We start from the raw sequence: 57,671 nt of genomic DNA, 5'->3' as shown, positions 1-57,671 counted from the left end.
TGGCACGACCGCGGCGCATCGTTCTCGTACGGCACGGAGAGTCCGAAGGCAATGTCGACGACACCGTGTACGAACGGGAGCCCGACCACGCACTCCGGCTCACCGAGACCGGCCGACGACAGGCGGAGAAGACGGGGGTGTGGCTCAGGGAACTCTTCGGCGACGAGGCGGTGAGCGTGTACGTCTCGCCCTACCGCCGCACCCACGAGACCCTGCAGGCCTTCCGGCTGCCGCCGGGGCGGGTCCGGGTCCGCGAGGAGCCGAGGCTGCGGGAGCAGGACTGGGGCAACTGGCAGGACCGGGAGGACGTACGCCTCCAGAAGGTCTACCGGGACGCGTACGGCCACTTCTTCTACCGCTTCGCGCAGGGCGAGTCCGGAGCCGACGTCTACGACCGGGTCGGGGCGTTCCTGGAGAGCCTCTACCGCAGCTTCGAGGCCCCCGACCACCCGCCGAACGTCCTGCTGGTCACCCACGGGCTGACCATGCGTCTCTTCTGCATGAGGTGGTTCCACTGGAGCGTGGCCGAATTCGAGTCGCTGTCCAATCCGGGCAACGCGGAGACGCGGGTCCTGCTGCTCGGGGAGGACGGACGCTACCGGCTGGACCGCCCGTTCGAGCGCTGGTGCACCCCGGAACCGTACGGCCCCACCGGATAGAGTGGCGCACCGATGACCGCTGACTCCTCATTCGACCGGCGCTTCGATCGCGCCCTCGCCAGTCTGCGCGGACTGGCCGTGGGGGACGCTCTGGGTTCCCAGTTCTTCGTCCCCGCCAACTACCCCCTGCTGAAGCGGCGCGAGCTGCCCCCCGGCTCCTGGCAGTGGACCGACGACACGGAGATGGCCTGCTCCGTCCTGGCCGTCCTCGCCCGGCACGACCGCATCGACCAGGACGCCCTGGCCATGTCCTTCGCCGAGCACCACGACTTCGACCGGGGCTACGGCCCCGCCGTCAACCGGATGCTCCGGCTGATCAGGGAGGGCGGCGACTGGCGCGAGCTGGCCGCCGCGCTCTTCAACGGCCAGGGCTCCTGGGGCAACGGCGCCGCGATGCGCATCGCCCCGCTCGGTGCCTGGTACGCGGACGACCCCGAGCAGGCGACGCACCAGGCCGAGATCTCCGCCTACACCACCCACCAGCACCGCGAGGCCGTCGTCGGCGCCATGGCCGTCGCCGCGGCGGCCGCCCTCGCGGCCGATCCGGCCGGTCCGCCCACGCCCGAGGCGCTGCTCGACGGGGTCGTCGCCCTGGTCCCGCGCAGCGCGGTCGGCGCCGGGCTGCGCCGGGCCCGCGACATGCTGGACTACGGCGACGCGGGGACCGTCGCGGCCGTGCTCGGCAGCGGCCGGCGGACCAGCGCCCACGACACGGTGCCGTTCGCCCTCTGGTCGGCGGCCCGCGGCCTGGGCGACTTCGCGACCACGTTCTGGACGACGGCCCAGGTCGGCGGGGACGTCGACACGACCTGCGCCATCGCCGGCGGCGTGGTGGCCTCCTCAGCCGCGGGCGCGCCGCCGTCCGAATGGCTGGACCGGACCGAGGACCTTCCCGCCTGGATGGAGCGGGGCACGGCCCGGAGCTGAACGCGACGGATGCCCGGCCCTCGCGGGGCCGGGCATCCGCGCCGTCCTCAGGCCACGGGGCCCGCGGCCTCGGCCTTTCCGCTGAGCGCCGCCAGGTCGCTCCTGCGGACCCGGATCACCAGGACCGCGGTGAGCAGCGCGACCGCCACCATGGCGACGGCCGCGGTGAACGCGGTCGAGATGCCCGAGGTCAGGACCTCGTGGCTCCAGGGGGCCGGGAGCTCCTCCGTCCGCAGGAACTCGGCCCGCTGCTCCGGCGTCGCCGTGGCGAGGAAGTCGGCCGCCTGCTTCTCGCCCTCGGTGCGGCTCGCCGTGCCGAAGACCGTCACCAGGATGGAGAGTCCCAGCGAGCCGCCCACCTGCTGCGTCGCGTTGAGCAGCCCGGACGCGGCTCCGGCCTCGTGCTGGGCGACCCCCGAGACGGCCGTCAGCGTCAGGGTGACGAAGTTGAGGCCCATGCCGAAGCCGAAGAGGACCATCGGTCCGAGGACCCCGTCGGCGTAGCCGCTGTCCGCCTCGATGAACGTCAGCCAGAACAGGCCGATGCCCGTGAGCGTGGAACCGGTCACCATGAACGGCTTCGGGCCCAGGGCGGGCAGGAACCGCTGCGCCAGCCCGGCGCCCGTCACGATGGCCACGGTGACCGGGAGGAACGCGAGGCCGGAGGCGATGGGGGAGTACCCCAGGACGTTCTGCACCCACAGGACGATGAAGAAGAACATGCCGAACATGGCCGCCGCGAGACTCAGCATGATCACGTACGTGCCGGAGCGGTTGCGGTCGGCGAACATCCGCAGCGGGGTGATCGGCTCCCTCGCACGCGACTCGACCAGCGCGAAGGCGGCGAGGAGCAGCACCGCGGCGACGAACGAGCCGATGGTCAGCGAGTCCTTCCAGCCCTCCTCCGAGGCGCGGATGAAGCCGTAGACCAGCGCCGCCATGCCCAGGGTCGAGGTCGCGGCCCCCGCGACGTCGAACCGCCCCGGATGGCGCTCCGACTCGTCGATGTACCGCGGGGCGAGGAAGACGATCAGCAGGCCGATGGGCACGTTGACGAAGAGCACCCAGCGCCAGTCCAGCCACTCCGTGAGCATGCCGCCGGCCAGCAGGCCGATCGCGCCGCCGCCGGCCGAGACGGCGGCGAACACGCCGAACGCCCGGTTGCGTTCCGGCCCTTCGGGGAACGTGGTGGTGATCAGGGCGAGCGCGGTCGGCGAGGCGATCGCGCCGCCCACGCCCTGCAGCGCCCGCGCGGCGAGCAGGTGCCAGGGCTCCTGGGCGAAGCCGCCGAGCAGCGAGGCGAAGGTGAAGAGCAGGATGCCGGCCATGAAGACCCGGCGGCGGCCGAGGATGTCGCCGGCCCGCCCGCCGAGGAGCAGCAGGCCGCCGAAGGTCAGGGTGTAGGCGCTGAGCACCCAGGACAGGTCGGTGGTGGAGAAGGAGAGCGCGTCCTGGATGTGCGGGAGCGCGATGTTCACGATCGTGGCGTCGAGGACGACCATCAACTGGCAGGCGGCGATGACCGTCAGGGCGATTCCTCGTCGGCCGCCGGAGCCGGCGAGGCCTTTCTCGGGCTGTGCGTCGACCGGAGTCGTTGTCACTATGGATCCCCCCACGGAAGAACAGTGAACGCGACCGTTCACTGTTCTTCACGGTAGTGAGTCCCCCTCAGGGAACGCAACCGTTCACTGAGTACTGCCGGTGGTTCGCCTCGGCCCAACGGAGAGACCCTGATGACGACTTCGCGCTCCATGGCCGCCGCCCGGCCGGACGGAGCGGCGCCGCGCAGACGCGGACCGGTGCTCGAACACGCCATCCTGGAGGCGGCGCTCGACCAGTTGAGCAGCGTCGGATGGAACGGCCTGACCATGGAGGGCGTCGCGCTCGGCGCGCAGACGGGCAAAGCCGCGGTGTACCGGCGCTGGCCGTCGAAGGAGGACCTCGTCGCCGACGCCCTCCAGGCCGGACTGCCCCGCTTCGCCGAGATCCCCGACCTCGGCGATGTCCGCGACGAGCTGTACGAGCTCTGCCTCCGCCTCCGCGACGTGATGGTCTCGCGCCCCGGCCTCGCCCTGCGCGCGGTCCTTCACGAGTGCGACGAGAGCTCCGCCGTGCGCTTCCGCGCACTGATCGAGACAGGCGTCGTCGCCCCCTCGAAACGGCTCTTCGCGCGTGTGCTCGAACGCGGGATGACGCGAGGAGAAGTGCGCCCCGACGCCCTCGACGACCTCGTCCTCGACGTCATCCCCGCGCTCATGATGTACCGCACGAAGGTGTGCGGCAGCGAATGGACCGACGGCGAGATGGCCGACGTCATCGACCGGATCATGGTGCCGCTGGTGCGCTCCGGGCCGGCCTGACCGGCCTCGCGGCGAGCGGGAGGGGCGCCTGACGGGAATCCGGGTACCGCACGCGGCACCCGGCGGCGTAACCTGTCAGGCGCCATGCCGTACGAACCCCCCACCCACACCGTCGAGCGGTCGCTCCGAGCCACCACCGGCGCCAAGATCGTCGCCGGGGTCGACGAGGTCGGACGCGGGGCATGGGCCGGGCCCGTCACCGTGTGCGCGGCCGTCACCGGCCTGCGCCGTCCCCCCGAGGGACTGACCGACTCCAAGCTGATCACCCCGAAGCGGCGCACCGTGCTCGCCGCCGAGCTGGAGCGCTGGGTCACCGCCTACGCCCTCGGCGAGGCGTCCCCGCAGGAGATCGACGAACTCGGCATGACCGCGGCGCTCCGCCTCGCGGCCGTCCGCGCCCTCGACGAGCTCCCGGTCCGTCCCGACGCGGTGATCCTCGACGGCAAGCACGACTACCTCGGCAGCCCCTGGCGGGTACGCACGGTGATCAAGGGCGACCAGTCCTGCATCGCCGTCGCCGCGGCCTCCGTGATCGCGAAGGTGCGGCGGGACGCCATGATGGCGGAGCTGGAGGCGGGCCCCGACTGCGCCGGCTACGGCTTCGCGGCCAACGCGGGCTACCCTTCGCCCGTCCACAAGGCCGCCCTCGAAGAGCTGGGGCCCACCCCGTACCACCGGCTCTCCTGGTCCTACCTGGACGCCATGCCCCGATGGCGCCATCTCAAGAAGGTCCGCCTCTCCGCCGAGGCGGCCGCTCTGGAGAGCGGGGGCCAGCTCGGCTTCGACTTCTGATCTTCCGGCCGCGGGACCTCACCGACGAGGCCCCGCCGGACCGGGGGCGCCCTTGTGCGCCCACCCGACGGTGCCGTCCGAAACGGCATTTGATAGACATCAACCCATGCCTCTCCCTCCCGAGGAGCCTCAGATTCACGAGAGCGCCCAGGGTCCTAGCGCCACCACGGCCGCCGGCCGTCCCGCGCCGACCCCACGTCCCGTACCCGGCCCGCGTTCCGCGGCCTCCCCGCGTCCCGGCCGTCCGGGCCCCGGCCCGGCCCGGCCCGCCCCGCCGGCCCAGCGACCCGTTCCGGGTCCGCCCGCACCCAAGGGCCGTCCGGAGAATCGTTCCGGCGACAGCCCGCAGCTCCAGCTCGTCCCGGCTCCGGTCGAGGGCGCCCTGGCCGCCGCCGAGGAAGCCCTCGACCTGCTCCTGGACAGCGGCAGGCCGCCCGGCGAGGTCCTGGTGCTCACCACCGGCGACCGTCACCCGTGGGCCGCGCACGAGCTGACCTTCGGCGAGGCCGCCTACTGGGCCCAGCAGGACACCGCCGAGGACGTGTTCTTCGCGGACGCCGCCTCGGTGGACCGGGTCACCGCCCGCCCCGTGGTGATCGTCGCGATGAACGGCGGCGCCGACGACGTGGCCGCCCGCGCCCTGCCGGTCGCCCTCTCCCGGGCGGGTTCCCTGCTCGTGGTCTGTGGTGACCCGCAGCGGGTCACCGCCCTCCTCGGCGCCGGAGTCTGACCGGTCGCGTCTCCGCCGGACCGGCCCCGGTCCGGCGGAGCGGCCGGACGGTTCAGCGCGCCGCGGCCCTGCGCAGGGGCTCGGCCGCCCCGCCCGCCGTCCTCGGCGCCAGGTGACCGAGCTCGGTGGACGGCGCGCCGAGTTCGAGCGGCTCGGAGTCCGAACTCGGCCGACGGCCTCCCCGGCCCTCGCCGAAGACCTGCCAGCCGGCCTTGGTCAGCGTGATGTACGCGCCGCAGCGCAGCCCGTGGAGCGTGCAGGCGTCACGGAGCCCCCACATCCAGGCCCCGTCCTCCTCCGTCCAGCGCTCGTCGCCGTCGCGGCAGTACACGAGCACCGCCGTCCGGACGGGAGCGCGGCGCCGGAGGTCGTGCGGGACCACGCGCCGCAGATGGGCGAGGAGCGCGTTCCGGAACTCCCAGCCGTCGGCGGGGCCGGGGCGGCGCACGAACGAGGCGCTCGCGGTGAGCCGTTCCTCGTGGTCGAGCACCGCCACGACCGCGGTCGCGGGCAGGGGGCGGTGGCGGGAGTGCAGCCCGCTCACGACCTCACGCGGACTGCGCAGCAAGGGAATTCCGGCCGCGGCCCAGTCGGTGGGCTCCAGCATCCGGGCGAGACGGCTGGCAGAGGCGGAGCTCGAGCCGAGCGAGGCGGTGGACGGAGCGAATCCGAGGGTCACGGTCCTCCCTTCGGATACGCGCCCGCGGGGCGGGCAAGGTCGGGTGAGGGCGCAGCACGGCACAGTCCTTCCGGACCGCTTCGAGCCGTGTGGGGCGGTTCCCCAATTCTTGCTTGGCCCGAGCGGGGGCGGCAACGAGCAATTGAGGCGGCTGACGGTAATCAACCGTTATGCCACTGATATCCCTGCCCAGTTACCCATTATTCACTCGCAGTTCCCCGGCCCTTCTCAACCCTGGACGGCGAGCGCCAGCGGAAAGACCCCTTCCGCCCCGGACCGCCGTAGCAGCCGCGCCGCCACCGCCAGGGTCCAGCCCGTGTCGGACAGGTCGTCCACGAGCAGTACCGGGCCCCCGGCCGCGGCCACCCGCTCCGAGAGGCCGGGCGGGATCTCCAGGGCCCGGTGCAGCCCGATCACGCGCTGGGCGCTGTTGGTCCGGGACAGGCGGACGTCCTCCGCCTCCGGCGCGTACTCCACCGATCCGAGGAGGGGCATCCGCCCGATCTCGGCGATCCGCGCGCCGAGCGACCCCACCAGGACCGGCCGCCGCCGCGAGGCCACGGTGACCACCCCGGCCGGCCGGGGCGGGGCGTCGGGAGCACCGGAGGCCCAACCGGCGGGCCCCTTCGCCCAGTCGGCGAGCACCTGGACCACCGCCTGCACCACGTCGTCCGGCACCGGCCCGTCCGGCGCGGTGTCGGCGAGCAGCGGCCGGAGCCGGTTGCCCCAGCCGATGTCCGACAGGCGTCCGAGGGCGCGACCGCCGAACGCCTGCTCACCGGCCGGGATCCGCCCCTTCAGATCCACACCGGCGGCGGCCAGCCCCGTCGGCCACATCCGGCGCGGTTCCAGCTCCACGCCCGGGCGCCCCAACTCGCCCCGGGCCGCGTCCAGCGCCGCGTCGGACACCTTCGGGTCGAACCGCGCCCCCGCGCAGTTGTCGCACCGGCCGCACGGCGCGGCCTTCTCGTCGTCCAGCCGGCGGCGCAGGAACTCCATCCGGCAGCCGGTCGTGGTGGCGTACTCGCGCATCGCCTGCTGCTCCTCGGACCGCTGCCGGGCCACCCAGGCGTACCGCTCGGTGTCGTACACCCACGGCTGCCCGGTGCTCTCCCAGCCGCCCTTCACCCGTCGCACGGCCCCGTCCACGTCGAGGACCTTGAGCATCGTCTCCAGCCGGGTGCGGCGCAGTTCGACCAGCGGTTCGAGGGCGGGCAGCGACATCGGGCGGCCCGCGGAGGCGAGCACGTCGAGGGTCCGGCGCACCTGCTCCTCCGGAGGGAAGGCGACGGAGGCGAAGTACCGCCAGATCGCCTCGTCCTCCTTGCCCGGCAGCAGCAGGACCTCCGCGTGCTCCACCCCGCGCCCGGCACGGCCGACCTGCTGGTAGTAGGCGATCGGCGAGGACGGCGAGCCGAGGTGCACGACGAAGCCGAGGTCCGGCTTGTCGAAGCCCATGCCGAGCGCCGAGGTCGCCACCAGCGCCTTCACCCGGTTGGCCAGCAGGTCGTCCTCGGCCTGCTGACGGTCCGCGTTCTCGGTGCGCCCGGTGTACGAGGCGACCGCGTGCCCGCACTGGCGGAGGTACGCGGTGACCTCCTCGGCGGCCGCGACGGTGAGCGTGTAGACGATTCCGGAGCCGGGCAGCTCGTCGAGGTGGTCGGCGAGCCAGGCCAGGCGGTGGGCCGCGTCGGGCAGCGTGACCACGCCGAGGCTGAGGGACTCGCGGTCCAGCGGGCCGCGCAGGACGAGCGCGTCGGTGCCCGCGCCGGTGCCGAGCTGTTCGGCGACGTCCGCCGTCACCCGGGCGTTCGCGGTCGCGGTGGTGGCGAGCACCGGCACGCCGGCCGGCAGCTCGGCGAGCATCGTGCGCAGCCGCCGGTAGTCGGGCCGGAAGTCGTGCCCCCAGTCCGAGATGCAGTGCGCCTCGTCCACCACCAGCAGCCCCGTGGCCGCCGCGAGCCGCGGCAGCACCTGGTCGCGGAAGTCCGGGTTGTTCAGCCGCTCGGGGGAGACGAGGAGGACGTCGACGTCGCCGCCGGCGATCTCCTGGTGGACGTTCTCCCACTCCTCCGTGTTCGACGAGTTGATCGTGCGGGCCCGGATGCCCGCCCGCGCCGCCGCCTCCACCTGGTTGCGCATGAGGGCGAGCAGCGGCGAGACGATGACCGTGGGCCCGCTGCCCCGCTCGCGCAGCAGGGAGGTGGCCACGAAGTACACGGCCGACTTGCCCCAGCCGGTCCGCTGCACGACCAGAGCCCGGCGGTGGTCGGCGACCAGCGCCTCGATGGCGCGCCACTGGTCCTCGCGCAGTCTCGCCGTACCGGTCGGGTCCCCGACGAGTCGGGCCAGTACGGCGTCGGCGGTGGCACGGAGCGCGGCGCGGTCTTCCGGGCGGTCTGCGTGGGTCATGCGTCCATGCAACCCGATGCCTCGGACATTCGGCGAACGGGGCCGGGATCTGTGGACAGTGCATATCGGTTCATCACACCGTATGAGCGGAGTTATCCACAGGGGTTGTCGGAAAACGGAGATCACGAGACCGTCCTCGCCATGAACGCGAATCACCCCGAAACCAGCGCATCCGCTCGCGGCCGGCAGGTCACCCTGCGCAGCGCCGCCGAACTCGCCGACGCCCTGCCGTTCGTGCTCGGCTTCCACCCCACCGACTCGGTCGTGCTCGTCGCCCTGCACGGTGAGAACGGACGCTTCGGCGGTCGGATCCGGCTCGGCATCCCCCGCTCGTCCGGCGAGTGGGACTCCACCGCGGACCACCTCGCTGAGGTCCTCGTCGACATGTGCGCCCAGCGCGGCACGCCGCCCGACGGCATCGTCGGATTCCTCTGCCAGGACCCGGGCCCGGGCGAGACCGCCCGCGAGGTCAACGAGCGGCTGCGCCCCTTCGCCCAGCGCCTGCGGACCGCCTGCGGAGCCCTCGACATCCCCGTCTACGAGGTGCTCTGCATCTCCGGCGGACGCCACTTCTCCTACTGCTGTCCCCACCCCGCCTGCTGCCCGCCCGAAGGCACCCCGCTCGCCCTCGGCGGCACCTCGGTGATGGCGGCGGCCGCCGCCTACGCGGGGATCGAGGTGCGGGGCTCGCTCCGGGAGATGGAGGCCCGCTTCAAGCCCACCGGCGCGCCCGGCGACGCACAGCAGCGCGCCGCCCTCGACGCGGCCGCCGCCGACATCGTCCCCCGCGTCGTCGACGGCGCGGAGGAAGAGGGCCGGGCGCGGCTGCGGGAGACGACCCTGGCCCTCGCGGCCCGGCTCCTGGCCGGGTTCGCCGAACCGCCGCGCCGGATCGGCGCGGACGGGGCCCGCCGCGGCCAGGCGGCGGTCGACGCGGACGACGACGCCCTCGTCGACTCCGGCGACGCGGCCGCGCTGATCCTGGGACTCCAGGACCGCCTCGTCCGCGACCGTCTCGCCGAGTGGATGGAAGGGCCCGAAGGCGTCGCGGCCGGCCGGCTCTGGCGCGTCCTCGCCCGGCGCTGCGTCACCCCCTACGAGGAGTACGCCGCCGCGCCGCTGACCCTCGCCGGCTGGGCCGCCTGGTCGACCGGCGACGAACCGACCGCCCGCGTCGCCCTGGGCCTCGCCATCGAGGCGGACCCCGAGTACGTCTTCGCGCGGCTGCTGCACCAGGCGTGCAACGAGGGCCTCGACCCCGAGACGCTCCGCTCCTGTCTGCGGCAGGAGCGGGAGGCCCGGACCGCCGCCGAGCGGGCGGCCGCCGCGGCCGCCCGGCGCACCCGGACCAGGACCCGGCCCCGAGGGGGACGCCCCGGCCGGCCGCGGCCGGCGCTCCCGAGGGCGGGGACCGGAACCGCCCGGCGGGGCCGGGGGACGCCGGGCGTGCGGCACGCCGGACGCGCCGCGGCCCGGCCGGGAAGCCCCGCCCCGCGCCACGGAGGCCGGCGCGGCACGCGGAGCGGCCGGTGACGACCGTGACCCCGCGCACCACCCGGCCGTTCACCTCTGTGGCGGAGCCGGGCGAGCCGTGCCGCCGACGCCCTGCCGGCCGTCCGGATCGCACAGAGAGCACGCCACACCCCCCATGGTCCACAGCCCTGTCCCGGCCCCCGGACACCCGGCGGAGCAGCCCGCCGGACGCGCCCCCGCGGGCGGCGTCCCCGCCGCCCGCGGGAACCACCCGGGAGAACTCCCTCCCGTCCACGACGCCCTCCTGTGCGTCGCCCTGCCCGCCTTCGCCGTCTCCCCCGAGCACGGCCAGCTCACCGGCCGCGGACCCGAGGGCGTGTACGCCTCCGGACGGCGCCTTCTCTCCCGCAGCGTCCTGCGGGTCGCCGGACGCGAGCCCGTCCCCCTCCAGGGGCGGCTCGCCGCCGCCGACCGGGCCGTGTTCGCCGGCGCCCTCCGCGTCCCCGGCGACACCGGACCCGATCCGGGCGTCACCGTCGAGCGCTCCCGGGGCGCCGACGGCACCGAGCGGATCACCCTCCGCAGCGCCCTCCCGCGAGCCCTCCGCCTCCCCGTGGAGGTCGCTCTGGGCACGGATCTCGCGGAGCTGGGCGCGGTCGCGTCCGGCCGGCCGCGTCCCGAACTCAGGGCCAGCGTCCACGGCACCGGACTGCGCTGGACCGCCCCCGACGGACGGTCCGTCGCCGTCACGGCCGACCCGGCGCCCACGGACGCCCTGGCGGCGGCCGGGGTGCTCCGCTGGGAAACCGACCTCGCCCCCGGCGCCGCCGCCACCCTCCACCTCCGGGTCCACGCCGACCGGACGCCCGGCGCCGCCCCGCCCGGCGGCGCCGGCCGCCCCGGCGGCCACCTGCTCTCCGACGCCCAGGCCGAGGGAGACGACCGCCGCCCCGGCGCGCTGCTCCGCGCCTCGGTCGAGGACCTGCGGGCCCTCCTCCAGCGCGATCCCGCGCACCCCGCCGACGTCCACCTCGCGGCCGGCGTCCCGTGGCGCTGCGGACCGGTCACCGCGGAGGCGCTGTGGGCGGCCCGCATGGCCCTGCCGCTGGGCACCCGGCTCGCCGCCACCACGCTCCGCTCCCTCGGCCGCGCCCAGGTCACCGGCGGAGCGGAGTCCGGCCGCCTGCCGGGCCCGCTGCGGGACGCCGGGCCGCATCTCCCGCCCCGCTGCACCGGGGTCGAGGCCACCCTCGCCTTCCCCGTGGTCCTCGCCGAGGCACGCCGGTGGGGCCTCCCCCCGGCCGACCTGGACGAGCTCCTTCCGGTGGCGGAGCGCTGCCTCGGCTGGCTGCGCCGCGGCCTCGACGCGGACGGACTCCTGCCGGACCCGGCGCCCGGCGGGCCCTGGCGGGCCGAGACCCAGGCCCACGCCCACCGGGCCGCCCTGCTCGGGGCGGATCTCCTCGACGCCTGCGGACGGCCCGGTGCCGCGGACCTCCGGGCCGCGGCGCGCACCCTGCGCGAGCGGTTCCGGAGCGAGTTCTGGCTCGACGACCTCTCCGGCGGCCGGCCCGCCGCCGCCAGGACGCCGGAGGGGCGCTCCTGGACCCAGCTCGGCGGGTGGGCCGCCCACCTCCTCGACACCGGCCTCCTCGACGGCGGCCGGTACGCCCCGGGACTGCTCGACCGGACGGAGGCCGAACAGGTCGCGCGTCTGCTCGGCACCCCCGCCCTCGACTCCGGCTGGGGCCTGCGCGGCCTCGGCGCCAAGGAGCCCGGCCACAACCCGTTCGGGCACCGGGCCGGCGCCGTCCGGGTCCACGAGACGGCCGTCGCCGTCGCCGGACTGGCCGCCGCCGGGCACGAGAAGGAGGCCGCGGCACTGCTGCGGGGCCTGCTCGACGCCGCCGAGTTCTTCGGCCACCGGCTGCCCGAGATGTACGCGGGCGAACAGCGCACCGCGGGCGCGCGCCCGGTGCCGCACCCCGCCGCCTGCCGGCCCGCCGCCGTCGCGGCCGCCGGAGCGGTCCACGCGCTCGCCGCCCTGGCCGGGATCCGGCCCGACGCCCCCGGCCGGAGCGTCACGGTGCAGCCGATGGCCTCCGCGCCGCTGGGCGCGGTCCGGCTCTCCGGCCTCGTGGTCGCCGGCGAACCCTTCGCCGTGCGGGTGAGCCGCCTCGGACTCGGTATGGTCGAGGAGGCCGCCGAGGGTCTGCAGCTGGGGGTGTGACGGATGCCGGGCACGGAGACGAGGGAGTCCTCGGGACCGGGCGAGGAAGTCGGGGCGAGGGAGCGCGCGGGGCGTGTTTATCGTCAAGGAGACGACTATGATCGCGACATGCCTCCCTACGACCCGTCGGCCTTCCCGCCCTTCGCTGTCACCGTCGACCTGGTCGTCCTCACCGTGCGGAACCACGCCCTGTGCACCTTGGTCGTCCGCAGGGGGGAAGCGCCCTTCCAGGGGCGGTGGGCGCTGCCCGGAGGCTTCGTCCGCGCCGACGAGGACCTCGGGGCCGCGGCCGCGCGCGAGCTGGCCGAGGAGACCGGACTGCGTGCCCACGACCCGTCGGCCCCGCTGCCGGTGCCGGACAACGGCGCGCACCTGGAACAGCTCGCCACCTACGGAGCGCCCGAGCGCGACCCGCGGATGCGGGTGGTGAGCGTCGCGCACCTCGCGCTCGCCCCCGACCTGCCGGCGCCCCGGCCCGGCGGCGACGCCAACAGCGCGCGCTGGGCCCCCGTGGAGGAACTGCTCGACCAGGCGCGGGCGGCGGGGGGCGACTCCCCGGACGCGCTCGCCTTCGACCACGCCCAGATCCTCTCCGACGGGGTGGAGCGGGCCCGTTCCAAGATCGAGTACTCCTCGCTCGCCACGGCCTTCTGCCCGCCCGAGTTCACCGTCGGCGAGCTGCGCCGGGTCTACGAGGCCGTCTGGGGCGTCTCGCTCGACCCGCGCAACTTCCACCGCAAGGTCACCGGCACCCCCGGCTTCCTCGTCCCCACCGGTGGGACCACCACCCGTCAGGGAGGCCGCCCCGCCCAGCTGTTCAGGGCCGGCGGCGCCACCCTGCTCAACCCGCCGATGCTGCGTCCCGAGGTCTGAGGGGCGCGCCCCTCCGCCGCCCCCGGCGGCATCCCTGCGGCAAAAGTCCGAAATCTGGCGTTATCTTGCTGCGGTAGCGCCGCCCTGCCGCGGAGCGGTGACACCTACCGCGAGAGAAGCGATGCTCCAGGCCATCGGACTGACCAGCACCCCCCGCCGCGATCGCCCGCCCGCCGTGGACGATCTGACCTTCGAGGCCCCGCCGGGGGCCGTGACCGCCCTCGTCGGAGCCCCCCGATCCGGCAAGACGACCACCCTGCGCCTCCTGCTCGAACTCGACCCGGGGCGCGGACTCACCTACTTCCGGGGGCGGCCGCTGGGCCGGATCGCCCAACCCGCGCGCGAGATCGGGGTGGTCCTCGGCGACGTGCCCGGCCACCCGTCCCGTACCGTGCGCGGACAACTGCGGATGCTCGCCGCCGGCGCGGGAGTTCCGGCCGCCCGGGTCGACGAGGTGATCCGCGCCGTGGGCCTGGCCGGACTGGAGGGGCGGCGGCTCGGCACCCTGCCCCGCGGGGCCGAACGCCGACTCGCCCTGGCCGCCGCCCTGTTGGGGAAGCCGCACACGCTCCTCCTGGACGCTCCGGCGGCGGGGCTGTCCGCGGCGGAGCGGGTCCGCCTGCACGAACTGCTGCGCGCCCACGCGGACGCCGGCGGCACCGTCCTCTACACCACCCGGGACCCCAAGGACGCGGCGCGCAACGCCGACCACGTCGTCACCCTCGACGGCGGACGCCTGGTCGCCGCCCAGGAATCCGGCGACTTCGCCCGCACCCGGCTGCGGCCGAGGGTGGCCGTCCGCACCCCGCACGCCGCCCGGCTCGCCGCCGCCGTGGCCCAGGAGGCCCGGGCCGCCCGCAGGCCGGTGGAGGTCGTCACCCAGGACGGCACCCTCCTCCTGGTGTACGGCGGCGACTGCGCCCAGGTGGGGGACACCGCGTTCCGGCACGGCGTACCGGTCCACCGGCTCGCGGACGAGACCGGTGACGCGGGACCCGCCCCGGCGCGGGCGCCCGAGCCGGCCCGCACGGCGGAGGGCGCCGCGCCGGACCGGTCCACGGCGCCGCGCCGCCCGGTCCGCTCGCCGCTGCGCCCGCTCCGGTACGAGCTGCGCCGGGTCTTCGGCGTGCCCTCCACGGGGCTGGTGGCGGCGGGCGTCCTCGCGGTGTCGGCCGTGCTCGCGGTGCTCCTCGGGCGGGGCGGCGGGACCCCGCTCCCGGCAGCGCTCGCCGCCTGGCCGGACCTCCTGCCGCTGCCGCCCGCCGCGCTCGGCGCCGGTCTGCTCGGCGCGCTCTCCTTCGGCGAGGAGTACCGCTACCCCGCGCTCGCCGCGGGGCGCGGTGCCGTGCCCCGCCGGCTCGCGCTGCTGCTCGCCAAGCTCGCCGTCGCCGCCGCCCTCGCACTGCTCCTCGGCGTGCTGACGGCGGGGGCCGACCTCGCGGCCCTCCGTCTCTTCTACGGCGCCGACTTGATTCCCCTCCCCGACAACTGGGCCGCGATGTCCGCCAGTTGGCTGGGGCTCACGGTGGGCTGCGCGTGGGCGGGGGTCCTGGGTGCCGGGGTCTTCCGCGCGGCGGCGGCCGGAGTGGCCGCGGTCCTCTTCGTGCCGGTCGCCTTCGTCCCGCTGCTGCGCCAGGTGACGAGCGGCCCGGCGGTCCGGTCCGTCGCCGGACTCCCCGGCCGACTGGGCGAGTTCGCCGGACCGCGCTGGGCGCCGTCCCTGGACCGGTGGTTCGCGGGGGCGCTGGAGGTGGTGGGACAGCCCGCCGGGGTGGCCCTCGTGCTCACGTTGACGGTTCTGCTCTGCGCCTATGTGCTCACCGGCCTTCGCCGACAGGCCCGTTGGTGACCGGTTCCGGACCGATATGTTCCAGTCGCGCCGCAACTCCCTTGGGAAATGCCGGTTATGTCCGAATAATCGTCAATTGTGTAGGGGGTGCCGATCACCCTTTCGTGTGCTTTTCACCAAAGACCTCAAGGGCCACGGAGGCCACGCCGACAAAGGATGCGTGAGTACCCTTGCGCATACGATGATGACCGCCGCCCGCTCCGTCGACTCCGGCCTCGGCGCCCCGGGCGATCTCGACCGCTACCCCTACGCGGAGGCCCCCGTCGCCGACCGCGTGGGCCCGCCCTCCTGGGAGGGGGTGGACACGGACCTCGGCCGCGTCGGCCGCCGCACCGCCGGCAGCCGCGGCCGAGGCCTGCACGGCCAGCTCGTCCAGCAGCTCGGCCAGATGATCGTCTCCGGCGACCTCGGCGCGGACCGCCCCCTCGTCCCCGAGGAGATCGGCCAGCGCTTCGAGGTCTCGCGCACCGTCGTGCGCGAGTCCCTCCGCGTCCTGGAGGCCAAGGGCCTCGTCAGCGCCCGGCCCAACGTCGGCACCCGGGTCCGCCCGGTCAGCGACTGGAACCTGCTCGACCCCGACATCATCGAGTGGCGCGCCTTCGGGCCGCAGCGCGACGACCAGCGGCGCGAGCTGAACGAGCTGCGCTGGACCATCGAGCCGCTGGCCGCCCGCCTCGCCGCCGGCCACGGCCGGGAGGACGTGCAGCAGCGCCTCGCCGACATGGTCGAGATCATGGGGCACGCGTACGCGCAGGGTGACGGCATCACCTTCTCCCGCGCCGACACGGAGTTCCACTCCCTGCTCATCCAGCTCGCCGGGAACCGCATGCTGGAGCACCTCTCCGGCATCGTCGCCGCCGCCCTCCAGGTCTCCGGTGGCCCCGCCACCGCCTGCGACCGCCCCGGCGAGAGCTGCCTGGCGCACCACGCCCGGATCGTCGACGCCCTCGCCGCGGGGGACGCCCAGGCCGCCGAGACCGCCATGCGCCAACTGCTCACGGTCCACCCCGAGGTGGAGCCCCGCGTGGTGCCCGCCCCCCGCGGCAACTGATCCGCGAGCCGTGGCCGCGAGCGCACGGGCGCGTACGCAGGGAGAGCCGCCGGATCCGAGCGCGGTCCGGGGAACCCGGAAGGGTTCCCCGGACCGCGCCAGGGTGTCGGCGGCGCCGAATGTACGCTTGGCTCCCTTTTCGCACGCTTCGTCGCTGATGCGGTGTGACTCGGGACACGAAGATTGGGCGTAACACTCCTCCGAGCCGTGCGATGACCTAAGAGGTGACAGCCGAGGAAGGAATACAGCAGCCGGTGCAGGCGCTGTGCAGTTCCCCGGTCCAGCCCGCGCCGTCGGCACATTCCCCGTCGACGGTCGTCGGCTCCGCCCCGATCCCGGGCGGGGCCGGAAGCCGTTTCCATCGTTCCGAGAGGTTGTTCGTGTCGGCCAGCACATCCCGTACGCTCCCGCCGGAGATCGCCGAGTCCGAGTCTGTGATGGCGCTCATCGAGCGGGGAAAGGCTGATGGGCAGATCGCCGGCGATGACGTGCGTCGGGCCTTCGAGGCTGACCAGATTCCGCCAACCCAGTGGAAGAATGTTCTGCGCAGCCTCAATCAGATCCTCGAGGAAGAGGGTGTGACGCTGATGGTCAGTGCAGCGGAGTCGCCGAAGCGCGCCCGCAAGAGCGCAGCAGCGAAGAGCCCGGCCAAGCGCACCGCCGCCAAGACCACCGTCACCGCCAGGGCGGCGACGGTGACGAGGACCAGCGTCGCGACCGGCTCCGCGGCCCCCGCGGCCGAGAGCGCGGACCCGGCCGACGAGGCCGCGGCGCCCGCCAAGAAGGCGGCCGCGAAGAAGACCGCCGTCAAGAAGACGGCGGCCAAGAAGACCGTCGCCAAGAAGACGGCGGCCAAGAAGACCGCGTCGAAGAAGTCCGACGACGAGCTGCTCGAGGGCGAGGACCTGCTCGAGGACGTCGCGCCGGGCAAGGACGACGAGGAGACCGAGGGCGAGACCAAGGGCTTCGTGCTGTCCGACGAGGACGAGGACGACGCTCCCGCCCAGCAGGTCGCCGTCGCCGGTGCCACCGCCGACCCGGTCAAGGACTACCTGAAGCAGATCGGCAAGGTCCCCCTGCTCAACGCCGAGCAGGAGGTCGAGCTCGCCAAGCGCATCGAGGCCGGTCTCTTCGCCGAGGACAAGCTCGCGGGCTCGGACAAGATCGCTCCCAAGCTCAAGCGCGAGCTGGAGATCATCGCCGAGGACGGCCGCCGCGCCAAGAACCACCTCCTGGAGGCCAACCTCCGTCTGGTGGTCTCGCTGGCCAAGCGCTACACCGGCCGCGGCATGCTCTTCCTGGACCTGATCCAGGAGGGCAACCTGGGTCTGATCCGCGCGGTCGAGAAGTTCGACTACACCAAGGGCTACAAGTTCTCCACGTACGCCACCTGGTGGATCCGTCAGGCGATCACCCGCGCCATGGCCGACCAGGCCCGCACCATCCGCATCCCGGTGCACATGGTCGAGGTCATCAACAAGCTCGCGCGCGTCCAGCGCCAGATGCTCCAGGACCTGGGCCGCGAGCCCACCCCGGAGGAGCTGGCCAAGGAGCTCGACATGACCCCCGAGAAGGTCATCGAGGTCCAGAAGTACGGCCGCGAGCCGATCTCCCTCCACACCCCCCTGGGTGAGGACGGCGACAGCGAGTTCGGTGACCTCATCGAGGACTCCGAGGCGGTCGTGCCGGCCGACGCGGTCAGCTTCACGCTCCTCCAGGAGCAGCTGCACTCCGTCCTCGACACGCTCTCCGAGCGTGAGGCCGGCGTGGTCTCCATGCGCTTCGGCCTCACCGACGGCCAGCCGAAGACGCTCGACGAGATCGGCAAGGTCTACGGCGTGACCCGTGAGCGGATCCGCCAGATCGAGTCGAAGACCATGTCGAAGCTGCGCCACCCGTCGCGCTCGCAGGTCCTGCGCGACTACCTGGACTGATCCGTCCGAGGCATCAGGCAGTGGACGAAGGGTCCGGTTCCCCGCCCGGGGACCGGGCCCTTCGCCTTTGCGCGGGTGCAGGGGGCCGGTCCGTGCTGGACGCTGGGTGAATGGATGTCAGCGGAGAGTCAGGAGGCTCCATGCGTGGTCCTTTCGCCCGAGTGTTGACGGGCGCCCTGGGTCTGGCCGTGGCGGCGGCCGGACAGGTGGCCGGCGCCGCCCCCGCCGCCGCGGACGGCGTCGTGGTGGGCGGCAGTCCGACCGCGATCGCCGACGCGCCCTGGGTGGTGGCGCTGTCCAGCCGTGACCGGTTCGGGGGTACGCGGGCGGGCCAGTTCTGCGGGGGCGTCGTCGTGGCGCCCGCCAAGGTGCTCACCGCGGCCCACTGCCTGGGCCGCGACGTGCTCGGGGGCGAGCCCTGGCAGCTGCGGGACTTCTCGGTGATCGCGGGCCGGACCGCGCTGCGCGGGCAGGGCGGGCAGGAGGTGCGGATCGCCGACACCTGGGTGAACCCCGCCTACGACCCGTCGACCAACTCGGGCGACCTCGCCGTGCTCACCCTGGCCGAGCCCCTGCCGCAGTCCTACGTCATCGAGGTGGCCCGGCCCGGGAACGAGGCGGAGAAGCCCGGGACGGCGGCCGAGGTGTACGGCTGGGGCGACACGACCGGGCGCGGGAGCTACGCCTCCTCGCTCCACGCGGCGCGCGTCCAGGTCCTCCCGGACACGGCCTGTGAGCGGGCGTACCCGGGCGGTTTCCGCGGCGTCTCGTACCGCAAGGAGACGATGCTCTGCGCCGGCGACCCGCGGGGAGGCCGGGACGCCTGCCAGGGCGACAGCGGCGGCCCGCTGGTGGCGCGGGGCCTGCTGGTGGGACTGGTGTCATGGGGCAGCGGCTGTGGGGAGGCCGAGCACCCGGGGGTCTACACCCGGGTGTCGGCGGTGCTGTCCGAGCGTCTCTGAGGGACCGTACGGCCCCGGGGCGGGGCTCCTGCCCGAGGCCGGCCGGGAGGACGAGAACGGGCGGCCACCCCCTGGTCGAGGGGGTGACCGCCCGTCGTCCGGTCAGCGACCGGCCCTGAGCTCGTCGTGGTTGCGCGGCGTCAGTGCTCGTCGCCCACCGTGCGGGCCGGCACGTCGGTGAGCCGGTCCGTCTCATCCTGTATCTCAACGGCGATCTTCTTGAGTTCCGGCTCGAACTTGCGCCCGTGGTGGGCGCAGAAGAGCAAGTCACCTCCGCTGGCCAGGACGACACGCAGGTAAGCCTGGGCGCCGCAGCGGTCGCAGCGGTCAGCGGCCGTCAGGGGGCTCGCGGGGGTCAGAACAGTAGTCACGTCGCCTCTTCTCTAGCTCGACGAGCTGTCGTACCAGGGTCAACATCCAACCAGGCCGAAAACGTTCCCGCTCGTGGCTTTTCCTTGAAACTTTTTCCCAAGGTGGCTGTCTGCTGCCGGTTGGCGGCGAATGAGCCGTATTGCGTCGCTCTACGGATTTCGCGTTGCTGTGGTGTGCCGTCGTCCTCCCGGCGGGGTTGCCGGTTGTTGATGAGGACGTGCCCGGAGCCTAGATGGTTCATGCCGGGAAGGGAACGTGATGTTCGCGTCACCCCTTCGAGGGATCGAACATCTATGCGAGCCTGGACTAGCATGAGGAACCCGAGAGGGTGGCGTTTCAACGGCTCTACCAGGGATCGGTACTCTCTGAGCGGTGAGCGACGCCGGTACTCACCCCATCGGGCAAGATTTCAAATTCAGCGAGGAGCGAACCGCGTGACCGCCGAAACGTCCGTGCCGTCGAGTGCGCTGCTGACCGCAGACCGTGACGGTTCCAACTACACCGCGCGGCACCTGCTCGTCCTCGAAGGGCTCGAAGCGGTCCGCAAGCGCCCCGGAATGTACATCGGGTCCACGGACAGCCGTGGCCTGATGCACTGCCTCTGGGAGATCATCGACAACTCGGTCGACGAGGCCCTCGGCGGCTACTGCGACCACATCGACGTCATCCTGCACGACGACGGCTCCGTCGAGGTGCGGGACAACGGCCGCGGCATCCCGGTCGACATCGAGCCCAAGACCGGCCTGTCCGGCGTCGAGGTCGTCATGACCAAGCTGCACGCCGGCGGAAAGTTCGGCGGCGGCTCGTACGCGGCCTCCGGCGGTCTCCACGGCGTCGGCGCCTCCGTGGTCAACGCGCTCTCGGCCCGTCTCGACGTCGAGGTCGACCGGAACAGCGCCACCCACTCCATCAGCTTCCGGCGCGGCGTCCCCGGCATCTTCACCGAGCAGGGCCCCGACAGCCCCTTCGACCCGGGCAACGGGCTGACCAAGGGCAAGCGCGTCCCCAAGACCCGCACCGGCACCCGGATCCGCTACTGGGCCGACCGCCAGATCTTCCTCAAGGACGCCAAGCTCTCCCTGGAGACGCTGCACCAGCGCGCCCGCCAGACCGCCTTCCTCGTGCCCGGCCTCACCATCGTCGTCCGCGACGAGCGGGACCTGGAGGGGATCGGCAAGAGCGAGGAGGTCTTCCGCTTCGACGGCGGCATCAGCGAGTTCTGCGAGTACCTCGCGCAGGACAAGGCCGTCTGCGACGTGCTGCGCCTCACCGGCCAGGGCACCTTCAAGGAGACCGTCCCGGTCCTGGACGACCGCGGCCACATGACCCCCACCGAGGTCACCCGCGAGCTCGGCGTGGACGTCGCCCTGCGCTGGGGCACGGGCTACGACAGCACGGTCCGGTCCTTCGTGAACATCATCGCCACCCCCAAGGGCGGCACCCACGTCTCCGGCTTCGAGCAGGCCGTCACCAAGACGGTGAACGAGGTGCTGCGCTCGGCCAAGCTGCTGCGCGTCGCCGAGGACGACATCGTCAAGGACGACGCCCTGGAGGGCCTGACCGCCGTCGTCACCGTCCGCCTCGCCGAGCCGCAGTTCGAGGGCCAGACCAAGGAGGTCCTCGGCACCTCGGCCGCCCGCCGGATCGTGGCGAACGTGGTGGCGCGGGAGCTCAAGGCCTTCCTGACCTCCACCAAGCGGGACGCCAAGGCCCAGGCCAGGGCCGTCCTGGAGAAGGCCGTCGCCGCCGCCCGCACCCGGATCGCCGCCCGCCAGCACAAGGAGGCGCAGCGCCGGAAGACCGCCCTGGAGACCTCCTCGCTCCCGGCCAAGCTGGCCGACTGCCGCAGCGACGACGTCGAGCGCAGCGAGCTCTTCATCGTCGAGGGGGACTCCGCGCTCGGCACCGCCAAGCTCGCCCGGAACAGCGAGTTCCAGGCGCTGCTGCCGATCCGCGGCAAGATCCTCAACGTCCAGAAGTCGTCCGTCTCGGACATGCTGAAGAACGCCGAGTGCGGCGCGATCATCCAGGTCATAGGAGCGGGCTCCGGCCGCACCTTCGACATCGACGCGGCCCGCTACGGCAAGGTCATCATGATGACCGACGCCGACGTCGACGGCTCCCACATCCGGACGCTGCTGCTGACCCTCTTCCAGCGCTACATGCGCCCGATGGTCGAGGCCGGCCGGGTCTTCGCCGCCGTGCCGCCGCTGCACCGGATCGAGCTGGTCCAGCCCAAGCGGGGCCAGGACAAGTACGTGTACACGTACTCCGACAGCGAGCTGCGGCAGACGCTCCTGGAGTTCCAGCGCAAGGGCGTCCGCTACAAGGACTCCATCCAGCGCTACAAGGGCCTCGGCGAGATGGACGCCGACCAGCTCGCGGAGACCACGATGGACCCGCGCCACCGCACGCTGCGCCGGATCAACATCGGCGACCTGGACGCGGCCGAGACGGTCTTCGACCTGCTGATGGGGAACGACGTGGCCCCGCGCAAGGAGTTCATCACCAGCTCGGCGGCGACGCTCGACCGCTCGCGCATCGACGCCTGACCCGCGCCACCGGCCCGTACCGCCCCGGCCCGGCCCCCGCACCGCGGGGCCGGGCCGGTGGCGTCCATACGCCTATCGGCACGGCACGGTCAGGCCACCGGGGCGAACTGTCACCTGATGGGGTGAAGACCGGAGGGAGAAGAGTCCGGAATCTGTCCGCTCTGCCCATCCTTGGGCACGCGGCCGAAACGGTTCGCTGACAAGGAGAGCTGACCGGTGGAACAACTGGACGAGCAGGCGCGTGCGGGGGCACGGGACGACGGGGCGGGAGGGATCCGTCCGGAGCTCCCGCGCCGGCGGGGCGACGGGACCGCGCACCGGACGCCCGGTGCGGCCGAGATCTACCTGGAGGTCCAGCGCAGCCCCGCCTTCCAGGAGGTACGGCGCCGCTACCGGCGGTTCGCCTTCCCCGCCACCCTCGCCTTCCTCCTCTGGTACCTCGCCTACGTCGTCGCCGCCACCGCCGCCCCCGGCCTGATGGCCCGCCCGGTGGCCGGCGCGGTCAACGTGGCGATGATCGCCGGCCTCGGCCAGTTCCTCACCACCTTCCTGCTCACCTGGGCCTACGCCCGGCACGCGCGGCTGCGCCGGGACCGGGCCGCGCTCGAACTGCGCTGGGACACCCAGGAGATGACGAGGGGGGCCGGACAGTGGTGACCGGAGACCACCAGACGCTCGCCCTGGTCCTCTTCAGCGTCTTCGTCGCCGTGACCCTCGCCATCACCACCTGGGTGAGCCGCGACCGGCACGGCTCGGCCGAGGAGTTCTACGCCGGCGGCCGGCTCTTCTCGCCGATGGAGAACGGATTCGCCATCGCCGGCGACTACATGTCGGCGGCCTCCTTCCTCGGCATCTCGGGCCTCATCGCGCTCTACGGCTACGACGGCATGCTCTACTCGGTCGGCTTCCTGGTCGCCTGGCTGGTGGTGCTGCTCCTCGTCGCCGAACTCGTCCGCAACTGCGGCCGCTTCACCCTCGCCGACGTCGTCGCCGCGCGGATGGCCGAACGGCCCGTACGGATCGCGGCCGGCACCTCCTCCGTCGCCGTCTCGGTGCTCTACCTGGTGGCCCAGATGGTCGGCGCCGGCAGTCTGGTGGCCCTCCTCCTCGGCGGCACCGGCGAGGCCGCGCGCACCTGGACGGTCGTCGGCGTCGGCGCGCTGATGGTGATCTACGTGACGCTCGGCGGGATGCGGGCCACCACCTGGATCCAGATCGTCAAGGCCGTGCTGCTGATGGCGGGCACCGTCGCCCTCACCGTCCTCGTCCTGGTCCGCTTCCACGGCGACGTGAACAGCCTGCTCACCACCGCCGCCGAGCGCAGCGGGCACGGCGACGCCTTCCTCGGCCCCGGGCTGCGCTACGGCGGCGACTGGACCGCCCGGCTCGACTTCATCAGCCTCGGCCTCGCCCTCGTCCTCGGCACCGCCGGACTGCCCCACATCCTGTCCCGCTTCTACACCGTGCCCACCGCGAAGGCCGCCCGCCGCTCCGTCGTCTGGTCCATCGGCCTCATCGGCGGCTTCTACCTGATGACGATCGTCCTCGGCTTCGGCGCCGCCGCCCTCATCGGCTCCGACGAGGTCCGCGCCTCCAGCGCCTCCGGGAACACGGCCGTGCCGCTGCTCGCGCTCGACCTCGGCGGAGGAGCGGACTCCACCGGCGGCACGGTGCTCTTCGCGGTCGTCGCCGCCGTCGCCTTCGCGACCATCCTCGCCGTCGTCGCCGGGATCACCCTGGCCTCCTCCGCCTCCGTCGCCCACGACCTGTACGCCTCGCTGCGCCGGCCCGGCGGGAAGCAGTACCGCGAGGTCACGGTGGCGCGGGTGTCCGCCGCCGTCATCGGCGCCGCCGCGATCGGCCTCGGGCTGCTCGCCCGCGACCTCAACGTGGCCTTCCTCGTCGGCCTCGCCTTCGCGGTGGCCGCCTCCGCCAACCTGCCGGTGCTGCTGTACTCGCTCTTCTGGCGCCGGTTCACCACCCGGGGCGCGGTCTGGTCCGTCTACGGCGGACTCGTCCCCGCCGTCCTCCTCGTGCTGCTCTCGCCGGTGGTCTCCGGCAGCCCCGAGGCGCTCTTCCCCGGCGTCGACTTCCACGTCTTCCCGCTGCAGAACCCCGGGGTGGTCTCCATCCCGCTCGGCTTCCTCGCCGGCTGGCTCGGCACGGTCACCTCGCCCGAACCGCCCGACGAGGCGCGGCACGCCGAGACCGAGGTCCGGGCGCTCACCGGGGCCGGGGCCGTCTGACGGCGCCGCGGGGCGTCAGGGCGAGGCGACCCAGGTGTAGCGGTGCTCGGGGCGGCCGGTCTCGCCGTACCGGAGGGAGAGCCGTACCCGCCCGGCCCGTTCGAGGAGCTTCAGATAGCGCTGGGCGGTCTGGCGGCTGACGCCCGCCCGCTCGGCGAGCTCCTGGGTGGCGAGCGGTCCGTCGGCGGCCAGCAGCACCCGGCGGACCAGCTCGGCCGTCGTCGGGGAGTGCCCCTTGGGCAGGTCGGGGGCGACGGTGCCCGCCGCCAGGGTCCCGAAGATCCGGTCGACCTCGGCCTGTTCCGCCTCGCCGCCGCCCTCCAGGGCGCGGCGCAGCGTCGCGTACGCCTCCAGCTTGGCGCGCAGCCCGGCGAAGTTGAACGGCTTCACCAGGTACTGGAGGGCGCCGTGCCGCATCGCCGCCCGGACGGTCGCCACGTCCCGGGCCGCGGTCACCATGATCACGTCGCACTCGTGGCCGCGGGCCCGCAGCTCGCGGATGGCGGCGAGGCCGTTCTCGTCGGGGAGGTAGTGGTCCAGGAGGACCAGGTCGACCGGTCGGCCGTCGAGGACGGTCAGCGCCTCGGCGGTCGAGTGGGCGGTGGCCGCGACCCGGAAGCCCGGCAGCTTGGCCACGTACGCGGCGTTCACCCGCGCCACGCGGACGTCGTCGTCGACGACGAGCACCTCGATCACCGGGACCCCTCCTCGGCGGCGCCGGCGTCCGCGGGCCGGCGCGGGGCCGGCGGGGTGGGCTCGGTCAGGGCGTCGGGCTCGGTCAGGGCGTCGGGAAGGACCACCGTGAACTCCGCCCCGCCGGCCGGGCCCGCCGCCACGCGCGCGGTGCCGCCGCGCCGTTCGGCGAGCCGCCGCACCAGCGCCAGGCCGAGACCGCGCTTGCCGTGGGAGGGCGGCTCCTTCGTCGTCCACCCCTCGGTGAAGATCAGCTCCCGGCGCTCCTCGGGGACGCCGGGCCCGCTGTCGGCGACCCGCAGCACCACCGTGCGGCCGTCGGCGCGCAGCGCGACCTCGGCGCGGGCGTCCGGGGAGCCGGCCGCCGCGTCCAGCGCGTTGTCGACGAGGTTGCCGACGACGGTGACCAGCTCGCGCGGGTCCACCAGCCGGTCGGGCAGCAGGGAGTCCGGGGCGATCCGCAGCGAGACGCCCCGCTCGGCGGCGACCGTCGCCTTGCCGACGAGCAGCGCCGCGAGCAGCGGGTCGTGGACCTTCTCGGTCACCTGCTCGGCGGTCGCCCGGTGCACCCCGACGACCTCGGTGACGAAGTCGGCCGCCTCCTCGTACAGCTCCAGCTCCAGGAGGCCGAGCAGGGTGTGCAGCCGGTTGGCGTGTTCGTGGTCCTGGGCGCGCAGGGCGTCGATCAGACCGCGGGTCGAGTCCAGCTCCCGGCCCAGCCGCTCCAGCTCGGTGCGGTCGCGCAGGGTCGCCACCGCGCCCCCGTCGTCGGTCGGCATCCGGTTGGCGATCAGCACCCGGTGGCCCTGGACGGTCACCAGGTCGGCGCCGCTCACCCGGCCGGTCAGCACGTCCGCGGTGCGGCCCGGGCCGAGGAGCGCGTCGAGCGGCCGTCCGGCGGCCTCGGGACCGAGGCCGAGCAGGCGCTGGGCCTCGTCGTTGAGGAGCCGTACGGAACCCTTCCGGTCCAGGGCCACCACGCCCTCGCGGATGCCGTGCAGCATCGCCTCGCGTTCGGCGAGCAGCGCCGAGATGTCGGAGAAGGCCAGGTCGCGGGTCTGCCGCTGGATCCGCCGGGAGATCAGGTACGCGGCCAGCGCGCCGGCCGCGAGCGCTCCGCCCGCGTACGCCAGGAGGCCGGGGATCGCGGAGAGGAGCCGGTCGCGGACGCTGTCGTACTCGATGCCGACGGAGACCGCTCCGACGATCCCGCCGTCGGCGTTCCGCAGCGGCGCCTTGCCGCGCGCCGAGCGGCCCAGGGTGCCGCTGTCGATCTCCATGACCTCGTGGCCGGCCAGGGCCTCGCTCGGGTCGGTGGAGACGGTCCGGCCGATCTGCGCGGGGTCGGTGTGCGACCAGCGCACCCCGCGCGTGTCCATGACGACCACGTACTCGGCGCCGGTCGCCGTCCGGATCCGCTCCGCCTCGCGCTGCACCGGTCCGGTCGCCGACGGCGGCCCGCCCGCCAGGTCCGCGGCCGTGCGGGGGGAGGCCATGGTCTCCGCGATCGCCAGGGCCCGCCGCATGGCCTGGTCGTCGAGCTGGGTGCTCAGCGGGGCCAGGAAGAGCCCGGTGGCCAGCACGGTCACGCCCGTGGCCACGGCCAGCTGCATCAGCAGCACCTGCGAGAACACCCGCCGCGGCCACCCCAGCCGGGGCCGCCGGCGCGCGGTGGGCGGCGCGGAGGGGTGCGGAGCGGTGCTGGTCATGCCGAAACGGTACGGGGGCGGCCCGCGCGACCGGAAATGCGGCCGGGGCGGGGCCGGGGCGAGCGCGGGCGCGGGGTGCCCGGGGCCGCCCACGCGCGTGGGGCCGGTCGGGGCGGGGCGGGCTGCCTATCCTGGTGCCGGTCCGGGCGGTGGGCGGTCCCGGGCGGGCGCCGTCGCCGGAACCCGCTTCCGCCCGCGTACCCCGCCCGCTCACCCCGTCCCCGTCCCCGTTCAGCGAAAGGCATGCTCCTTGAGTGCGCAGCAGATCCCCGTCGTCGTCCTCGCCGGGTTTCTCGGAGCCGGGAAGACCACCCTCCTCAACCATCTGCTGCGGGGTGCCCGGGGGACCCGGATCGGGGTCATGGTCAACGACTTCGGCGACATCGGGATCGACGCGATGACCGTCGCCGGGCAGGTGGGGTCCACGGTCTCCCTCGGAAACGGGTGCCTGTGCTGCGCGGTGGACGCGAGCGAGCTGGACGAGTACCTCGAGGTGCTGACCCGGCCCGAGCTGCGCCTGGACGTGATCGTGATCGAGGCCAGCGGCCTCGCCGAGCCGCAGGAGCTGGTCCGGATGGTGCTCGCCAGCGAGAACCGGCGGATCGTCTACGGCGGCCTCGTCGAGGTCGTCGACGCCGCCGAGTTCGGCGCCACCCGGGAGCGGCACCCCGAGACCGACCGCCACCTCGCCCTCGCCGACCTGGTCGTGGTCAACAAGGCCGACCGGGTGTCCGAGGAGGAGCTGCGGGCCGTCCGGGAGACCGTGGCCGGGCTCGCGGGGCGGGCCGCGGTGATCGAGACGGCGCACGGCCGGATCGACCCCGAGCTGCTCTTCGACCGGGTCGTCCCGGAGGGCGAGATCGTCGGCCAGATGTCGATCGAGGACGTCCTGTACGCCGACGAGGACGGCCACGCGCACGCGCACGCCGCCTACGACACCGTCTCCCTGGCCACGGTGGTGCCGCTGCACCCCCGGCGGCTGATGGCCTTCCTCGACTCGCGCCCGGAGGGGCTGTACCGCCTCAAGGGCTTCGTGGACTTCGGCGCCGCCGATCCCGAGCACCGCTATCTGGTGCACGCGGTCGGCCGCTTCCTGCGCTTCTACCCGGAGCCGTGGCCGGCCGGGGAGGAACGCCTCTCGCAGCTGGTCCTGATCGGCTCGGGCGTCGACGCAGCGGCCCTGCGCAAGGAGCTCGCCGCCTGCGAGGCGGACGGGCCCGGGGACGCCCCGGACGAGCACAGCATGTGGGGCGTCCTCCGGTACGTGCCGCAGGGCGACGAGCCGCCCGCAGAGGCGTAGGGCCCGCCTCAGGACCGCACGCCCGCGGGTGCCTGGCCGACCGCCGTCAGATAGGCGTCGAGGCTCGGTCCGGCGTGCTCGCCGGCCCAGCCGACGTACCCGTCCGGGCGGATCAGGAAGAGACCGGTGCCGTACGGCTCGCAGGCCGGGAGCCGGGCCGCGCGGACCGACTCCGGCAGGACCGCCGGCGGCTCGGCGCCGCCGACCGCGAGCAGGGTGAAGTGCGGGCCCCGGAAGAGGTCGAAGAGGCGCTCCCCGCCGCAGCGGCCGTCCGGGGCGCGGTCGCCCGCGCGCAGGGCGTCCCCGGGCGCCTCCGGGCGGGTGTCCACCGCGAGCGGCGAGTCCCGGTAGCCGAGGCCGAGCTGCCGGACCTCCGTGCCCCGCTGGCCGGCCTCGCCGTCGGCCGTCGCCCTGTGCAGGCGCGTGCTGAGCCCCAGGACGTCCGCCGCGACCGGGCGGCGCTCGGCCTCGTAGCTGTCGAGGAGCGCGGCGGGCGCCCCGTGGAGCAGGACCTGGGCGAGCTTCCAGCCGAGGTTGTACGCGTCCTGGACGCCGGTGTTGAGGCCCTGGCCGCCGGCGGGGGAGTGGACGTGGGCCGCGTCGCCCGCGAGGAAGACCCGGCCGTCCCGGAACCGGTCCGCCAGGGCCGCGCGGACGCGGTAGTCCGAGGCCCAGGGCACGTCCGTGACCTCCCCGGCCGCCAGCGGCGTCCGGGCGGCGAGGAGCGCGCGGACGCCCTCCGGGGTGGTGTCCACGGCGGCGGCCGCGTCCTCGAAGGTGGCGGCGAGCTGGAACAGGCCGTCACCGCCCGGCAGCGGGCAGAGCGCCACCCCGCCGTCCGGGGTCCGCCAGACGTGCCAGTGGTCCCGGTCGGTCACCGCCCCGGGGGCGATCCGCACGTCGGCGACGAGCATCGGGCGCGGGTCGACGGTCTCGCCGGTCATGCCGATGCCGAGGGCCCGGCGGACGGTGGACCGGCCGCCGTCGGCGCCGACCAGGAAGGCGGACCGGACGGTCTCCCCGGTGCTCAGCTCCGCCGACACGCCGTCCCCGTCCTGACGGAGCCCGGTGAGCCCGGCCCCGAACCGGACGCCGCCGCCGAGCTCCGTCAGACGGGCGTGCAGCAGCTCCTGGGTGCGGGACTGCGGGATCAGCAGGGTGTTCGCGTACGGCACCTGCTCGGTGGGCTCGGAGCGCTCGATCATCTCCCACTCGCCGCGCCGCTCGGCGCCCTCCCAGGCCAGCATGCGGGGGTACGGGCCGCCCGCCGCCAGCACTCCGGGGAGGACGCCGAGGTCGTCCAGGACCTCCTGGCTGCGGGGCTGGAGCCCCTTGCCGCGCGAGCCGGGGAAGAGCCCGCCGGCCCGCTCCAGGAGGAGAGCCCGGACGCCCCGGCGGGCGAGGTCGAGGGCGAGGACGAGGCCCGTCGGGCCCGCTCCGGTGATGACGACGTCGGTGTCCCTGTCCCTGGGCATGCGTGACCGCCTCCAGTCCTTAACGCTGTTAAATGCCGGTGGTCACAGCATCTCCTTAATGGCGTTAAGGAGTCAAGGGGATACCGTGACGGGGTGGCGACCAAGAAGACGACCAAGCTCGACCCCGGCCAGGTGGCGGAGACCGCCCTGCGGCTGCTGAACGAACGCGGCCTGGAGGGCCTCACGCTCCGCGCCATCGCCCAGGAGCTGCACGTCCAGGCCCCGGCCCTGTACTGGCACTTCAAGAACAAGCAGGCCCTGCTCGACGAGATGGCGACCGTCATGTACCGGCGCATGGCCGCCGATCCGGACGCCCGGGAGACCGAGGGGAAGAGCTGGCAGGAGCTGATGCTCGCCGCCAACCGCGGCCTGCGCGCCGGACTGCTGCGCTACCGCGACGGCGCCAAGGTCTACAGCGGCGCCCGGTTCACCGGCACCGACCACGCCCAGGACATGGAGCGCCAGCTCGGCGCCCTCGTCGACGCCGGGTTCTCGCTGCGCGAGGCGGTGCGGGCCAGCACCACCGCGTACATGTACACGCTCGGCTTCGTCACCGAGGAGCAGGGCACCGAGCCCCAGCCCGGGGAGCCCCGGGAGGGCTTCGACATCGAGGAACGGGCCCGGCGCCTCGCCGCGTACCCCCTCGCGGCGGCGGCCGGCGCGGAAATCTTCGCCGACTACGACGAACGCTTCGAGGAGGGGCTGCGGCTGATCGTCGCCGGGATCGAGACCGTGTACGCCCCCGGCGCCGCCCGCGCCTGACGGCACGCGCGCACGGGCGCGCACGGCGAAGCCCCCCGCTCCTGGCCGGAGCGGGGGGCTTCGCGTACGGGATCGCGTGCGGCCGGCTAGCTCGCCGGACCCGCCACCACGTCCACCGCCCGCGGCAGCGGGGCGCCCGAGCCGTCCCGGCGCGGGTCCGGCTCCGGCAGCTCCACCGGCGTGCCGTTCTTCTGCGCGGCACGGGCCGGCAGCGCGCCCGCCCAGGCCAGGAGCAGCACGTCCTCGCCCTTCAGGAAGCGCTGGCAGCGCACGCCGCCGGTCGCCCGGCCCTTGCGCGGGTACTGGTCGAAGGGGGTCAGCTTCGCCGAGGTGGCCGCGGCGCCGTCCAGGGTGCCCGACGAGCCCGCCACCGTGAACACGGCCGCGTCCGCCGCCGGGTCCACCGCCGTGAAGGACAGCACCTCGGCCCCGGCCGCCAGCTTGATGCCCGCCATGCCGCCCGCCGGGCGGCCCTGCGGCCGCACCTGGGAGGCCTGGTAGCGCAGCAGCTGGGCGTCGGAGGTGATGAAGACCAGGTCCTCCTCGCCCGTCCGCAGCTCGGTCGCGCCGACGATCCGGTCGCCCTCCTTGAGAGTGATGACCTCCAGCTCGTCCTTGTTCGCCGGATAGTCCGGAACCACGCGCTTGACCACGCCCTGGAGGGTGCCCAGCGCCAGGCCGGGGGAGGACTCGTCCAGGGTGGTCAGGCAGACCACCGTCTCGTCCGCCTCCAGGGAGAGGAACTCGCTCAGCGGCGCCCCGCCCGCCAGGTTCGGCGCGGCCGCCGTGTCGGGCAGCTGCGGCAGGTCGATGACGGCGAGCCGCAGCAGCCGGCCCGCCGAGGTCACCGCGCCCACGTCGCCGCGCTGGGTGGCCGCTACCGACGAGACGATCACGTCGTGCTTGGTCCGCTTGGCGTCCGGATCGGCCGGCGGCAGCTCCGCCGAGACCGTACGGGCCAGCAGACCGGTCGAGGAGAGCAGCACCCGGCACGGATCGTCCGCGACCTCCAGCGGGACGGCGGCGACCGGCGCGCCGGCCGACTCCAGGAGGACCGTGCGCCGGTCGGTGGCGAACTTCTTCGCCACCGCGGCCAGCTCGGCCGACACCAGCTTGCGCAGCTCCGCGTCGGACTCCAGGATCCCGGTCAGCTCGTCGATCTCGCCGGTCAGCCGGTCCCGCTCGGTCTCCAGCTCCAGGCGGTCGAACTTGGTGAGCCGGCGCAGCGGGGTGTCCAGGATGTACTGGGTCTGGATCTCGCTCAGCGAGAAGCGCTCCATCAGGCGCTCCTTGGCCTGCGCGGAGTTCTCGCTCTCCCGGATGAGCCGGATGACCTCGTCGATGTCGAGGAGGGCGACGAGCAGGCCCTCGACCAGGTGGAGCCGGTCGCGCTTCTTGCCGCGGCGGAACTCGGAGCGGCGGCGGACCACCTCGAAGCGGTGGTCGAGGTAGACCTCCAGGAGCTCCTTGAGGCCGAGGGTGAGCGGCTGGCCGTCCACCAGGGCCACGTTGTTGATGCCGAAGGACTCCTCCATCGGCGTCAGCTTGTAGAGCTGCTCCAGGACGGCCTCGGGCACGAAGCCGTTCTTGATCTCGATGACCAGGCGGAGCCCGTGGGCCCGGTCGGTGAGGTCCTTGACGTCGGCGATGCCCTGGAGCTTCTTCGAACCGACCAGGTCCTTGATCTTGGAGATGACCTTCTCGGGGCCGACCGTGAAGGGCAGCTCGGTGACGACGATGCCCTTGCGGCGGGCCGTCACCGTCTCCACCGAGGTGGTGGCGCGGATCTTGAAGGTGCCGCGGCCCGACTCGTACGCGTCCCGGATGCCGTTCAGGCCGACGATCCGGCCGCCGGTCGGCAGGTCGGGGCCCGGGACGAAGCGCATCAGCGCGTCCAGGTCCGCGTTCGGGTACCGGATCAGGTGGCGGGCGGCGGCGATCACCTCGCCGAGGTTGTGCGGCGGCATGTTGGTCGCCATGCCGACCGCGATGCCCGAGGCGCCGTTCACCAGCAGGTTCGGGTACGCGGCGGGGAGCGCGACCGGCTCCTGCTCCTGGCCGTCGTAGTTGGGCGCGAAGTCGACCGTGTCCTCGTCGATGGACTCGGTCATCAGCAGGGCGGCCGGGGCCATCCGCGACTCGGTGTACCGCATGGCGGCCGGCGGGTCGTCGTTGCCGAGCGAGCCGAAGTTGCCGTGGCCGTCGACCAGCGGCACGCGCATGGAGAACGGCTGCGCCATGCGGACCATGGCGTCGTAGATGGAGGCGTCGCCGTGCGGGTGCAGCTTGCCCATCACCTCGCCGACCACGCGGGCGCACTTGACGAACCCGCGGTCCGGGCGCAGGCCCATCTCGTTCATCTGGTAGACGATGCGCCGCTGGACCGGCTTCATGCCGTCGCGGGCGTCGGGCAGCGCGCGCGAGTAGATCACCGAATAGGCGTACTCGAGGAAGGAGCCCTGCATCTCGTCGACGACGTCGATGTCGAGGATCCTCTCCTCGTACGCGTCGTCCGGCGGCGGTGTCTTCGTGCTGCGGCGGGCCATCGCGGCTGCGGCTCCTTCTCCGACAAAGCTTGATCTGACGCGGACCATTGTGGACCGTGCCACCGACAACGCGGACCGCGACCCGGACGAGGGACATCGGAGGACTCCGGGAACTTCGCCAGGTGTCGGCGCGCTTGCATACAGTGGCAGGACTTTTCACGATCGCGATCGAAGGGACGTACATGCCCATGGGTCACACGGCCACGGCCGAGGCCGGCTCCGGCGGCCTGACAGCGACCGAGCACCGGCTGGCGAACGGCCTGCGGGTGGTCCTCTCCGAGGACCACCTGACCCCGGTCGCCGCGGTCTGCCTCTGGTACGACGTCGGCTCGCGCCACGAGGTCGAGGGCCGCACGGGCCTCGCCCACCTCTTCGAGCACCTGATGTTCCAGGGCTCGAAGCAGGTGCACGGCAACGGCCACTTCGAACTCGTGCAGGGCGCGGGCGGCTCGCTCAACGGCACGACCAGCTTCGAGCGCACCAACTACTTCGAGACCATGCCCGCCCACCAGCTGGAGCTCGCCCTCTGGCTGGAGGCCGACCGGATGGGCTCGCTGCTCACCGCCCTCGACGACGAGTCGATGGAGAACCAGCGCGACGTCGTGAAGAACGAGCGCCGCCAGCGGTACGACAACGTGCCGTACGGCACCGCCTTCGAGCGGCTCACCGCGCTCGCGTACCCCGAGGGCCACCCGTACCACCACACCCCCATCGGCTCGATGGCGGACCTGGACGCGGCCACCCTGGAGGACGCGCGTCAGTTCTTCCGGACCTACTACGCGCCCAACAACGCGGTCCTCTCCGTCGTCGGCGACATCGACCCGGAGCAGACCCTCGCCTGGATCGAGAAGTACTTCGGCTCCATCCCCGGCCACGACGGCAAGCCCGCGCCCCGCGACGGCTCGCTGCCGGACGTCATCGGCGGGCAGCTGCGCGAGGTCGTCGTCGAGGACGTCCCGGCCCGCGCCCTGATGGCCGCCTACCGGCTGCCGGAGGACGGCACGCGCGCGTGCGACGCCGCCGACCTCGCCCTCACCGTGCTCGGCGGCGGCGAGTCCTCCCGCCTGCACAACCGGCTGGTCCGCCGCGACCGCACCGCCGTCGCCGCCGGCTTCGGCCTGCTCCGGCTCGCCGGCGCCCCCTCGCTCGGCTGGCTGGACGTCAAGACCTCCGGCGGCGTCGAGGTCCCCGCCATCGAGGCGGCCGTCGACGAGGAGCTGGCCCGCTTCGCCGCCGAGGGCCCGACCGCGGAGGAGATGGAGCGCGCCCAGGCCCAGCTGGAGCGCGAATGGCTCGACCGGCTGGGCACGGTGGCCGGCCGCGCCGACGAACTGTGCCGCTTCGCCGTCCTGTTCGGCGACCCGCAGCTCGCCCTGACCGCCGTCGACCGCGTCCTCGCGATCACCGCCGACGAGGTCCGCGAGGTGGCCGCCGCCCGGCTGCGCCCCGACAACCGCGCGGTGCTGGTGTACGAGCCGGTGGAGACCGAAGACAGCGCCGAGGGCGACGACGAAGAGGGAGCGGACCAGTGACCGACGCCGCCGTGTCTCTGACCAGCATGGAGTTCCACCCGCGGCCGCAGGCCGGCGCGGCCAGGCCGTGGGCCTTCCCGGCCCCCGAGCGCGGCGCGCTCGACAACGGGCTGACCGTGCTGCGCTGCCACCGTCCCGGCCAGCAGGTCGTCGCCGTCGAGATCTTCGTCGACGCCCCGCTGGACGCCGAGCCCGAGGGCCTGGACGGCGTCGCCACCATCATGGCGCGCGCCCTCTCCGAGGGGACCACCGAACGCGGCGCCGAGGAGTTCGCGGCCGAGCTGGAGCGCTGCGGCGCCACCCTCGACGCGCACGCCGACCACCCCGGCGTCCGGGTCTCCCTGGAGGTCCCGGTCTCCCGGCTCCCCAAGGCGCTCGGCCTCGTCGCCGAGGCCCTGATCTCCCCGGCCTTCGACGCCGACGAGGTCAAGCGCCTGGTGGCCAACCGGCTGGACGAGATCCCGCACGAGGCCGCCAACCCGAGCCGCCGCGCCGCCAAGCAGCTCTACAAGGAGCTCTTCCCGGCCACCGCCCGCATCTCCCGGCCGCGCCAGGGCACCAAGGAGACCGTGGAGGCCATCGACGCCGACGCCGTCCGCGCCTTCTACGACGCCCACGTGCGGCCCGCCGCCACCACCGCGGTCGTCGTCGGCGACCTCACCGGCGTCGACCTGGACGAGGTCCTCGCCGAGACGCTCGGCGGCTGGACCGGCAAGCCCGCCGCTCCGCGCCCGATGGAGCCGATCACCGGCGACGACACCGGCCGGGTCGTCATCGTCGACCGCCCCGGCGCCGTCCAGACCCAGCTGCTCATCGGCCGGGTCGGCCCGGACCGGCACGACGCGGTCTGGGCCGCGCAGGTCCTCGGCACCTACTGCCTCGGCGGCACCCTGACGTCCCGTCTGGACGCCGTCCTGCGCGAGGAGAAGGGGTACACGTACGGCGTGCGCGCCTTCGGCCAGGTGCTGCGCTCGGACGGCGAGGGGCACGGCGCCTCGCTGCTCGCCATCAGCGGCTCGGTCGACACCCCCAACACCGGTCCGGCCCTGGACGACCTGTGGAAGGTGCTCCGCACCCTCGCCGAGGGCGGTCTGACCGACGCCGAGCGGGACGTCGCCGTGCAGAACCTGGTGGGCGTGGCCCCGCTCAAGTACGAGACGGCCGCCTCGGTCGCCGGGACCCTCGCCGACCAGGTCGAGCAGCACCTCCCGGACGACTACCAGGCGCGGCTGTACGCGCGGCTCGCCGAGACCGGCACGGTCGAGGCCACGGCCGCCGTCGTCAGCGCCTTCCCGGTGGACCGGCTCGTCACCGTCCTGGTGGGCGACGCGTCGCAGATCGAGGAGCCCGTGCGGGCCCTCGGCATCGGCGAGGTGACCGTGGTGAGCTGACCCGGAGTCAGCCCGGGCGGAGGTCTCCAGCGTGAAGAAACGCCGGAGACCTCCGCTTTGTCCGTTATCGAGTCAACGGTGATCATATGCCTTGTGGCATGTCTTACAAATCGGCGCGTCTGTTTGGCGATTGACATCCGTCCGGCCTAGCGTCGTCCCGGCTGTCCGGCCGACGCACGCGCCGCACCCGCGGCACCGGACAGTCATCGCCGAGTCCCCGTCAGGCGCGAGCCCGGGGAGCCGGGGACCCACCCAGTCCCTGGGGTGAATCGGACGCCTTCGCCACGCGGAGGGGCCCGTAGGAGACCTTCCTGCTCCGAACCCGTCAGCTAACCCGGTAGGCGAGAAGGAAGGAAAGGAACAGCCTTGGCGTTCACCCGTGCCACCGGGAAGCATCGTGGTGCGAGCCGTCTGGCTCGCCGCGGCGCCGGCATCGCCGGCGTGGCCGCCCTCGCCACCACCGGCGTCGTCGGCACCCTCGCCTCCCCGGCGCTCGCCGCCGACACGGACGACCGTTCCGCCGAGGACACCGGCCTCACCCAGGTGATCGCCGACGAGTCCATCGCCGACCAGATCAGCGCCCAGGTCGCCGCCCAGGAGCAGGAGGTCGCCGAGGCCGAGGCCCGGGCCAAGGCGCGCGCCGAGGCGAAGCGCAAGGCCGAGGCCCGCGCCCAGGAGATCCGCGAGGAGAAGGAGCGCGCCGCCCGCGAGGCCGAGCGCCGCCGGCTCGCCTCCTTCAACCTCCCGGTCGCCGGCTCGTACGTCTCCACCGGCTACCAGACCGGCGGCTCGCTCTGGTCCTCCGGCAGCCACTCCGGCGTCGACTTCCACGCCGCCTACGGCAGCTCGGTCGTCTCCGTCGGCTCCGGCACCGTCGTCGAGGCCGGCTGGGGCGGCGCGTACGGCAACAACATCGTGATCCGGATGAACGACGGCACCTACACCCAGTACGGCCACCTGTCGTCCATCGGCGTCTACGTCGGCCAGACCGTCGAGCCCGGCCAGCAGATAGGCGTCTCCGGCTCGACCGGCAACTCGACCGGCCCGCACCTCCACTTCGAGGCCCGGACCACCGCCGAGTACGGCTCCGACATCAACCCCGTCGCGTACCTCCGCGCCCGAGGCGTCAGCCTCTGACCCGCCGCCTCTGACCCGCTGCGCGTCCCCTTCGCGCCGAAAGGCCCCGGCTCCTGGCGAGCCGGGGCCTTTTCGCTGCCCTGTACCGGCCGAATTCCGTGGGGGCTTCGGAATTTCCGGTGTGCTGCAATGGAGTCGCTTGACAGGCGTCGCTAGAGTCACTGAAAAGGCGTCGCTCGAATTCGGTGCGCGCGGATCGGAAGCGGAGGTCGGAAGATGCGGGTTCCCGCGCAGTCGGTATGCACGGCGATTCGGGACGACATCGTCTCGGGGGTCTTCGCGCCCGGCAGCCGGCTGACCGAGGAGCAGCTGGCGCGCCGCTACGGCGTCTCCCGCGTCCCCGTCCGCGAGGCCCTGCGCACCCTGGAGTCGGAGGGCTTCGTCGTCAGCCGGCGGCATGCCGGCGCCCAGGTCGCCGAGCCCACCGACCAGGAGGCCGCCGACCTCCTCGACGTACGGTCGCTGCTGGAGCCGCTCGGGGCCGCGCGGGCCGCCCAGCGGCGGACCGAGGCGCACCTCAAGGTGCTGCGCGGCCTGGTCAGGCTGGGGCAGGAGCGGGCCAGGCAGGGGCAGGGCGAGGACCTGCGGGCGCTCGGCGGCTGGTTCCACGAGACGCTCGCGCAGGCGTCCGGCAGCCCGGCCCTGACCGCCCTGCTCACCCAGCTGCGGCACAAGATCGCCTGGATGTACGTGGTCGACCGGCCGGAGCGGCCCGTCGAGGCGTGGGCCGAGCACGGGGCGATCGTGGACGCCCTCGCGCGCGGGGACGCCGAGCGGGCCCGCGCGCTGACCGCGCTCCACGTGGAGCACGCCCTCCCGCTGCACCGGCTGAAACGGCTGGAGCGGGGGCGTGTGAGGGTTTCGCAACATGCCGTCAACACGGCGAGCGTCCGGAATTAACACGGGCGCCGTATAAAAAGAGCGGCTATTCCAGAGCCTTTTCCGTGCTGCCCGGAAAAGGGGAATTCAAGGTCCGGAAGCGGTGGATGGCCGGGGTCCCGGAAATGCCGGACGGCCGTGTCCGCCGGGAATTTCCGGGAACACGGCCGTCCGGGAGAGCCGGGGACGACCCGCTGGGTCAGACCGTCTCGGGGAGCTCCTCGAGACCCTCGGCGACCAGCTTGGCGAGGCGGTCCAGCGCGGCCTCGGAGCCCTCGGCGTCCGAGGCGAGCACGATCTCCTCGCCGCCCTGCGCGCCCAGACCGAGCACCGCGAGCATCGACGCGGCGTTCACCGGGTTGCCGTCGGCCTTGGCGATGGTCACCGGGACACCGGAGGCCGTGGCGGCACGGACGAAGATGGAGGCGGGGCGGGCGTGCAGGCCCTCGGCCCAGCCGACGTTGACGCGGCGCTCAGCCATGGTGTTGCCCTTCAGGTCTTCAGCGGGTTGTCTAGACCAGTCTCTCACGGGATGCGGCGTGCTCGTGCCGACCTTCGTCCCGCACCCGTGCGACGTCCGGCCCTCCCCACCTTGCACGGGGCGGGAAGGGCGCGCGAGCCGTGTGCCGCCGAGGAGGGGGCGCGCGGACGGTGCCGGTGTCGCACCCCCGCCGTAGGCTGTGCCCCATGCGGAGCGCGTCGGAACAGACGGACGGACCGGGCGACGGGACGGGCGGGCCGGGCGGGCCGGGCGGGGCGGGGGAGCGCCCGGCCCCGGAGGAGCACGCCTACCCCGACCACTGGGAGGCCGACATCGTGCTCCGGGACGGCGGCACCGCGCGCGTCCGCCCCATCACCGCCGACGACGCCGACCGGCTCGTCAGCTTCTACGAGCAGGTCTCGGACGAGTCGAAGTACTACCGCTTCTTCGCCCCCTACCCCCGGCTCTCCGCCAAGGACGTCCACCGCTTCACCCACCACGACTTCGTCGACCGGGTCGGCCTGGCCGCCACCGTCGGCGGCGAGTTCATCGCGACCGTCCGCTACGACCGCATCGACGACCGGGGCCGCCCCGCCTCCGCCCCCGCCGACGAGGCCGAGGTCGCCTTCCTCGTCCAGGACGCCCACCAGGGCCGCGGCGTCGCCTCCGCCCTCCTCGAACACATCGCGGCCGTCGCCCGCGAGCGCGGCATCCGCCGCTTCGCCGCCGAGGTGCTCCCCGCCAACACCAAGATGATCAAGGTGTTCACGGACGCCGGCTACACCCAGAAGCGCAGCTTCGAGGACGGCTCCGTCCGGCTCCACCTCGACCTGGAGCCGACCGACCGCTCCCTCGCCGTCCAGCGCGGCCGGGAGCAGCGCGCCGAGGCCCGCTCCGTGCAGCGCCTCCTCGCCCCCCGCTCGGTCGCCGTCGTCGGCGCCGGCCGCGCCCCCGGCGGCGTCGGCCGGACGGTGCTGCGGAACCTGCTGGGGGCCGGTTTCACCGGAGAGGCGTACGCCGTCAACCCCGCGCTCGGCGCCACGGCCGACCTCGACGGCGTGCCCGCCTTCCCCTCCGTCGCCGCCATCGGCGCCCCCGTCGACCTCGCGGTCGTCGCCGTCCCCGCCGAGCGGGTCCCCGAGGTCGTCGCCGACTGCGGCGAGCACGGGGTGCGCGGCCTCGTCGTCCTCTCCGCCGGATACGCCGAGAGCGGCCCCGAGGGCCGCGAGCGGCAGCGGGCGCTGGTCCGGCAGGCCCGCTCGTACGGGATGCGGATCATCGGCCCCAACGCCTTCGGCATCATCAACACCGCCGACGACGTCCGGCTCAACGCCTCCCTCGCCCCCGAGATGCCCGCCTCCGGCCGCATCGGCCTCTTCACCCAGTCCGGCGCCATCGGCATCGCCCTCCTCGCCGGGCTGCACCGGCGCGGCGCCGGCCTCTCCTCCTTCATCTCCGCCGGCAACCGCGCGGACGTCTCCGGCAACGACTTCCTCCAGCACTGGTACGACGACCCCGCGACCGACGTCGTCCTCCTCTACCTGGAGTCGATCGGCAACCCGCGCAAGTTCACCCGGCTCGCCCGCCGCACCGCCGCCGTCAAACCGGTCGTCGTCGTCAAGGGCGCCCGCCACAGCGGCAGCGCCCCGCCCGGCCACCGGGTCCCCGTCACCCGCGTCCCGCACGCCACCGTCTCCGCGCTGTTGCGCCAGGCCGGCGTCATCCGCGTCGACACCGTCACCGAGCTCGTCGACGCCGGCGTCCTGCTCGCGGGCCAGCCGCTGCCCGCCGGGCCGCGCGTCGCGATCCTCGGCAACTCCGAGTCCCTCGGCCTCCTCGCGTACGACGCCTGCCTCACCGAGGGGATGCGCCCGCAGCGGCCCCTCGACCTGACGACCGCCGCCACCCCCGCCGACTTCCGGGACGCGCTCGCCGCCGCGCTCGCCGACGACTCCTGCGACGCGGTGGTCGTCACCGCCATCCCCTGGGTGGGCGTCGAGGGCACCACCGAGGTGCTGGCCGCCTCGCTCCGCGAGGCCGTCGCCGGCAGCGGCGCGGCGGGCGCCGCCAAGCCGGTCGTGGTCGTGCACGTCGAGATGGGCGGCCTGGCCGAGGCCCTGTCCGCCGCCACCAGCACCCGCCCCCCGAGCACCCGCACCCGCCGCCCGGCCGCCGCGCCCCAGGACCCCCGGCCCCCGGCCGCCGGTCCCGCCGAGCCCGGTGCCCCCGCCGACCCCGGCGCGACCGCCGAGGCCGACGCCCCCGACGCCCCCGGCGCCGGTCCCGCCCCCGCGCGGAACATCCCCGCCTACCCGGCCGCCGAGCGCGCCGTGCGGGCGCTCGCCGCGGCCGTGCGGTACGGGCAGTGGCGGCGGCAGGCCGCCGAGCCGGGACGGGTGCCCGAGTACGACTCCATCGACGAGGCCGGCGCCGCCGCCCTCATCGACCGGGTGCTCGGCGAGCGGGGCGCCGGCCAGGAGTCCCGCGGCGTCACCCTCACCGCCGACGAGGCCGGCGAGCTGCTCGGCCGGTACGGCATCGCCGTCCGCCCCGCCCTGCCCGCGCCCGGCCCCGACGAGGCCGCCGCGGCCGCCGCCCGGCTCGGCTACCCGGTGGCGCTCAAGACCACCGCCCCGCACCTGCGCCACCGCCCCGACCTCGGCGGCGTCCGGCTCGACCTGGCGACCGAGGAGCAGCTGCGCACCGCCTACGCCGAGCTGACCGAGGCCCTCGGCAAGCCCGAGGAGCTCCAGCCGGTCGTCCAGGCGATGGCCCCCCGGGGCGTGGACACCGTGGTCCGCGCCGCGATCGACCCCGCCGTCGGCGCCGTGCTCTCCTTCGGCCTCGCCGGCGCCGCCTCCGAACTGCTCGGCGACACCGCCCACCGGCTGGTCCCGGCCACCGACCGGGACGCCGCCGAACTGGTCCGCTCCATCCGCACCGCCCCGCTGCTCTTCGGCTGGCGCGGCTCCGCCCCCGTCGACACCCCCGCCCTGGAGGAACTGCTGCTCCGGGTCTCCCGGCTGGTCGACGACCACCCCGAGATCGTCTCCGTCGTCCTCGAACCGGCCGTGGTCGCCCCCGGCGGCGTCTCCGTCCTCGGCGCCGCGGTCCGGCTCGCCCCGCCCGCGCCCACCACCGACCTCGGCCCGCGCCGCCTGCCAAGCTACTGAAGGGTCGGAGGGTGCCCGCAGCCCCGTAGGATGGAGTCCATGGCGAAGACCGGTACGACGACCCAGGGGCTGCGCGCGGCGATCGAGCGCAGCGGCTACTACCCGGCACTCGTGGCCGAGGCGGTGGAGGCCGCCGTCGGCGGCGAGGACGTCGCGTCGTACGTGGTGCACCAGGAGACCACCTTCGACGCCAACGAGGTCCGGCGCCACGTCACCGTCCTCGTGCTGACCCCGAGCCGCTTCATCGTCAGCCACACCGACGAGCAGGCGGCCGACAACAGCTCCCCGAGCCCGTACGCCACCACCTCCACCGAGTCCGTGAAGCTCGACCGGATCTCGTCGGTCGTGGTCAGCCGGGTCGTCGCCAACCCCGAGTCGTACACCCCGGGCTCGGTGCCCCGCGAGGTCGTCCTCACCATCGGCTGGGGCGCCGTCTCCCGGATCGACCTGGAGCCCGCCGCCTGCGGCGACCCGAACTGCGACGCCGACCACGGCTACACCGGGAACGCCACGGCGGACGACCTCAGCCTGCGCGTCAGCGAGGCCGGCGACGGCCCCGACACCGTCCGGCAGACCCTCACCTTCGCCCAGGCCCTCTCCGAGGCCACCGCGGCCACCGCCCCGACGGCCGGCCGCTGATGGCGCAGCCGACCTCCGTCTCCCACGGCTGGCCGGACGAGCCGGTCCCGCTCGCCCCGGAGACCGCCCCGGTGCCCGAGTACGGCTCCGGCTCCCTCGGCGACCTGCTGCCGACCCTCGTCGCCGGACAGGGCGTGCCCGGCTTCGAGGCCCGGATCGCCGAGCTGACCCCGGCCGACCGCGTCTGCGTCTTCCTCGTCGACGGCCTCGGCTGGGAGCAGATCCTGGCCCACCCGGACGAGGCCCCGTACCTGACCTCGCTCCTCGGCACCTCGCGCGGCGGCACCGGCCGGCCGCTCACCGCCGGCTTCCCCGCCACCACCGCGACCTCGCTCGCCTCCGTCGGCACCGGCCGGCAGCCCGGCGCCCACGGCCTCGGCGGCTACACCGTCCGCAACCCCGAGACCGGCGAGCTGATGAACCAGCTCAAGTGGCGGCCGTGGACCGCGCCGAAGGCCTGGCAGCCGTACCCGACCGTCTTCCAGCAGGCCCACGAGGCCGGGATCCACACCGCCCAGGTGACCTCCCCGATCTTCGAGCAGACCCCGCTCACCCAGATCGCGCTGAGCGGCGGAACGTTTCACGGACGCCTCTCCGGCGAGGAGCGGATGGACCTCGCCGCGGAGCAGCTGGCCGCCGGCGACCGGTCGCTGGTCTACACGTACTACAGCGAGCTCGACGGCGCCGGGCACCGCTTCGGCCTCGACTCCGACGCCTGGCGCGGCCAGCTCATGCTCGTCGACCGGCTGGTCCAGCGGCTCGCCGAGCAGCTGCCCGCCCGCTCGGCGCTGTACGTCACCGCCGACCACGGCATGGTCGACGTCCCCTTCGACGAGGAGCACCGCATCGACGTCGACGAGGACTGGGAGCTGCGCGCCGGCGTCGCCCTCCTCGGCGGCGAGGGCCGGGCCCGGCACGTCTACGCCGTCCCCGGCGCCGAGGCCGACGTCCTCACCTGCTGGCGCGAGGTCCTCGGCGAGCAGTTCTGGGTGGCGGGCCGCGACGAGGCCATCGCCCTCGGCTGGTTCGGCGACACGGTCGACGAGCGGGTGTACGGCCGGATCGGCGACGTCGTCGCCGCCGCCCACGAGGACGCGGCCCTCGTCGCCTCCGTCGGCGAGCCGCTGGAGACCCGGATGGCCGGCATGCACGGGTCGATGACCCCCGCCGAGCAGCACGTGCCGCTCCTCGAAGTCCGTCCCTGACGCTCCGCGCCCGCCCCGTACCCGTACCCCGACCCGAAAGGTCCCCGACCCGTCATGCCCGAGCTGGTGTTCTTCTCCGGAACGATGGACTGCGGAAAGAGCACGCTGGCGCTCCAGATCGCGCACAACCGCGACGCGCGCGGACTCCAGGGCGTGATCTTCACCCGGGACGACCGGGCGGGCGCCGGCAAGCTGTCCTCCCGGCTCGGCCTGGTGACCGAGGCCGTCGAGGCGCCGGAGGGCCTGGACCTCTACGCGTACCTCGTGGACCAGCTCTCCCAGGGCGGCAAGGCCGACTACGTGATCGTCGACGAGGCGCAGTTCCTCGCCCCGGCCCAGATCGACCAGCTCGCGAGGATCGTCGACGACCTCGGGCTCGACGTCTACGCCTTCGGCATCACGACCGATTTCCGGACCAAGCTCTTCCCCGGCTCGCAGCGGCTCATCGAGCTCGCCGACCGGATAGAACAGCTCCAGGTGGAGGCGCTGTGCTGGTGCGGCGCCCGCGCCACCCACAACGCCCGCACCGTCGGCGGCCACATGGTCGTCGAGGGCGAGCAGGTCGTCGTCGGCGACGTGAACACCGCCGCCGAGATCGTCGGGTACGAGGTGCTGTGCCGCCGCCACCACCGCCGTCGGATGACCGGCGCGAGCGCCCGCGCGGCGGCCCTGTCGCCGGACGTGCTGCCCGTCACCCCGGCCTGACCCCCTTCCCCTGACCGCCACCCCGGGAGAAGTCCCCCGGACGGCGGTCGCGCCACCGGGTGTTCACCTCCGGGCCGCCGGGAGATCCCCCGGTGATCCACTTCGGGTCGCCCGAACCAGGAGTAATGGGCTCGACCCGCCGTGCGTTCGCCGCGGGTGATCGACGAGCCGCGCGCTCCCTGGAGGACCCGTGCCACCCGCCGCCACGCCCGCGCCCGCCCCCGACCGGGACGGGGCGCGGGGCGGCCCCCGCCCGGACCGGCGCCCCCCGCGGCTCGCCCCCGCGGCCGCCGGACTCCTCACGGCCGCGGTCTTCGTCCTGGCCACCGCGCTGGCCCGCAGCCACCCCCTCGGCCCGTACACCCGCAACGTCGTCGACCTGGGCCAGCAGTACCTGCCGTACCACGCCTACTGGCGCGCCTTCCTCCTCGGCGACACCCACGGCGACGCCTTCCTCAACTGGAACTCCGGCTTCGGCGCGGGCTTCCTCGGCGACATCGGCACCTATCTGAGCAGCCCCTTCTCGCTGCTCGTCGTCCTCTTCCCGGCCGACCGGCCCGAGCTCGCGCTCTACGTCGTCACCACGCTCAAGATCGCCGCGGCCGGGGCGGCGATGGCCGCGCTCCTGGTCCGGCTCCCCCCGGCCGGACGGACCGGACCGTGGCCGCTCGCCGCCCTCCTCGGCACCGCGTACGCGCTCTCCGGCTGGACCTTCAACAGCGGCGCCTCCGTGCCCATGTGGCTGGACGGGCTGATCGCCTTCCCGCTGCTCTGCCTGGTGGCGGAGTGGGCCAGGACCGGGCGGCGGCCGGTGCTCGGCCCGCTCGTCGTCGCCGTCGCCTGGACCGCCAACTTCTACACCGCCTACATGGCCACCCTCGGCGCGGCGCTCTTCCTCGCCGTCCGCCTGTGCACCGCCGACCCGGACGGAACCCCGCGCCGGCGGCTCGCCGCCCTGCTCCGCGCCGCCCGGACCGTCGGCATCGGCGTCGGCCTCGCCGCCCCGCTCGTCCTCGTCGTCTTCCGCGGGACGACGTACGCCGACCCGACCCCCGAGACCGTCTTCGCGCCCGCCTCCTGGGCCGAACTGGCCGGCCGCCTCCTGCCCGCCACCGCCCAGGTGAACACGCCGGCCCTCTTCATCGGCACGCCCGCGCTCCTCCTCGCCCTCACCCTGCCCTTCCACCGGGCCGTCGCCCCGCGCGTCCGGCTCGCCTGGACGGCCCTGATCGCGCTGGTCACGCTCTCCCTCCAGTGGGGTCCCACCCACCTGCTCTGGCACGCCGGGGCCTCGCCCAACGGCAACCCCTACCGCCAGACCTTCGTCCTGTGCGGGCTGCTCCTCGTCGCCGCCTGGCTGTCCGGGGCCGCCGGGCCGCCCCGCCCGGCCGCCGTGCTCGGCGCCGCCGCCCTCCTCGGCGCGCTCGCCCTCGCCGGCCGGACCAGCGCCGACATCGACGACTGGACCTACCCCGCCGCCGGCGCCGCCCTCCTGCTCGCCCTCGCCGCCGCGTTCCTCGCCCTCCGCGCGGCCCGCCCGCCGGCCTCCCGGGCGCTGCCCGTCGCCGCCGCCCTGCTCCTGCTCGCCGCCCAGGCGGGCGAGGCGGCCGTCAGCGGCATGCGCACCGAGCGGCAGCAGCGCGCCGCCGTGGCCTGGGCGCCCCGGATCGGCCCCTGGCAGCGGGCGGTGGCCGCCGAGGTGGCCCGCGCCGACGCCTGGCCCGCCCACCGCACCGACCCCGGCCCGCTGCCCGGCGGCAACGAACCGCTGCTGCTCGGCGGCGAGGGCGCCGACGCCTACTCCAGCCTCACCACCGAGAACACCTCCCGGACCCTCGACTCCCTCGGCTTCGGCCACTACGCCAAGGGCCGGCACCCCGAGACCCTCGACAACCCGGTCACCGACGCGATCTTCTCCATCGGCACCCGGATCCGCTCCGCGCCCACCGAGCCGGTGCGCCAGGACGCCGCGCCCCGCGGCACCGCGACCGCCACCACCACCCCCGTACCGCCGCTCGTCACCGTCCGCCCCGCCCGGGACGCCACCGTGGACCCGGCCGGCTCCGCCTTCCGCAACCAGGAACTCCTCCTCGGCTCCTCCGTGTACGCGCTGCCCGCCGTCCGCCGCGCCGGCACCACCCTGACCGCCCGCTGCCCGGCCGGCACCGAACTCTGGTTCTGGGCGCCCGAGTACGAGGGCACCGCCGCCCTGGCCGGCGCCGCCCCCGTCCCCTACGACGGCCGCCCGCCCGCCACCCGCGCCCCGATGGCGGCCCTCGGAACCGTCCCGGCCGGCGGCGAGGCCCGCGTCGTCCTGGCCCCCGAGGGGGAGGTCCGGCTGCCCGACCGGCCCGTCGGCTGCCTCGACCGCGGCCGGCTCGCCACCGCCGTCGCCCGGCTCACCGCCACCGGCGCCACCCGCGTCACCGCCACCGGCCACGGCATCGCCGCCGAACTGCCGCCCGGCAGCACCGGCGTCGCCGTCGTCGCCGTCCCGCGCGCCACCGGCTGGCGGTGCGCGGCGGGCGACGCCGAACCCGTCTCCGCCCGCTCCCACCGGGGCCTGCTCGCCGTCCCCCTCGACGGCCGCGCGACCCGCGTGAGCTGTACCTTCCGGCCCCCCGGCGTCCGGCTCGGGGCCGCCGTCGGCGGCGCCGCGCTGCTCGCCCTGCTCGCCACCGCCCTCCTCGCCCGGCGGCGGGCGAGGAGCCGGGACGCCGGTTCGCACGAGGGACGGCAAGAGTTCACCGACCGTCCACACGAGGCTCGTTCGGGCGGCCGGGACCCCGATTACGCTGCCCGCCGTACCGGCGCCTGACAGCCGGAAGACACCCCGATTCCATCCGTGTCCGCCTCCCGATCCAGTGTGGGGATTCTCCGCGTGCCCAAACTCTCCGTCGTCGTCCCCTTCCACAACGTCGGGCCGTACGCCCCCGACACCGTGCGCAGCCTCGCCCGCAACGCGGACCCGGACTTCGAGTTCCTGCTCATCGACGACTGCTCCACCGACGAGACCCCGGACGTCCTCGACCGCTGGAAGGACCGCCTCCCGAACGCCCGGGTCATCCGCCACGAGACCAACCTCGGCGTCGCCCAGGCCCGCAACACCGGCATCGACGCCGCCACCGGCGACTACCTCACCTTCCTCGACGGCGACGACTGGTACGCCCCCGGCCACCTCCGGGCCGCCGTCGACGGCATCGAACGGCTCGGCGTCGACTTCGCCCGCACCGACCACGTCCTCGCCGAGGGCCGCAAGCGGCACGTCAAGTACGCCCCCGCCAAGGTCCGCGACGCCGTCATGGACCCCCGGGACGGCATCGCCCCGGCCAGCATGGTGACGATGGTCGACTACCCCTTCGTCCCCTTCGGCGTCTACAGCGGCCGGCTCTTCGAGAACGGCGGGTCCCGCTTCGAGACCAGGCTCCGCACCGCCGAGGACCGGCTCTGGGTCTGGCGCCTCCACCTCAAGGCCGCCACCTTCGCCGCCCTCTCCCTGCACGGCGTCTTCTACCGGCGCGGCGTCACCACCTCGCTGACCCAGATCAGCGACAACCGCCAGCTGGACTTCATCCCCTCCTACGACCTCCTCCTGGAGGAGGTCTCCCGGGACCGCGACGCCGACCGCTTCCTGCCCAAGGCCGTCCGCACCTACTGCGCCATGATCGCCTTCCACGTGAACAAGGCCGGGAAGTACGAGCCCGAGGTCGCCGAACGGCTCCGCCTCGACGTCGCCGACGCCCTGCACCGCATGCCGCAGGACGTCCTCGAGGACACCCTCGCCACCATGGACACCCCGCGCGCCACCCTCCTGCGGAGCCTGCGCGAGACCGGAAGGACCCACTGACCATGACCACCGACCCGACCACCGGTGAGCTCCCGGTCCAGATCTTCCAGGTGTCCACCCTGTACGGGGCCGCGACCGTCGCCGCCGCGATCGACGCCGGGTTGTACGGAGCCCCCGGCGAGGCCCGCCGCCTGCTGCTGCTCTCGCACAACGCCGAGATCCCGGAGACCGCGCTCCGCCTGGAGACCATGACCGGCTACGCCCGGATCGCGGCCCGCTTCGACGGCGTCCTCGACTGGAACGAGACGATCCACCCGTACCACCCGGCCGCCTGGGCCCCCCGGCCCGAGGAGGCCCCGCTCTGGCAGCGGGTGCTGCGCACCGCCTGGGACCTCGGCACCGCCCGCGTCGAGCTGATCGTGGAGTCCATCCAGGTCAACCCGGCGAAGGCGCTCGGCGCCTGCTTCCCGGAGAGCTCCGTCGAGGTGTACGCCGACGGGCTGATGAGCTACGGCCCGACCCGCACGGACGTCGCCCAGTCCCTCGCCTGCCGCATCCGCCGGCTCCTCCACCTCGACCTGGTGCCGGGCCTGACCCCGATGCTCCTCACCGAGTACGGCACCCCCTCCGAGCTGGTCCCCGACGCCGCCTTCCGCGCCGTCCTCGCCGAGATCGCCGCCGACGCCGGTGACGACCCGGCGGTCGCCGCCGCGGTGGCCGCGGAGCCCACCGCGCTCCTCCTCGGCCAGTACCTCGCCGCGCTCGGCCTCCTCACCGTCGAGGAGGAGGAGGAACTGCACGTGCGGATGGTCCGCGGCGCCGCCGCCCTCGGCCACACCTCGATCGTCTTCAAGCCGCACCCCACCGCGCCCCCCGCCTACTCGACCGCGCTGCGCGAGGCGGCGGAGGAGGCCGGGGTCCGGCTCACCGTCCTCGACGTGCCGCTGCTCGCCGAGACCTTCTACGAGCGCTGCGGGCTGCGGCTGGTCGTCGGCTGCTTCTCCACCGCGATGCTCACCGCCGCCGTCCACTACGGGGTGCCCGTCGCCCGGGTCGGCACCGCCGACCTCCTGGAGCGGCTGACCCCCTTCGAGAACAGCAACCGGATCCCGCTCACCGTGGTCGACCACCTCGTCCCCGACCTGGAGGGCGGCGAGGCGCCCGCCGTGCCGGGACCGGCCCCCGCCTCGCTCGCCCCGCTCGTCCGGGCGGTGGGCTACTGCATGCGGCACAAGGCCCATCCCGGCCTGCGGGCCGAGACCGAGCTGTACCTGGCGGCCCACCACGCCGACCCGGCGGTCGCCCACCACTTCGGCACCGACCGCCTCACCCAGCTGGGCCTGCCGGGCGGCGACCCCGCCCCGGCCGCGACCTCGCGGCTGCGCCGGGGCCTCGCCCGCGCCCGCCGCTGAGACCGGGACCGGGGCCGAAGGCCGTGCCGGGGCGGCGCGTCAACGGTCGCGCGACCTCACGAGGGTGAACACCGCGCCCTCCGGGTCCGCGACCAGGACGAGCCGCCCCGCCGTGCCGTCCCGGGGCGGCCGCAGCACCGTGCCGCCCAGCTCCGTCACCAGCCGGGCCGCCGCGTCCGCGTCGTCGACCTCGAAGTACGTCATCCAGTGCGGGCCCCGGTCCCGGGGCAGCGCGTCGCCGACCCCGTGCAGCGAGGCGACCGGGCGTCCGTCCACGTGGAGGGTGGCGTAGTCGAAGTCGGCCGAGACCACCGGCTCGACCTCGAAGCCGAAGACCGACCGGTAGAACTTGCCGACCGTGGCCGTCTCGTACGTGAGCAGCTCGTTCCACACCGGGGTCCCGGCCGGTCCGGCGACCGCGGTGCCGTGGTGGGCCTCCGCCTGCCAGACGCCGAAGACGGCGCCGGCGGGGTCGGCGCAGATGGCGAGCCGGCCCGCCTCGGCGGCGTCCAGCGGCCCCACGGCCACCGTCCCGCCGCAGAAGCGGACGGACTCCGCGGTCTCGTCGGCGTCGGGCGTGGCCAGATAGGTGGTCCAGGCGATGTGCAGGTGCCGGTCCGGGGGCATCTGCCCGATGCCCGCCACCTCCCGGCCGCCCAGCAGGGCGCGCACGTACGGGCCGAGCTGCTGCGGTCCGGGGACGAACTCCCAGCCGAAGAGCGCCCGGTAGAAGTCCAGGGTCGCGTCGATCCCGTGCACCATCAGACTCACCCAGCAGGGTGTCCCCGGGCTGCGTCGGGCCGCCTCGGTCATCGCCACTCTCTCCTCGGCCTGGTCGTGGCCGTGCCGCGCCCCCGGCGGCTTCCCGCCGGGCCGCGCACGGCGCGCCCCGGACGCGCCCTGCCTGGCGCGATCCTTCGGGAGGACGCCGGGTCCGTCCCCCGCGCGGGCACGGCTGCGCGAGGATGGCCCCATGAAGCCCATCATCTCCGCAAGCGAACTCGCCAGCGAGTCGGCGGGGGACCGGCCGCCGGTCCTCCTGGACGTGCGCTGGACCCTCGGCGGGCCGCCCGGGCGGCCCGCGTACGAGGCCGGGCACCTGCCCGGAGCCGTCTACGTGGACCTCGACACCGAACTGGCCGGACCGCCCGGAGAGGGCGGCCGGCACCCGCTGCCCGACCCCGAGGTCTTCGGCGCGGCGATGCGCCGGGCGGGGGTCCGCGCCGACCGCCCCGTGGTGGTCTACGACGGCGGGCTCGGCTGGGGCGCCGCCCGGGCCTGGTGGCTGCTGCGCTGGACGGGCCACCCGGACGTGCGGGTGCTCGACGGCGGTCTCGCGGCCTGGCCGGGGGAGCTGTCCACGGAGGTGCCGGAGCCGCCGGCCGGCGACTTCACGCCGAAGCCGGGCGGGCTGCGGCTGCTCGACGCCGACGGGGCGGCGGCGCTGGCCCGCTCGGGGCTGCTGCTCGACGCGCGGGCCGCCGAGCGCTACCGGGGCGACGTGGAGCCCATCGACCGGGTCGGCGGCCACATCCCGGGCGCCCGCTCGGCCCCGACGACCCGGAACGTGACGGACGACGGCCTCTTCCTCGCCGCCGACGCGCTGCGGGACCGCTTCGCCGCGCTGGGCGCGACGGAGGCGGCCGAGGTCGGCGTCTACTGCGGCTCGGGCGTCTCCGGCGCCCACGAGGTGCTGGCCCTGGAGCTCGCCGGCATCCCGGCGGCCCTCTACGCGGGCTCCTGGTCGGAGTGGTCCGCGGACCCGTCCCGCCCGGTGGCCACGGGGCCGGACCCGCGGTAGGCGCGGGAGGGGGCCGCACCGGCGCGGCCCCCGCACCGGCGCGCCGGCGCTACTCCTGCTTCTTCCGGCGCGTCCCGAAGACGATCTCGTCCCAGCTGGGGACGGCCGCGCGGCGGCCGGGGCGGACGCCGTCGGCCTCCGCCTGCCGGTCGGTGGCGCCGTGCAGCCGGTCGCGGTGGCCGGAGACGGAGCGGGGCATGAGGACGTCGGCGTAGGCCGCGCCCGCCCCGGCGGAGGCGGCGGGGGCCGGCGGCTCCTCCGCCTCGACCTCGTCGGACGGTTCGGTGTCGGGCTGCTCGGGGACCACCAGGTCGCCGCGGAAGCTCGGCACCGCCTCCAGGAGGCTGGTGAGCGAGTCCCGCTCCTCCTCGGGCTCGGCCGGGGGAGCCGGCGCGATCCGGTCGAGCTGCCGGTCCAGGGCGCGGTCCAGCGGCCGGTCCCGGGGCAGCCGGGCGATCCTCGGCACGAAGGGGAAGCTGGGCTCCGGCGCGGCGGCGAGGGTGTCGTCGGTCTCGCCGATCAGCGCCCGCGCCTCGTCGTCCACGGCCTGGACGAGCCGGCGCGGCGGGTCGTAGGTCCAGCTGGCGGTGTGCACCTCGCCGGCGACGCGGTAGACGAGCAGCACCTCCCAGGTGCCGTCGTCGCGCCGCCAGGAGTCCCACTGCACGGTGTCCTTCTCGGCGCCGCGCAGCAGCAGCCGCTCCTGCACCGCCTCGCCGAGCTGCGGTCCGCTGTTCTCGCCGGGGCGGCGCACCGGGGTCTTGCGGGCGCGCTCGGCCATGAAGGCGCGCTCGGCGAGCACCGGGCCCTCGAAGCGGCGGACGCGGTCGACGGGGATGCCGGCGAGCTGGGCGACCTCCTCCGCGGAGGCACCGGCTCGTATCCGCGCCTGGATGTCACGGGGGCGGAGGTGGCTCTCGACCTCGATCTCGATCTGACCGAGGCGCGCGCGGTCGTTGCGCACGGCGGCCCGCAGCCGCTCGTCGATCGGAAGCGTGTACTCCGTGCTGTCGGCAGCCTTGAGCACCAGTCGTGTGCCGTCGTTGGAGACGGCCACGACACGCAGTTCGGGCATGGGGACCTCCCGGGTGGTGCCTGCCGACGTCACGTGCGTCGCTGCTTCCGCTAGTCGAGTGTGGCCTGCCCGGGTGCAGCCTGCCACTACCTTGCCGAGTTGCCCGGCGTGTCGGGCATGGACCCTGGCCCGCCGTTATGGCACGGTTACCTGTTCACTACCCGGAGTGACTGGTCGTCACACTGTGTAGCTGTTCCGTTCCCAGGGCGCCCAGGGGGCGTCCGGACCCAGGGTTCGTCAATGTACTCCATTCGGGCCACTCGGGTGGACCGGCACGCCGCCCAACTTGTCGGGGCGTGCGGGAGTTGGGCCCCCGTCGCTATTCCTCCCGCGTGGCACTCTTCACAGAACCCCCTGAAACGGAACTATTCACTTCGCTCATTTGTCCCTTCTGGGTGCACGGTGGAACAGATGAGCAGGCAGAGGGTGGAGATGCGTCACAGGCAGCCGACCGACACCGGCGAACCGGAGATACGGACCCCGGGTCCCGGGAGCGGCGCTCCGGAACCGGGGAGCGAGGAGAAGCGGAAGATCGACCTGAGCGTGCCTCAGGTCGCGGGCAGCGCCCTCGCCGCCGTCATCGCCGCCAAACTCGCCTCCACCCTGGGCGTCTACGGGACGATCCTCGGCGCCGGTGTGATCAGCGTCATCGCCACCTGCGGCGGCCCGCTCTTCCAGCAGCTCCTCAAGCGCACCGGCGAGCAGGTGCGGGACGCGACCGCCGCCGCCCGGCCGAGGGCGCGTCAGGTCCCGGCCCCGGCCCCGGCGGACGACCGCCGCACGCTGATGCTCGGCACCGTCCCGGAGGCCGCGGCGCCGTTCCCGTACGACGGGGAGTTCGGCGCGGCCACCACCCACGGCACCCGGCTGCGCGGCTGGAGGCGCCCGGTGCTGGCCGCCGCCCTCGTCTTCGGCGTCACCATGGGCGGCATCACCGCCTACGAGCTGGTCTCCGGCGAGGACTTCAGCGGCACCAAGGGCACCACCACCTTCGGCTCCGTGGTCCGCGGCGGCGGGCAGCAGGACGCCCCCGAGCGGCAGGAGCGGACCCCGGAGCCGCAGGCCCCCGCCCCGGCCGGCTCCGCCGACCCGGGCGAAGGCCAGGAGCCCGGGCGGGACGCCGGCACCGGCACGCCGTCCCCCGGAACCACCCCGGAGACCGGGGACGCGACGCCGGACGGCGGCGCCACCACCGCGCCGGCCCCGGACCCGACCGGCTCCCCCGGCGCCGGCACGGACCCGGCGACCCAGGAGCCCGCCGAACCGACGGCGGACCCCACGGAGGCCGGGACGCCCTCCGCGCCCACCGAGGCCCCGACCACCGCCCCGGTCCCCCCGGAGGCCCCCGCGGCCCCCGCGGCCCCGTCCGGCGACACGGCCGGATGAGCCGCCGTCAGTCGCCCAGCACCCGGCGCAGGTAGTCGTTGGCGAAGCGGCGGTCCGGGTCGAGCCGGTCGCGCAGGGCCGTGAACTCGGCGAACCGCGGGTAGGCCGCCGCCAGCTGGGAGGCGTCCCGGGTGTGCACCTTGCCCCAGTGCGGCCGGCCGCCGTGGGCGGTCATGATGCGCTCCACCGCGGTGAAGTACCCGCGGTGGGGCGTCCCCTTGTAGAGGTGCACGGCGATGTAGACCGTCTCCCGGCCGGAGGCCGTGGAGAGCGTGATGTCGTCGGCGGGCGCGGTCCGCACCTCCACCGGGAAGCTCACCTTCAGCGGCGAGCCCTCCACCATCGCCTTCAGCTCGCGCAGCGCCGTCGTCGCGGCCTCCCGCGGCAGCGCGTACTCCATCTCCAGGAAGCGGACCCGGCGCGGCGAGGTGAAGACCTTGTACGGGATGTCGGTGTACGTACGGGCGGACAGCGCGCGGCTGGAGATCCGGGCGATCGCCGGGACGGCCGGCGGCACCGCGCGGCCGAGCGAGCAGGCCGCCCGGAAGACCCCGTTGGACAGGAACTCGTCCTCGAACCAGCCGCCGAGGCGCGACAGCGGGGCGGCGGGACCCGCGCTGCGGTTGTTGCGCTTGGTGTTGCAGTTGTCCGTGTGGGGGAACCAGTAGAACTCGAAGTGCTCGTTCTCGGCGTGCAGCTCGTCGAAGTCGGCGATCACCCGGTCGAAGCGCATCGGCTCCTCGCGCGCGGTGAGCAGGAAGACCGGCTCGACGGCGAAGGTGATCGCGGTGACCACGCCGAGCGCCCCCAGGCCGATCCGCGCGGCCGCGAAGACCTCCGGCCGCTCCTTCTCCGAGCACGTCATCAGCCGCCCGTCGGCCGTCACCAGCTCCAGGGCGCGGATCTGGGCCGCGAGGGAGGCGGAGTCGCGGCCGGTGCCGTGGGTGCCGGTCGAGACGGCCCCGGCGGCGGTCTGCTCCATGATGTCGCCCATGTTCGTGAGCGACAGGCCCTCCCGGGCCAGCGCCACGTTGAGCCGCTTCAGCGGGGTGCCCGACTCCACCGTCACCGTCATCGCCCCGCGGTCGATCCGCCGGATCCCGGTGAGCAGGTCCGGGCGGACCAGCACGCCGTCGGTGGCCGCGATCGAGGTGAAGGAGTGGCCGGTGCCGACCGTCTTCACCCGCAGCCCGTCCTCGGCGGCCCGGCGGATCTCGGCGGCCAGCTCCTCGGCCGAGGCGGGGCTCACCTCCCGCGCCGGGCGGGAGGTCACGTTCCCCGCCCAGTTACGCCACGGTCCGCCCGCCCTCCCGGCGTTCGCCGGCCGCGCCGGTCCCGCTGTCCTCGTGCCCATCTCGCCCCTCCCGGTTCGGCACCGGCCTGCGCAGCCGGCGGTGGCCGAGGAGGCCCACCACGACCGCGAGCGCGCCCGAGACGACGGGCACCACGTACGCCGACTCCGCCCCCGAGGCGTCGACCACCCAGCCGGCGGCCGAGGAGCCCAGCGCCACGCCGACCGCGAGGCCGGTGCCCGTCCAGGTCATGCCCTCGGTCAGCTGGGTGTGCGGTACGTGCTTCTCGACGAGGGCCATCGTGGTCACCATCGTCGGCGCGATGGAGAGGCCCGCGACAAAGAGCGCCACGGCCAGCAACGGCAGGTTCCCGGCCAGTAGGAGGGGGATCATACTCACGGCCATCGCGCAGATGCCCAGGAGCCACCGGCGGGACGGCTCGCCCTTGAGGTGGAGCAGTCCGAAGACCGCGCCGGCCAGGCAGGAGCCCAGCGCGTAGACGGCGAGGACCAGGCTGGCGGCGGCCTTCTGGCCGCGCTCCTCGGCGAAGGCGACGGTCACCACGTCCACCGAGCCGAAGATCGCGCCGGTGGCCACGAAGGCCAGCGCGAGGACCTGGAGGCCGGGGGAGCGGAGCGCCGAACCGCCCTTGACGGCCGGCTGCGGGTGCGGCTCCGGCTCGGTGTCCCGCTGGGCGGTCAGCCAGAAGACGCCGATCGCCAGGAAGACGCCGGCGAGCAGCGGGCCGGCCTCCGGGAACCAGGTGGTCGACAGGCCGATGGAGATGATCGGGCCGAAGATGAAGCACACCTCGTCGACGATCGACTCCCACGAGTACGCGGTGTGCAGCGAGCGCGCGTCGCCCCGGTAGATGCCCGCCCAGCGGGCCCTGGTCATGGCCCCGACGCTCGGCACCACGCCGATCACGGCCGTGAAGGCGAAGAGCGTCCAGTCCGGCGCCCCCTGCTGCACGCAGAGCAGCAGGCCGGCGGCGGCGACCAGCGAGACCAGGGTGACCGGGCGGAGCACCCGGCGCTGCCCGTACCGGTCGACGAGGCGGGAGACCTGGGGGCCGAGCACGGCGGCGGACATCGCCAGGGTCGCCGAGAGGGCGCCGGCCAGCCCGTACCTCCCGGTGACCTGGGAGATCATCGTCACGATGCCGATGCCCATCATGGACAGCGGCATCCGGCCGAGGAAACCGGCCACGGAGAACGAGGTGGTACCGGGCGCGGAGAAGATCGCGCGGTAGGGACTGGGCAAGGGGTTCTCCGGCTCTGCGGCGCGGCGTGCCGCCCCGCGCGGGGCGGTCGGCACGGGTCAGGACGCGACGCGGTCAACACGTGTAATTAACAGCTAAAGCCTAAGGGTTCGAAGCCCTGGGGTCACCCCCGTTTTCCGGACGGGCCGCGCCCCGCTCCCCGGGCGGCGGGTGGGAGGATCGGTCCCATGTCCGATCAGCACGATCCCGCCCCGTACGACGCCCTGCTGCTGCTCTCCTTCGGCGGCCCCGAGGGCCCGGACGACGTCGTCCCGTTCCTGGAGAACGTGACGCGCGGCCGCGGCATCCCCAAGGAACGGCTCAAGGAAGTGGGCCGGCACTACTTCCTCTTCGGCGGCGTCAGCCCGATCAACGGCCAGAACCGCGCGCTGCTCGACGCCCTGCGCACCGACTTCGCCGAGGCGGGCCTCGACCTGCCGGTCTACTGGGGCAACCGGAACTGGGCCCCGTACCTCACCGACACCCTCCGCGAGATGGTCCACGACGGCCGCCGCCACATCGCCGTCCTCACCACCAGCGCCTACGCCTCCTACTCCGGCTGCCGGCAGTACCGCGAGAACCTGGCGGACGCGCTCGCCGCCCTGGAGTCCGAGGGCCTGCCGCTGCCCCGGGTCGACAAGCTGCGCCACTACTTCAACCACCCCGGCTTCGTGGAGCCCGTGGTGGAGGGCGTCCTCGCCGCCCTCGCCGAGCTCGACGACTCCGTCCGGGCCGGCGCCCACCTCGCCTTCACCACCCACTCCATCCCGGACTCCGCCGCCGACTCCTCGGGGCCCGTCGGCGACCACGGCCCCGGCGGCGCCTACGTCCGCCAGCACCTCGACGTGGCCCGGACCGTCGCCGACGCCGTCCGCGAGAAGACCGGCGTCGACCACCCCTGGAAGCTCGTCTACCAGTCCCGCAGCGGCGCCCCGCACGTCCCGTGGCTGGAGCCGGACATCTGCGACCACCTGGAGGAGCTGCACGCCGCCGGCGCGCCCGCCGCCGTCATGGTGCCCATCGGCTTCGTCTCCGACCACATGGAGGTCCTCTACGACCTCGACACCGAGGCCACCGCCAAGGCCGCCGAGCTGGGCCTCCCGGTCCGCCGCTCCGCCACCGTCGGCGCCGACCCGCGCTTCGCCGCCGCCGTCCGCGACCTGGTCCTGGAGCGGGCCGCCGCCGAGCGCGGCACGCGCGTGGAGCGGTGCGCGCTGGGCGCCCTCGGCCCCTCCCACGACCTCTGCCCGATCGGCTGCTGCCCGGCCCGCGCCGAGCGCCCCGCGGCCGCCGGCGCCGACAGCCCGTACGCCTGAGGAGCCCCGCCATGACCGCTGATCCCGACCCCCTGCTCGCCGAGCTGCTCGACCTGGCCCTGGAGGCCGCCCGACGGGCCGGCGCCCTGCTGCGCGACGGCCGGCCCGACGACCTGGCCGTCGCCGCCACCAAGAGCAGCGCCATCGACGTCGTCACCGAGATGGACATCGCCGCCGAGAAGCTGATCACCGGCTTCCTGGCCGAGCACCGCCCCCACGACGGGCTCCTCGGCGAGGAGGGCGCGTCCGCCCCCGGCACCAGCGGCGTCCGCTGGGTCATCGACCCCCTCGACGGCACCGTGAACTACCTCTACGGCCTCCCGTCCTGGGCGGTCTCCATCGCCGCCGAGCGCGACGGCGAGACCGTCGTCGGCGTGGTCGAGGCCCCGATGCGCGGCGAGACCTACCGGGCCGTCCTCGGCGGCGGCGCCCACCTGGGCGACCGGCGCCTCGCCGTCCGCACCGCGCCCCCCTTCGACCAGGCCCTCCTCGCCACCGGCTTCGGCTACGTGCAGGCCAGGCCATGTTGAGCGCGTTCATGGTGATCCTGCCCTGGCCGATGTACGAGGCCGCCGTCTCGGACCCGGCGGACTCGGGCACGGACCCGTCCTCG

44 protein-coding genes, 1 pseudogene and 1 riboswitch (1 of these 46 running past the window's edge) are annotated in these 57,671 nt (G+C 74.4%); of the genes and pseudogenes, 32 read left to right on the top strand and 13 right to left on the bottom strand.

Annotated features, from left to right (window positions below):
- Nucleotides 1-659, top strand: the 3' portion of a protein-coding gene (locus AB0E83_RS11795) for a histidine phosphatase family protein (RefSeq protein ID WP_362109185.1). It extends 1 nt beyond the left edge of the window; 659 of the gene's 660 nt are visible here — the last part of the coding sequence; its start codon straddles the left edge of the window (only 2 of its three bases are visible, at nucleotides 1-2); the stop codon is at nucleotides 657-659.
- 12 nt (nucleotides 660-671) lie between these two features.
- Nucleotides 672-1,586 (top strand): ADP-ribosylglycohydrolase family protein, encoded by a 915-nt coding sequence (locus tag AB0E83_RS11790; protein ID WP_362109183.1) that lies wholly within the window; start codon nucleotides 672-674, stop codon nucleotides 1,584-1,586.
- A gap of 47 nt (nucleotides 1,587-1,633) precedes the next feature.
- Here AB0E83_RS11790 and AB0E83_RS11785 read toward each other — a convergent pair whose 3' ends face one another.
- A complete protein-coding gene (locus AB0E83_RS11785; RefSeq protein ID WP_362109181.1) occupies nucleotides 1,634-3,187 on the bottom strand; it encodes an MFS transporter in 1,554 nt (517 codons plus the stop codon).
- A gap of 132 nt (nucleotides 3,188-3,319) precedes the next feature.
- On the opposite strand from AB0E83_RS11785, the gene AB0E83_RS11780 reads away from it, so the two are divergent.
- The 3 genes from AB0E83_RS11780 to AB0E83_RS11770 all read left to right on the top strand — a co-directional run bounded on the left by AB0E83_RS11780 (nucleotide 3,320) and on the right by AB0E83_RS11770 (nucleotide 5,468).
- Nucleotides 3,320-3,946 (top strand): TetR/AcrR family transcriptional regulator, encoded by a 627-nt coding sequence (locus AB0E83_RS11780; protein WP_362109179.1) that lies wholly within the window; start codon nucleotides 3,320-3,322, stop codon nucleotides 3,944-3,946.
- Nucleotides 3,947-4,030: 84 nt separating this feature from the next.
- The gene (locus AB0E83_RS11775) at nucleotides 4,031-4,738 is read left to right on the top strand and encodes a ribonuclease HII (RefSeq protein WP_362109177.1); all 708 of its coding nucleotides are present in this window, start codon (nucleotides 4,031-4,033) and stop codon (nucleotides 4,736-4,738) included.
- Between the two features lie 106 nt (nucleotides 4,739-4,844).
- Complete coding sequence (locus AB0E83_RS11770; protein WP_362109175.1) at nucleotides 4,845-5,468, top strand: hypothetical protein; 624 nt, start codon at nucleotides 4,845-4,847, stop codon at nucleotides 5,466-5,468.
- A gap of 52 nt (nucleotides 5,469-5,520) precedes the next feature.
- Here AB0E83_RS11770 and AB0E83_RS11765 read toward each other — a convergent pair whose 3' ends face one another.
- A complete protein-coding gene (locus AB0E83_RS11765) occupies nucleotides 5,521-6,147 on the bottom strand; it encodes a hypothetical protein (RefSeq protein WP_362109173.1) in 627 nt (208 codons plus the stop codon).
- Nucleotides 6,148-6,375: 228 nt separating this feature from the next.
- On the bottom strand, nucleotides 6,376-8,559 hold the full coding sequence (locus tag AB0E83_RS11760; protein ID WP_362109171.1) for a RecQ family ATP-dependent DNA helicase: 2,184 nt from the start codon (nucleotides 8,557-8,559) through the stop codon (nucleotides 6,376-6,378).
- Nucleotides 8,560-8,700: 141 nt separating this feature from the next.
- On the opposite strand from AB0E83_RS11760, the gene AB0E83_RS11755 reads away from it, so the two are divergent.
- From AB0E83_RS11755 to AB0E83_RS11725, 7 genes are all read left to right on the top strand, one after another.
- A complete protein-coding gene (locus AB0E83_RS11755) occupies nucleotides 8,701-10,092 on the top strand; it encodes a DUF4192 domain-containing protein (RefSeq protein WP_362109169.1) in 1,392 nt (463 codons plus the stop codon).
- 115 nt (nucleotides 10,093-10,207) lie between these two features.
- Complete coding sequence (locus AB0E83_RS11750; protein WP_362109167.1) at nucleotides 10,208-12,262, top strand: glycogen debranching N-terminal domain-containing protein; 2,055 nt, start codon at nucleotides 10,208-10,210, stop codon at nucleotides 12,260-12,262.
- A 108-nt stretch (nucleotides 12,263-12,370) separates the two neighbouring features.
- Nucleotides 12,371-13,135 (top strand): NUDIX domain-containing protein, encoded by a 765-nt coding sequence (locus AB0E83_RS11745; RefSeq protein ID WP_362109165.1) that lies wholly within the window; start codon nucleotides 12,371-12,373, stop codon nucleotides 13,133-13,135.
- A gap of 121 nt (nucleotides 13,136-13,256) precedes the next feature.
- Nucleotides 13,257-14,984 (top strand): ATP-binding cassette domain-containing protein, encoded by a 1,728-nt coding sequence (locus AB0E83_RS11740; RefSeq protein WP_362109163.1) that lies wholly within the window; start codon nucleotides 13,257-13,259, stop codon nucleotides 14,982-14,984.
- 160 nt (nucleotides 14,985-15,144) lie between these two features.
- A complete protein-coding gene (locus AB0E83_RS11735; RefSeq protein WP_362109161.1) occupies nucleotides 15,145-16,035 on the top strand; it encodes an FCD domain-containing protein in 891 nt (296 codons plus the stop codon).
- Nucleotides 16,036-16,415: 380 nt separating this feature from the next.
- Nucleotides 16,416-17,969 carry an RNA polymerase sigma factor gene (locus AB0E83_RS11730; RefSeq protein WP_362109230.1) on the top strand — a complete coding sequence of 518 codons (1,554 nt, stop codon included), beginning with the start codon at nucleotides 16,416-16,418 and terminating at the stop codon, nucleotides 17,967-17,969.
- Between the two features lie 140 nt (nucleotides 17,970-18,109).
- Nucleotides 18,110-18,931 carry a serine protease gene (locus AB0E83_RS11725; RefSeq protein WP_362109159.1) on the top strand — a complete coding sequence of 274 codons (822 nt, stop codon included), beginning with the start codon at nucleotides 18,110-18,112 and terminating at the stop codon, nucleotides 18,929-18,931.
- A gap of 140 nt (nucleotides 18,932-19,071) precedes the next feature.
- Here AB0E83_RS11725 and AB0E83_RS11720 read toward each other — a convergent pair whose 3' ends face one another.
- Entirely contained in the window at nucleotides 19,072-19,302 is a 231-nt protein-coding gene (locus AB0E83_RS11720) for a hypothetical protein (RefSeq protein ID WP_030495106.1), read from the bottom strand.
- Between the two features lie 435 nt (nucleotides 19,303-19,737).
- Between AB0E83_RS11720 and AB0E83_RS11715 the strand changes: the two genes are divergently transcribed.
- The 3 genes from AB0E83_RS11715 to AB0E83_RS11705 all read left to right on the top strand — a co-directional run bounded on the left by AB0E83_RS11715 (nucleotide 19,738) and on the right by AB0E83_RS11705 (nucleotide 24,101).
- On the top strand, nucleotides 19,738-21,855 hold the full coding sequence (locus AB0E83_RS11715) for a DNA topoisomerase IV subunit B (protein WP_362109157.1): 2,118 nt from the start codon (nucleotides 19,738-19,740) through the stop codon (nucleotides 21,853-21,855).
- A 273-nt stretch (nucleotides 21,856-22,128) separates the two neighbouring features.
- The gene (locus AB0E83_RS11710; RefSeq protein ID WP_362109228.1) at nucleotides 22,129-22,512 is read left to right on the top strand and encodes a DUF485 domain-containing protein; all 384 of its coding nucleotides are present in this window, start codon (nucleotides 22,129-22,131) and stop codon (nucleotides 22,510-22,512) included.
- Entirely contained in the window at nucleotides 22,509-24,101 is a 1,593-nt protein-coding gene (locus AB0E83_RS11705; protein WP_362109155.1) for a cation acetate symporter, read from the top strand. Before AB0E83_RS11710 ends, AB0E83_RS11705 begins: the two co-directional genes overlap by 4 nt.
- A 15-nt stretch (nucleotides 24,102-24,116) precedes the next feature.
- On the opposite strand, the gene AB0E83_RS11700 is transcribed toward AB0E83_RS11705, so the two are convergent.
- A complete protein-coding gene (locus AB0E83_RS11700) occupies nucleotides 24,117-24,797 on the bottom strand; it encodes a response regulator (protein ID WP_362109153.1) in 681 nt (226 codons plus the stop codon).
- On the bottom strand, nucleotides 24,794-26,503 hold the full coding sequence (locus tag AB0E83_RS11695; protein WP_362109151.1) for a sensor histidine kinase: 1,710 nt from the start codon (nucleotides 26,501-26,503) through the stop codon (nucleotides 24,794-24,796). Before AB0E83_RS11695 ends, AB0E83_RS11700 begins: the two co-directional genes overlap by 4 nt.
- A gap of 250 nt (nucleotides 26,504-26,753) precedes the next feature.
- Here AB0E83_RS11695 and AB0E83_RS11690 point away from each other — a divergent pair, with 250 nt between their 5' ends.
- Nucleotides 26,754-27,803 carry a GTP-binding protein gene (locus AB0E83_RS11690; protein WP_362109149.1) on the top strand — a complete coding sequence of 350 codons (1,050 nt, stop codon included), beginning with the start codon at nucleotides 26,754-26,756 and terminating at the stop codon, nucleotides 27,801-27,803.
- Between the two features lie 8 nt (nucleotides 27,804-27,811).
- On the opposite strand, the gene AB0E83_RS11685 is transcribed toward AB0E83_RS11690, so the two are convergent.
- A complete protein-coding gene (locus tag AB0E83_RS11685; protein ID WP_362109147.1) occupies nucleotides 27,812-29,278 on the bottom strand; it encodes an FAD-dependent monooxygenase in 1,467 nt (488 codons plus the stop codon).
- Between the two features lie 93 nt (nucleotides 29,279-29,371).
- Here AB0E83_RS11685 and AB0E83_RS11680 point away from each other — a divergent pair, with 93 nt between their 5' ends.
- Nucleotides 29,372-30,040, top strand: coding sequence for a TetR/AcrR family transcriptional regulator C-terminal domain-containing protein (locus AB0E83_RS11680; RefSeq protein WP_362109145.1), 669 nt, complete (start codon nucleotides 29,372-29,374; stop codon nucleotides 30,038-30,040).
- An 86-nt stretch (nucleotides 30,041-30,126) separates the two neighbouring features.
- Here the strand turns inward: AB0E83_RS11680 and AB0E83_RS11675 are convergent, their stop codons facing one another.
- Nucleotides 30,127-32,586, bottom strand: coding sequence for a DNA topoisomerase IV subunit A (locus tag AB0E83_RS11675; protein ID WP_362109143.1), 2,460 nt, complete (start codon nucleotides 32,584-32,586; stop codon nucleotides 30,127-30,129).
- A gap of 182 nt (nucleotides 32,587-32,768) precedes the next feature.
- Between AB0E83_RS11675 and AB0E83_RS11670 the strand changes: the two genes are divergently transcribed.
- The 4 genes from AB0E83_RS11670 to AB0E83_RS11655 all read left to right on the top strand — a co-directional run bounded on the left by AB0E83_RS11670 (nucleotide 32,769) and on the right by AB0E83_RS11655 (nucleotide 37,546).
- Entirely contained in the window at nucleotides 32,769-34,118 is a 1,350-nt protein-coding gene (locus AB0E83_RS11670) for a pitrilysin family protein (protein ID WP_362109141.1), read from the top strand.
- Nucleotides 34,119-34,144: 26 nt separating this feature from the next.
- Nucleotides 34,145-35,509 carry a pitrilysin family protein gene (locus AB0E83_RS11665; RefSeq protein WP_362109226.1) on the top strand — a complete coding sequence of 455 codons (1,365 nt, stop codon included), beginning with the start codon at nucleotides 34,145-34,147 and terminating at the stop codon, nucleotides 35,507-35,509.
- Between the two features lie 197 nt (nucleotides 35,510-35,706).
- Nucleotides 35,707-35,867: riboswitch (cyclic di-AMP (ydaO/yuaA leader) on the top strand.
- An 8-nt stretch (nucleotides 35,868-35,875) separates the two neighbouring features.
- Nucleotides 35,876-36,646 (top strand): M23 family metallopeptidase, encoded by a 771-nt coding sequence (locus AB0E83_RS11660; protein ID WP_362109139.1) that lies wholly within the window; start codon nucleotides 35,876-35,878, stop codon nucleotides 36,644-36,646.
- A gap of 216 nt (nucleotides 36,647-36,862) precedes the next feature.
- Nucleotides 36,863-37,546 (top strand): GntR family transcriptional regulator, encoded by a 684-nt coding sequence (locus AB0E83_RS11655; RefSeq protein WP_362109137.1) that lies wholly within the window; start codon nucleotides 36,863-36,865, stop codon nucleotides 37,544-37,546.
- Between the two features lie 178 nt (nucleotides 37,547-37,724).
- Here the strand turns inward: AB0E83_RS11655 and AB0E83_RS11650 are convergent, their stop codons facing one another.
- The gene (locus tag AB0E83_RS11650; protein ID WP_362109135.1) at nucleotides 37,725-38,006 is read right to left on the bottom strand and encodes an HPr family phosphocarrier protein; all 282 of its coding nucleotides are present in this window, start codon (nucleotides 38,004-38,006) and stop codon (nucleotides 37,725-37,727) included.
- A 206-nt stretch (nucleotides 38,007-38,212) separates the two neighbouring features.
- Here AB0E83_RS11650 and AB0E83_RS11645 point away from each other — a divergent pair, with 206 nt between their 5' ends.
- The 7 genes from AB0E83_RS11645 (at nucleotide 38,213) to AB0E83_RS11615 (ending at nucleotide 48,927) form a co-directional block, all read left to right on the top strand.
- On the top strand, nucleotides 38,213-41,179 hold the full coding sequence (locus AB0E83_RS11645; protein ID WP_362109133.1) for a GNAT family N-acetyltransferase: 2,967 nt from the start codon (nucleotides 38,213-38,215) through the stop codon (nucleotides 41,177-41,179).
- A gap of 39 nt (nucleotides 41,180-41,218) precedes the next feature.
- On the top strand, nucleotides 41,219-41,818 hold the full coding sequence (locus AB0E83_RS11640) for a DUF5998 family protein (RefSeq protein ID WP_362109131.1): 600 nt from the start codon (nucleotides 41,219-41,221) through the stop codon (nucleotides 41,816-41,818).
- Complete coding sequence (locus AB0E83_RS11635; protein WP_362109130.1) at nucleotides 41,818-43,023, top strand: nucleotide pyrophosphatase/phosphodiesterase family protein; 1,206 nt, start codon at nucleotides 41,818-41,820, stop codon at nucleotides 43,021-43,023. The genes AB0E83_RS11640 and AB0E83_RS11635 overlap by 1 nt, the downstream gene beginning before the upstream one ends.
- A 54-nt stretch (nucleotides 43,024-43,077) precedes the next feature.
- Entirely contained in the window at nucleotides 43,078-43,728 is a 651-nt protein-coding gene (locus tag AB0E83_RS11630; protein ID WP_362109128.1) for a thymidine kinase, read from the top strand.
- A 190-nt stretch (nucleotides 43,729-43,918) separates the two neighbouring features.
- The gene (locus AB0E83_RS11625; RefSeq protein WP_362109126.1) at nucleotides 43,919-46,546 is read left to right on the top strand and encodes a YfhO family protein; all 2,628 of its coding nucleotides are present in this window, start codon (nucleotides 43,919-43,921) and stop codon (nucleotides 46,544-46,546) included.
- A gap of 63 nt (nucleotides 46,547-46,609) precedes the next feature.
- Nucleotides 46,610-47,575: a glycosyltransferase family 2 protein gene (locus tag AB0E83_RS11620; RefSeq protein WP_362109124.1), complete on the top strand. Its 966-nt coding sequence runs from the start codon at nucleotides 46,610-46,612 to the stop codon at nucleotides 47,573-47,575.
- 2 nt (nucleotides 47,576-47,577) lie between these two features.
- Nucleotides 47,578-48,927 carry a polysialyltransferase family glycosyltransferase gene (locus AB0E83_RS11615; RefSeq protein WP_362109122.1) on the top strand — a complete coding sequence of 450 codons (1,350 nt, stop codon included), beginning with the start codon at nucleotides 47,578-47,580 and terminating at the stop codon, nucleotides 48,925-48,927.
- A 39-nt stretch (nucleotides 48,928-48,966) separates the two neighbouring features.
- Here AB0E83_RS11615 and AB0E83_RS11610 read toward each other — a convergent pair whose 3' ends face one another.
- Nucleotides 48,967-49,740 carry a VOC family protein gene (locus AB0E83_RS11610; protein ID WP_362109120.1) on the bottom strand — a complete coding sequence of 258 codons (774 nt, stop codon included), beginning with the start codon at nucleotides 49,738-49,740 and terminating at the stop codon, nucleotides 48,967-48,969.
- 160 nt (nucleotides 49,741-49,900) lie between these two features.
- On the opposite strand from AB0E83_RS11610, the gene AB0E83_RS11605 reads away from it, so the two are divergent.
- On the top strand, nucleotides 49,901-50,728 hold the full coding sequence (locus AB0E83_RS11605; RefSeq protein ID WP_362109118.1) for a sulfurtransferase: 828 nt from the start codon (nucleotides 49,901-49,903) through the stop codon (nucleotides 50,726-50,728).
- 49 nt (nucleotides 50,729-50,777) lie between these two features.
- Here AB0E83_RS11605 and sepH read toward each other — a convergent pair whose 3' ends face one another.
- Nucleotides 50,778-51,836: a septation protein SepH gene (gene sepH, locus AB0E83_RS11600; protein WP_362109116.1), complete on the bottom strand. Its 1,059-nt coding sequence runs from the start codon at nucleotides 51,834-51,836 to the stop codon at nucleotides 50,778-50,780.
- Nucleotides 51,837-52,214: 378 nt separating this feature from the next.
- On the opposite strand from sepH, the gene AB0E83_RS11595 reads away from it, so the two are divergent.
- Nucleotides 52,215-53,189 (top strand): hypothetical protein, encoded by a 975-nt coding sequence (locus tag AB0E83_RS11595; protein ID WP_362109114.1) that lies wholly within the window; start codon nucleotides 52,215-52,217, stop codon nucleotides 53,187-53,189.
- 7 nt (nucleotides 53,190-53,196) lie between these two features.
- Here the strand turns inward: AB0E83_RS11595 and AB0E83_RS11590 are convergent, their stop codons facing one another.
- Both AB0E83_RS11590 and AB0E83_RS11585 read right to left on the bottom strand, forming a co-directional pair.
- Nucleotides 53,197-54,543, bottom strand: coding sequence for a D-arabinono-1,4-lactone oxidase (locus tag AB0E83_RS11590; protein WP_362109112.1), 1,347 nt, complete (start codon nucleotides 54,541-54,543; stop codon nucleotides 53,197-53,199).
- Nucleotides 54,476-55,744: an MFS transporter gene (locus AB0E83_RS11585; RefSeq protein ID WP_362109110.1), complete on the bottom strand. Its 1,269-nt coding sequence runs from the start codon at nucleotides 55,742-55,744 to the stop codon at nucleotides 54,476-54,478. The genes AB0E83_RS11590 and AB0E83_RS11585 overlap by 68 nt, the downstream gene beginning before the upstream one ends.
- A 186-nt stretch (nucleotides 55,745-55,930) precedes the next feature.
- Here AB0E83_RS11585 and AB0E83_RS11580 point away from each other — a divergent pair, with 186 nt between their 5' ends.
- Nucleotides 55,931-57,058, top strand: coding sequence for a ferrochelatase (locus AB0E83_RS11580; RefSeq protein ID WP_362109108.1), 1,128 nt, complete (start codon nucleotides 55,931-55,933; stop codon nucleotides 57,056-57,058).
- Nucleotides 57,059-57,069: 11 nt separating this feature from the next.
- Nucleotides 57,070-57,570, top strand: a pseudogene (locus AB0E83_RS11575) (inositol monophosphatase family protein); the annotation flags it as partial.
- Between the last annotated feature and the right edge of the window lie 101 nt (nucleotides 57,571-57,671).

Origin of the sequence: Streptomyces sp. NPDC035033, assembly GCF_040636735.1 — a bacterium.
Classification (GTDB): domain Bacteria; phylum Actinomycetota; class Actinomycetes; order Streptomycetales; family Streptomycetaceae; genus Streptomyces.
The sequence above is the reverse complement of the archived record's forward strand: the minus strand, read 5'-3'. Positions and strand labels throughout refer to the sequence as shown.

Excerpts from the sequence above, each read along its gene's own strand:
- AB0E83_RS11605 (WP_362109118.1), top strand. The coding sequence starts at position 49,901 with ATGAAGCCCATCATCTCCGCAAGCGAACTCGCCAGCGAGTCGGCGGGG.
- AB0E83_RS11615 (WP_362109122.1), top strand. The coding sequence starts at position 47,578 with ATGACCACCGACCCGACCACCGGTGAGCTCCCGGTCCAGATCTTCCAG.
- AB0E83_RS11780 (WP_362109179.1), top strand. The coding sequence starts at position 3,320 with ATGACGACTTCGCGCTCCATGGCCGCCGCCCGGCCGGACGGAGCGGCG.
- AB0E83_RS11695 (WP_362109151.1), bottom strand. The coding sequence starts at position 26,503 with ATGACCAGCACCGCTCCGCACCCCTCCGCGCCGCCCACCGCGCGCCGG.
- AB0E83_RS11635 (WP_362109130.1), top strand. The coding sequence starts at position 41,818 with ATGGCGCAGCCGACCTCCGTCTCCCACGGCTGGCCGGACGAGCCGGTC.
- AB0E83_RS11670 (WP_362109141.1), top strand. The coding sequence starts at position 32,769 with ATGCCCATGGGTCACACGGCCACGGCCGAGGCCGGCTCCGGCGGCCTG.
- AB0E83_RS11725 (WP_362109159.1), top strand. The coding sequence starts at position 18,110 with ATGCGTGGTCCTTTCGCCCGAGTGTTGACGGGCGCCCTGGGTCTGGCC.
- AB0E83_RS11590 (WP_362109112.1), bottom strand. The coding sequence starts at position 54,543 with ATGGGCACGAGGACAGCGGGACCGGCGCGGCCGGCGAACGCCGGGAGG.
- AB0E83_RS11595 (WP_362109114.1), top strand. The coding sequence starts at position 52,215 with ATGAGCAGGCAGAGGGTGGAGATGCGTCACAGGCAGCCGACCGACACC.
- AB0E83_RS11790 (WP_362109183.1), top strand. The coding sequence starts at position 672 with ATGACCGCTGACTCCTCATTCGACCGGCGCTTCGATCGCGCCCTCGCC.
- AB0E83_RS11640 (WP_362109131.1), top strand. The coding sequence starts at position 41,219 with ATGGCGAAGACCGGTACGACGACCCAGGGGCTGCGCGCGGCGATCGAG.
- AB0E83_RS11645 (WP_362109133.1), top strand. The coding sequence starts at position 38,213 with ATGCGGAGCGCGTCGGAACAGACGGACGGACCGGGCGACGGGACGGGC.
- AB0E83_RS11760 (WP_362109171.1), bottom strand. The coding sequence starts at position 8,559 with ATGACCCACGCAGACCGCCCGGAAGACCGCGCCGCGCTCCGTGCCACC.
- AB0E83_RS11650 (WP_362109135.1), bottom strand. The coding sequence starts at position 38,006 with ATGGCTGAGCGCCGCGTCAACGTCGGCTGGGCCGAGGGCCTGCACGCC.
- AB0E83_RS11775 (WP_362109177.1), top strand. The coding sequence starts at position 4,031 with ATGCCGTACGAACCCCCCACCCACACCGTCGAGCGGTCGCTCCGAGCC.
- AB0E83_RS11665 (WP_362109226.1), top strand. The coding sequence starts at position 34,145 with ATGGAGTTCCACCCGCGGCCGCAGGCCGGCGCGGCCAGGCCGTGGGCC.
- AB0E83_RS11580 (WP_362109108.1), top strand. The coding sequence starts at position 55,931 with ATGTCCGATCAGCACGATCCCGCCCCGTACGACGCCCTGCTGCTGCTC.
- AB0E83_RS11740 (WP_362109163.1), top strand. The coding sequence starts at position 13,257 with ATGCTCCAGGCCATCGGACTGACCAGCACCCCCCGCCGCGATCGCCCG.
- AB0E83_RS11685 (WP_362109147.1), bottom strand. The coding sequence starts at position 29,278 with ATGCCCAGGGACAGGGACACCGACGTCGTCATCACCGGAGCGGGCCCG.
- AB0E83_RS11655 (WP_362109137.1), top strand. The coding sequence starts at position 36,863 with ATGCGGGTTCCCGCGCAGTCGGTATGCACGGCGATTCGGGACGACATC.
- AB0E83_RS11770 (WP_362109175.1), top strand. The coding sequence starts at position 4,845 with ATGCCTCTCCCTCCCGAGGAGCCTCAGATTCACGAGAGCGCCCAGGGT.
- AB0E83_RS11750 (WP_362109167.1), top strand. The coding sequence starts at position 10,208 with ATGGTCCACAGCCCTGTCCCGGCCCCCGGACACCCGGCGGAGCAGCCC.
- AB0E83_RS11745 (WP_362109165.1), top strand. The coding sequence starts at position 12,371 with ATGCCTCCCTACGACCCGTCGGCCTTCCCGCCCTTCGCTGTCACCGTC.
- AB0E83_RS11675 (WP_362109143.1), bottom strand. The coding sequence starts at position 32,586 with ATGGCCCGCCGCAGCACGAAGACACCGCCGCCGGACGACGCGTACGAG.
- AB0E83_RS11755 (WP_362109169.1), top strand. The coding sequence starts at position 8,701 with ATGAACGCGAATCACCCCGAAACCAGCGCATCCGCTCGCGGCCGGCAG.
- AB0E83_RS11630 (WP_362109128.1), top strand. The coding sequence starts at position 43,078 with ATGCCCGAGCTGGTGTTCTTCTCCGGAACGATGGACTGCGGAAAGAGC.
- AB0E83_RS11610 (WP_362109120.1), bottom strand. The coding sequence starts at position 49,740 with ATGACCGAGGCGGCCCGACGCAGCCCGGGGACACCCTGCTGGGTGAGT.